Here is a 40,915-nt window from a genome sequence, read left to right on the forward strand (position 1 = left end):
TTAGTGATTGTACTCACTTAACTCAGTGTCCAAAACTGCTGGTGCGGATCAGTTTAACTTAGCCTCAAAGAATGGACAGCAAGACGCACAGTATAAGCTTGCTGTTATTTACTACCTGGGGAAAATTGTGCCTAAAAATGATGTTACAAGCTATATGTGGTTAAACATCAGTCAATACAACGGAAAAGATATTCAAAATATGAAAGGAATAATATTTGATGACTTAAGCCAAGCTGATATTGATGAAGCTCAATTCAGATCAATAGAATGTGTCGAATCCCTGTATGAACACTGCAATTGGTAATTTTTGGTACGCAATCAGAACTATGCTGTAATGGTTTATACTCGCGGCTGTTTCCATAGCTCGAAAATAAAAACATTCCCTTCGTTAATATCCGAGGCTACGGTGATGAGAATGAGAATTTAAATTTTTACTTAGTTATAGCACGCACACTAGGAATGAGTGTTCGATAGGCAAAGTGTGAGCTTTTACTCTCAGTTACGTTTCCGTTGTATTTTTCTCACCCTATATTTTCACTAAATGTTTGAACTTCCCATATCATAACGCTCGACTCAACTGACGCCTAAAGAAAGGTCCTTCACCTACCGAGCGCACTATTTTTCTCAAGATCAACACACGCAATCTGTAACAGAGAAAAGTATCACCAACTTGCCCTACATAATCACCAAGCACACGACCAATGACTACTGCTGCAACACAAACTCGTGGGCCAATCGCAGCAAGAAGAGCAGCATCAAAAAACGTCTCATCATGGGATACAATTGCGGAACCGTTCCAAGTTCGAACCATATCCCTACTCACAAGAAGACTATCCCATTCTTTGGCTAATTTAACCTGCTGAAAGATATCAAGAGGTACTGGAATGACGGTAGTAAGTTCTTCGGCTGAACAGGCACCAACGATTGGCATGGTGTCTTTGCTCAACTTACCTGTCGTTACATCGGCTAAAAATAAACGTTGTTCCGGTAGCACAGAGCACAGCGCTCGCAACATTAATTGCTCATCCACTGACTGGCCAACCCAAACAACATAATCGCCATCGCATTCGAGGTTCTGATAGCTCTGCAATATGGGCAGTCCTATATGGCCGGCTAACCATGGCCATAAGTCTGGATCATTAATAAGATCACATACCCCCCTAAACCAATTACTACGTAGAGCATCTCCCTGCTGCGTACCATAATTATTTAACGGACCGTAAGTCAACGGGTCACTCAGCTCTACTACCCGCTTCTTTTCATCTGGCGCAAGAAGATAATTCAAAATGCCAGCAGCTGCGCCTCCTGTAACAAAGTGAGTCACCTTACGAAGGGTCATGACTAAACTCACTTATCATATCAGCACATCGTCTCTCTATTCTCATCATCGATCCTTGTCTGCTACCAACTGCTAATCACTTATCGAGCTCCATAACCTTAGAGTTCATAAGTTGGTTTACTCTATTGTTTCTATTCCCCGGTTAGACGAACAAATATACGTAGGAACGCAACATTTACCACGTTTTATCAAGGTCTTTTGCATAAAGCAGAATGGCTCGCTGGTAACTTTTGATTTTCTTACTCTCAGTGGTTGATAACAATAACTTAATTAGTAACGCCGTTGCTTCTTTGTGTCGTTCTAAGTTGTACAAACACATGGCATAGAACGGCTGTACTTCCAGTGAATCAGGGTATTCAGCAATGGTTCGCTCAAAATACTCTAACGCTTCAGTGTATTTACCCAAACTGCGATAAGTACTCGCCAACCCAAACAGAGCATCAACACGTTCAGTTATGGAAAGATCCCCTTCCAATGCAAGATGATAATGTATAAGCGCTTGCTTCTCTTTGCCTTCATTATCATAAGACCAAGCCATGTATAAATTTGCTTTGGCTGCATATTGACTGTCATCCAATAGCGTACGCAGCAAAAGCCGAGACGCATGATAATTTCCGGCCTCTCTAAGATTGATGGCTTCGTGGATAATGGTTTTCATGTGCATCTCCTCTATAATTGACTAATAGAATGAAATTTATTTACACTCTGTGCTAACTCTCAAATCGTCCAACGATAAATTATCAATGATAAAATCTTAAACTAGATGAATAAATAGTAATAAAGGAATCCAATGTTTATAAGATTTATTGCCAGTATGGAGGAGGAAAAGCGACTCCAGCATACTCATGGTATCATTACCCAAGCACAAATGATGCTTGTCGACGGATTGATCCTTTACGAGTACCATCAGGTGCATATTAAAGAAATCTTCACTCAACTTAATGAATCACTACCATGTCCACCGTTCCACTCAAAGTCATGGCCAGACAATGCTATCTCTTGGTTTTTAGACTCAAGCGTCAAACATATATCACTCATGTATGAGCTAAAATATATATTAGAAGAATATGATTCAAAGGTGGCGACATTACATTATTCAGACGTCGGCACCATTTTATACAGAGATGACTTTCAAGTGGTGGCTAAGTCTAGCCTCTTATGAAAAACAAAATAATATATTGATAATAAAATGAACCTTCTAAAAATATATACCCTCGCCGGTTAAAATGAGAACTGCAACCCAAGCTCATAGCTCACTTCCGCCTCATCACGCTCTGCATATTCTAAATTTGCAACTAAGCCAAACACTGAGCCGAATTGAAAGACGTTATTCCACTTAAACTCATCTCTTGCTAGATCTAAGAAATCATGCTGATAGGAAACTCCCATCAACCAATGATTAGCTATTTGTTTTCTAACCATCGCTTGACAGTATGTTCCACGCTCGGAATATGGTGAACTGTAATCACTATCAGCACGATAGTTTACTGCTCCACAGGATAAAGAGCTGGCCATTGCCCCTCCCAAACGCCCAATGAGTCCTCCGCCAGCTTGCCAACTATCTACCTCCGAACTAAATCGAGTGAGAAAGTCTGCTTTTCCTTCAACGAATACGTAGTCAAAAACTTGAGCACTGACATCTAAGTATACCCCTCCCATCGTCTTATTCTCTGTATTGTCATACTTATCGTTAAGGTAAGGTTTTAACGCTCCCGACTTAAAACTAGCTCCTTTATAACCAAATCCTATGTGAGAAAAATTATCAACAATCTCACTTGATGCAAAGCTTGAACACGAAACTAACAACATCAGAGGAACAACTTTAGTTATCATAATACGATATCCTGTGGCACTTTTTTGACATGAAAGTTTATTCTGTACATTGCATATTGACAGCAACATACGGAAATAAACTATAACAAATCAATATGTAACATCCGATAAATTTAAACGCAAACTATGCGTTGCGTTCACATTTCCATCGTTGTCTTAAAGCATGTTTAAATTCCAGTGCCAATCCTATCTAGGCTGTCATACCAATTCAAAACATGGCTAGTCAGCATTTCCCCTGTGAAAGCGTTACTCGTAGACAGCAGCCACTTCAACGTCCCATAGACGATATAGTCTGAATACATGGGCGCATCGCCCGATAAGTATCGTGTCTTAGTTAAATAAGATTCCAGTACTCTCATTTTTTTAAGTAAGTCGGCCTTTGCTAACTCTTGGCTGTTGCTTTGTACATTTTCTAAGCTGTCCTGAAAGTGTTTCTCTCTAGAGGAACGAAAGTAATCTTTATCGCGATCTTTAAGCTTGCAGTAAATGTCGAAGATGGCAATTTTGGCGATGTCCGAATGTAATGATGCTGCCCACTCATGGAAAAAAAGTGCCATTAAACGCCCTTTTTCACCGCCAAATAATGAAGGTGATTCAGGGTAGTGGGCCTCAAGATAATCAGCGATGTTAAACGAATCAGAGAGCACCGTTTCACCATCTTTGATGGCGGGGAGTGTAGAAAACTGCGCCTTAAACTGAGCCTGAATGTCGACAAAAGAAAGCTCAGTGGTATCAAACGCTATATTTTTGTGTATCAAGCACATTTTCGTTCGCCAACAATAAGGACTGAATTTTAAGCCATCGCCCCCACACAGTTCGTAAAAAGTGATCATAGGTGTCTTACTCCGAGAGTTGCTAAATAGGTGTAATGGTTGTGCTGGGCACAGTATGTTCAATCTTGGTCGCGGTTCTCAGTCGAGATTAAGTGGGTTCTTTAACTGCTAGAATACCTGCGGCTCCCAGCAGTAAAGCACCACTTCCTCTTGTCACAGCGGTAAGAGATAGTCGGCTCGCATCAACAATCCGTCTGGCCGAAAACGCATAAAACATCACTAAACTGAAATCAAGCAACGCCATGGTTGGGCACATCACTAATAGTTGAGGGAATACGGGTAAGTCGGGGTTGATGAATTGCGGAAAAAAAGCCGAAAAGAATAGGATGGCTTTGGGATTGCCAGCCGCGACTAAAAAGCCAGAGTAAAACAACTTTTTGTTTGAGGCCTGTAAATCTGAGTTGTTGAGGTTTAAGTGCTCAACTTGTGCTGGTTTAGCGAGGAGCATTTTTAGTCCCATGTAAACCAACGTGATCACACCAAAAACTTTGATGACAGTAAATGCCACTACCGAATTGGCAAGGATGACACCTAAACCCAAGGCGACTAACACCATTTGAATAAAGTTAGCTGAGATGTCCCCAAGGGCGGTATATAGCACGCGTTTGTGCCCATAACTGAGAGCATGTGCAATACCTAAAAATATGCTAGGCCCTGGTGTCGCGGTAAGAATGAGCGATGCCGCGACAAAGCCGAGCCAAAGGTGAAAGTCCATTTTTTTTCCTTAATTATCCGTTAAACACTGCAAATCATATCGCTACAGATACACTACCATACCAGCGATTACTCCAACCACATATTGACCAGCGACATGACACCCATATTGTTGGTTTCGGTACCATACAAATTGTCTGCGCGAGTGACGGTAAAATGATTGCGCCACAGAGGACAATAATAATAGTTCTGGATAAGCCAATCCTCCGCTCGATACAGCTTGTGCAGAAGCTCCTCACTGTCGTTACTTTCCTGCATGAGCATATCAATAAAGGTTAATAGGCTTTGTTTTCCACGTTCAGACAAACATAGGCTAAACACATTGCCGCAAAGTAGCCATTCGTAATACTGGAACGTCAGGTCGTCGCCAAATACGTAACAGTCGTAGGAGACATCAACAGCCACATCTTGAGACTGTCCTTGAAGACATACCTTCCAAATAACCCCTTTTTGAGACAACGCATCAAGCAAAGGTTGCAACTCCCTCATATGACTGTCTATCACTTCAATTATCACCGGACGAGCTGGCAGTTTCATGTCGTGATTGAACAAGTGAAATCCCTTATCTTGATGGCAATCCATCACGCTGTTCGCTGCTCTTTTCTGGCTATCAAGTGTAAAGCGTCGACTATGATGAACAAGCCAAGCTCTTTCTTGAGCGGACAAGGCGTTTGCATGATGATGAAACTGCAAAACAGTACACCCACTGCGATCGACTTTTTGTGGCTGAGCGGGTTGAGATTCGCAATAGAGCAGTTCTGCCACGTGCATAGGCGTTTGAGGTTGGGCATCGCTACACCAAAACTCTACTCGTTCAATATGGCCACCAAAGCCAAAATAGTGGTTGTTGCGAACCAAACTCCAATATTGTTTTTCCAGACTTTCGACCCGATATGCTCCACACCCGATAGGTTTTGAAGCCTGATAATCAAAAATTGCACTGTGTGAGTCGGCTAACAAATGCAGGAAAACGGGGTCAAATTGACGCATAGAGAAAATGACCCACTGCTTATCTATGTCAATACCCTCTACATGACGAAATAGAATTTGATATGGATGCGGCGTCCTAAGGCGCATTTCTATATTTTTTTTGACAAGTTCCGGTGTCAGCACTTCTCCATTGTGCATCATTATATCATTGCGGATGCGGAGACGGATTTGCTTGTCACTGTAATGAAATTGGTGAGCGATATGAGGTACAATTTCGTTCTGAATAGGGTTATATCGAACTAAGGTATCGAAGACGCTTTCGATCAATAAAATAGAACGAGCGGACTGCGCCAAATGAGGGTGCCATTCAGGTAGCACGTAAGGAACTAAATACATTAAAGTATTCTGCTTTTTCAGTTCCTGTTGCGCATCCCCTAACCAGAGTGGTAAGTGATCTTGAAATAGGCGTACTTCGCCAAGTAGAGTGGCTAATCGAAATGCCTGATTCATTCTGCCAGACCGAGCCATTCGCTCTAACTGAGTCAGCAGTGAAGTCTCAAAACTTTTTAGTAGTGTCAGTTTCGAACGATGACCTCGCCCCTGACCCGAAGCCCAATGGATAAGCCCAAAGCTTTCAAAAGAAGCCATTAGCTTACTCACGTACCTCTCTGAGCAGGCCAGAATTTCAGCAAGGGAGACAATATCAACATCATAAGTTTCATTGCGAGAAAAATGTTTCTCGAGTTGCTTTAAACGCTGCAGATGACTCGTAGATAACAACTGAGAAGCTACCATGTCAACCTCAAAATCATGTTCATTAGATACAACGGATCCCTCTGAAATATGGCGACTTAACTTAAAGTTGTCCTCTTATAATGCCACGGGACGTGATTAATAAAGGTGGGTAATCTGACCGACTAGGAATCCCACCAAGAAAACTATCCCAGGCAAGATCGGATGGCTTTGGCTTTGTATTACCGTCATCGTTTGTTCTGGTTCCAGTAAGTAGTGTTTGGCGTTTAAAGTATAGAATGTGTAGTCTAATGGATTCATTGTTTTACTCACTAATAATGGCTCATGTGTTCATTATCAGCGAACAAACCCGAAATAATAACGCTCTCTTTACTATAAACAGTTCACCTTTTAATTAATGAAGTACAGCTCTATTTTTGCTAACTGCCACCAAACAAAATAATTCAACAAGCATGTCGAGGCAAGTTAATCCCAGTCACATGCAATATTAACAATCGACGCTACATCTTCATCAAAGTAAACGTAAGCAGACTTACAACTATCTTCCATAAGTTAAAGTCGCTTTGACACGTCGACTCAACAAAGCGTAACTTTTCGCTGGTGCTGAGAAAGAGTAAATGTAACGTCTGCGCAGCGGTACGCTAGATTGTAGTGTCCTAATATCGTTCTATTTATAAATCATACAATCCTTATCTACATCATGATCACTATCATCGTCAATGTCGAGCCTGAAAAAACACCCCAATTGCAGCCATTGAATGCTTCATCTTCAGGTATATGTTATCTATAAAAACGCTTAACGCTACCCTAAAGACGAATCACTGTTCCTAGGGATAAAGTAACAATGCGACCGCACAGCCTGCTAGCGGTTTGCCAACAAACTGTGCTCTATCTTCTTACTCGGCTTCTGCCGCTTCAACAGCTAACAAGTCTGCCATGTCATTACCTCTATCACCTGAATGAGCTTTGACCTTAAACACCTCTACGTATTTCTGTGAACGCAATTCGTCGATTTGTTGCCATAGATGACGGTTCTTAACTGGCTTCTTATCTGACTTACGCCAACCTTTATCCTTCCAGTTATCTAACCAACCGTTATAACCCTTCACACAAAAGTCACTATCTGAGTAGATGACATCGCCATCCTGCGCATACTCTAGACCTTCGATTAAGGCCATTAGCTCTAATTTTGCATTGGTGGTACTGCGTCTGATAGTGATGCTATCTTGATACTCTAGTTCACCGTGCTCATTAAAAGCTGCAATACCAATCCCACCCTGTGTGCATCCGTGTTGATTGTTCGGTGCCGCGCCATCTACGTAAATTGAATAACTCATTTTATTTCTCTCTCTAATTGAAAAGGGAGCCCTCAATGGCTCCCTGTTGATGTGGTCAGTGTGTTTTCTGCTACTTGGATTATTCTTGGCTCTCTCGCAGTGCTAGACGTTGTTCCATCCATTCTTCGATTTCACTCTCTAGCCAAGCTACTGCTCTTCCTCCCAATGGAATGGTTTTAGGAAAGACTTCTTCATCCATAAACTTGTAGATAGTTGAACGGCTTAACCCTGTTGCTGCGATTACGTCTTTTAGTCTTAAGAATCTCATTGGGAATGCTCCTGTATTTTGTATATACCCATGAGATAAGCCACCGCTGTAAAAAAGTGCGGTGAGGTTAACCCTCGCTAGAGCCAAAACAGTAATGCTCTTCTTGCCATGCCTCAGCTAGACGGCTCATGCGGTGAAATACATTGTTCTTTACTACGCTACTTTTGCTCTTGCAGCGCGTCCCTAAGCCGTAGTTACCTCGGTCGTTAAATAATACCAATGAACGCTCTTTGCCTTCGTAGTGGCTCTGTACAGCCTCTTGCCATGCCTCTTTAAGGTGGTTGGCTAATTGATTACGTTTATCCCAACAGATAGCGGAGCCAAAGTACTGGTTGTAATCAAGCAAGAGTATGACTTGGTAATTGTGTGAGGGGGATTTATCGGCTCGCTTACGCCACGAGTAATAGAGTGAGTCTGTATTAAGTCTCTTTTTAAGCTGGTGGATGTAGTCATTGATGATGGTTAAATCGGTGTCTGGGTGGTCTTTAGGAAGGTATAGCCCCAAATGCATGACTAACGTGAACTCAAACTGCTCTAGTGCCTGTTCAAAGAGGTTGGTCATACTCGTAAGGGCGGATTCATACAGCCCGTGCTCACTGTAGATCACGGGATAATCGTTAAAGGTGGTGGAATGGGTTATTGCTGGTGTATGGGGAGTGTGGGGCATGAGACAGTACCTATGGCTAGTTGAATGACATAAGTACTGCTTGTGGTGTAATTTTTTAGGTTATCGACGACTGCAACCAAAACTCGTACTACGGTTATCATCGTGTTTGGTGGTGGGCTTCGCGAGACGACTCATTCGATAGAAGAACTCGTTTAGCTGTAACGGGAACGTTTCTGTGTCGGAGAAAAGCTCAAAACCTTCATTGTTAGGGGAATACGCTAACCCTGAGCATCGTTGGTTAGAGTGAGCTTCCATCACCCTATCCCATGTCTTTCTTACTTTTTTGTAGAGAAAACGCCCCCAACTATCTCGACCTGTTCCTAAGCTTTGGAAGAGCTCTCTATCAAAGAGCAAGATAAGATGATACTGGCTAGTGGAGTCACACTCCCTCGCCCAGATATAGCGGATCACCGTTTGTGGATGTTGATAGGTGTTATTGGCGTATTTGTCCTTACAGAGTTCATTAGTCTCCAATTCTAAAGTATGAAAGAAATGGGCAAACACCGTTAGGTAATCGCCCCTGAAGTGACTCGGTAGATTTAGGTTGAGGTGAACAGCAAAGAGTCTCGGATATTGATTTAGTGCTTCAGTCAGTACTTGATCGATATCCTCCAAATACTCAAGGATAAGACCACCCTCGTGGTAGTAGAGTGGCTTTCCATTAAACGTTCGGTCATGAGTGACGGGGAGGTGGTTAGACGCTTCTGAGTGATGTTGAGTGGCGTTGAGCTGGTTTGACATTCTAGTTCCTATGGTTTGTTGTTAATCCCACAGGAACTGTCACTACCGTAATTTTTAAACTACTTATGACTATGGCCGAAATTCCGTCTACCGCTACCAAAGTGTTTCGTGTCTTCTTTGGCTAAATAACTAATGTGCTTAAATAGCTCATCAAACGCGTCGTCAAAGTCATCAGAGTTACGGTTCAAGCGATGAATAACCACGCTGTCGCTATTCTTTCTCTTTGAGAAATGTACTAATCCATTTGCTTCTTCATAATCAACACCGACGACTCTCGCCCATGCCTCCACGATAAAGGAGCCTAAATTATCATTTGGCGTTTGAGTTTGTCCCAACCAGTTAAATCTATCCTTATTGAACATGAGTAATAAGTGATAGTGATCATTCATTGAGGTAGAGCGCTCTCTAACCCACACATTTCGAACCTTACAGGGATGAACCCTACCACCCTCTTGTCTTTTTTTTCGCTTTCCAGAGTAAGCTATCTGTGACTGCAACGAGCGGATAAAATCTGTGATGACATTACCGCATTCTTCATTGGCTCTTAGCTTGGGAAATCTCAAATCTACACGGATAGCCATAAGACGAGGATAGTCATCTAATGCTCGTTCAATGGTGGCGTGCATTATTTCTAAGTAGTCGAGGTACAGTGGACCGTGTGCAGTCTGGATAGGATGACCAAGAAAGGTTTTCTTGATGGTGAGTCTGAGGTTTTTGTTTTTTCTAGAACGTACATTCATTGCTATCTATTCCTATGTTGAGGTTCATAGATAGGTCGATGCCGTTATTTATAATGGTGTACTGTGAGTCACTTGGTGTGACTCAGGGATATGTGATGATGTAGTCGTGTACTAGGTAGGGTAGATGTTTAGTTATTAACGTAATAATACTAACCAGACAGACAATGCAAAAAACCTTTACGTATACATTTCCTGTCCGTATGGAGGAACAAATATTAGTTAACCATCAACGCCTAGGCACTGAACTGTGGAAAACCGATATCAGCTTACCCACTCTCGAATCCAAGTCAGTTACAAGTTAAATGACAGTTTGTTGAGCTAGTTAATGAAGAGAGAGATCTCAATAATGCACACTACTTCAACAACAATCCATCACGCCAAAACGACTCAACACATCCTCATTCATTGTCAAAAACCACGGTCCATACCTTTTTATTTCTGGAATTCACTCACATAAAAGATGATAACTAAAAAATAATTTTAATAGGTACATCAATCGGACTACACTAAAAATCAGAGCGTAAACGTAAATGCACCGACCATTAAGGAGAGCATTGTGTCCCAAAACCAGATAACTGATACACCCTGCAAGATCTGCAATTTCATCAACCCCTTTGATAGGCAAGGCTCTTATATTTTATTTTCAGAAGGGTATTCCAAGACACTCCCTCTTGTTAAAAAGAGTTACTCTCCCGCACGTTATTTAGGAATAGAAAACAGGGAACAACTAAAGTTAATATTGCAGGACTGCACACCTAATAATGACACCTACCTGCTCCCGTTCAGCCCGTTAAGCGAATCAAGATTTCGAAATAACCCTATAGCCGATGAATTCGTTGAGTATCAAAACATCTATCGTTATTTCGAAAAAAAGAACATCAGGCAACAGCCAAAATCTACCCTCATTTGTTTGTGTATGTTGTTAGCAAAAAATTATGATGAGAAACTAGGTGGGATCCCAATGGGGATAAAAATGCTAGCCACTAGACTTGGAACTAACAGCCGTAAAATAACCGTCAGTATCAAATCACTAGAAGAAATGGGATTAATCGTTTTTCACCAAAGGCGATCTGTTACCGACAATGTGACTCTTCCTTGTTTTATTGAACCTACCCGCACATTTGTATTGAAATTTACGTCTCTATTTAGAAAAGGGAAGACTAAACCAAAAGAAAACTCTGAAGTAGACACACATGACAGCCACACCACCCCTGAGCAAGATTACGAAAACTTAATAATTAGAATTGCCGATAAAGAAAGTATGTACGATGACATAAAGGAAAACTTAGACGCTCAGAAACCAGATTATTATCTACATGGTAAGGAAGGCTTCTTCTGGTATCAAAATCAAATATACACTCTTAAAGTGAAACTCTTGAACTTAGTACGCCAGCCAGAGGTCGAGGAGGTGATTAAAGTTCACGCCTATCGAGTGCTGATCTAGCTCATTTGGAAGAATAAACACCCCATCCCACCAGTCGTTTTAGAGCAGGTGTTTAAGGTCTTAGGGTAATGCTCATATTTGAACGTGCAGCATAAACAGTATTATTTTGGGGGGCAAACTCGATAACATTGCCCCAACACTGAATCAATCACATCTAGTGCTCATCTGACAAAATATCTAAGTAATCAGCCCATTCCTGCATTAGTTTGATCCTTTTTGACAAGTAAAGTGAGCGATTATACGCCCTTGACGTTGCCGTTCCCGTCAAATGAGCTAACTGTGTTTCGATCACCTCAGAATTCCAGCCTTTCTCATGTAAAATAGTTGAAGCTGTACTTCTAAAACCATGAGCTGACATTACATCTGCGAGGTACCCTAAATCTCGTAAACGATTAGTTAATATATTCTTGCTCATCGGCTTATTGCTATCCCTTTGGTTAGGGAAAACAAGAGGCGAATAGCCCGTCACTAATTTAACATTCCTTAACTGATCCACAACTTGTCGTGACATTGGTACAAGATGCTCACGATTACGCTTCATCTCTTCAGCAGGAATTCTGATTAAACAATCTTCAAAATCAATATAGTCCCACTTTAGATTTCTTATTTCAGTTGGTCTTAAAAAGACTCTAGGTATAAGCCTAAGAGCTTCTACCGTACAGTAGTTCCCTGATTGATTCGTATCAATATCTTTAATCAATTGTCCTAGTTCGCTGGGTTTAACAATTGCAGCTCTATGCTGAACTTTCGGTAACGGCTTCAATATATCTCCAAGCGGCAGACCTTGAGCTGGGTTATTTCGAGTCAATCGATGACCTAATGCATATCCAAATACCCTATTAATAACAGCTAGTATATTCGGAGCTTTTTTTGGGGTACCAGCCGCCTCAATTGCCAACATGAGATCAGTAATATGTCTTGTATCAATCTCATCGAGATGCAGTTTACAAATACTTTTTGAGTCAATGATTATCCATCGCCTAACTCGGGCAGCATGATCTTCTGACCAAGAATCTTTTTTCTGCTCCCACCACTTTATAGCCACTGCTGAGAAAAGCTTATTTTGGTCAACACTCTTACTACGCTTCCTCTCCCTTCTCTCATCCATGGGATTAATACCGTTCACTAACGATGCTCTTGCTTCCGCTGCTAATTTCCGGGCTTCTTTGAGGGGGACGGAGGGGTACTTTCCTAACGCCATTTCTTGGTACTTCGATGAGTACCTAAAACGAAAGCGCCAAAGTTTTGAACCGTTCTTTTTTATAAATAAAAACAATCCATTACCATCAGATCTCTTTACCTGAGACTGACCTTCAGGACACGATAAGCTATCTATTTCCTTTACTGTTAGTGGCATTCACAGCTCCCATGAGGGGTATTAAATGAGGGGTATTACCAAAATATACCACCAAATTTGAGAGTTAGGAAACATACGATACCCCGCATTATCCTCACGATTTTCATAGAACCAGCTATACACCCTTGGACTTTACTAGACGATAAATATTAAAAAAGCCCGTAAACACTGGGCTTACGAGCTCTTAATGGACTTTACTGGATTAAGTCAGGTCGTTTACATCATGCCGCCCATGCCACCCATACCGCCCATGCCACCCATATCAGGCATTGCAGGGCCAGAATCTTGTGGCTTATCAGTGATCATAGCTTCTGTTGTGATCATAAGACCAGCAACGGATGCTGCAAACTGAAGTGCAGAACGCGTTACCTTAGTTGGATCTAGGATACCCATAGCAATCATGTCACCGTACTCACCCGTAGCCGCGTTGTAACCGTAGTTACCTTCGCCAGCACGAACGTTGTTAGCAACAACAGATTCTTCATCACCTGCGTTCTTAGTGATTTGACGAATAGGCGCTTCCATTGCACGTAGTGCAACACGGATACCTACGTTTTGCTCTTCGTTGTCACCTTCAAGGTCAGCAACTTTAGATGCAGCGCGGATAAGTGCAACACCACCACCAGCAACCACACCTTCTTCAACAGCAGCGCGAGTTGCGTGAAGTGCATCTTCAACGCGGTCTTTCTTCTCTTTCATCTCAACTTCAGTTGCAGCGCCAACTTTGATTACCGCAACACCGCCAGCTAACTTAGCTACGCGCTCTTGAAGCTTCTCTTTGTCGTAGTCAGACGTTGCATCTTCGATTTGTTGACGAATTTGAGAAACACGACCTTTGATCATATCTTCATTACCCGCACCATCAATGATGGTTGAGTTTTCTTTAGTGATCGTAATGCGCTTAGCTTGACCTAGGTCTTCTAGCGTTACTTTTTCAAGGTCTAGGCCGATCTCTTCAGAGATAACCGTGCCGCCCGTTAGGATAGCGATGTCTTGAAGCATAGATTTACGGCGGTCGCCGAAACCAGGTGCTTTAACAGCAGCCACTTTAACGATGCCACGCATGTTGTTCACAACAAGAGTCGCTAGCGCTTCGCCTTCTACATCTTCAGCGATGATAAGAAGTGGACGAGATGCCTTAGCAACCGCTTCTAGAGTCGGAAGAAGTTCACGGATGTTCGACACTTTCTTGTCGATTAGAAGAATGAATGGGCTCTCTAGATCAACAGAACCTGCTTCTTGGTTGTTGATAAAGTAAGGAGACAGGTAACCGCGGTCGAACTGCATACCTTCAACTACGTCTAGCTCGTCTTGTAGAGCCTGACCTTCTTCAACCGTGATAACGCCATCACGACCTACTTTTTCCATCGCTTCAGCAATGATGTTACCTACTGTCGAATCAGAGTTCGCAGAGATAGTACCTACTTGCGCGATAGCTTTCGTGTCTGAACAAGGAACAGAAAGGTTCTTCAGCTCTTCAACAGCCGCGATAACTGCTTTGTCGATGCCGCGCTTAAGATCCATTGGGTTCATGCCAGCAGCAACGGCTTTTAGGCCTTCAGCAATAATAGACTGAGCCAATACTGTTGCTGTAGTTGTTCCGTCGCCCGCCGCGTCATTCGCTTGCGAAGCCACTTCTTTAACCATTTGTGCGCCCATGTTTTGGAACTTGTCTTCAAGTTCGATTTCACGTGCAACTGAAACACCATCTTTAGTGATAGTCGGTGCGCCAAATGATTTGTCTAGAACAACGTTACGGCCTTTAGGACCTAGCGTTACTTTTACTGCGTCAGCCAGAACGTTTACACCTTCTAGCATTTTAATACGTGCGTCGTTACCAAATTTAACGTCTTTAGCAGCCATCTTAATTTCCTTTAAAATTCTTTATTCAGTCAGTTCAGTTTTATGGGTCGGATTACTCAACGATCGCCATGATGTCGTTTTCAGACATGATCAGAACTTCTTTGCCGTCGATCTTTTCAGTTTTAGTGCCGTAGCCTTCAGAGAAGATAACGGTATCGCCAACTTTAACGTCCAATGGTTGTACTGAACCATTTTCTAGAATGCGGCCTTTGCCAACAGCTAGAATTGTACCGCGCGTTGATTTTTCAGCGGCAGAACCAGTTAGAACGATGCCACCAGCAGATTTAGATTCAACTTCTTGGCGCTCAACGATAACTCGGTCGTGTAGAGGACGGATATTCATCGGTCGTATCTCCTGATAATTTCCATGTGATTTGATAGTTGCCACGATTGGCATGGGTTAATCAGTATGTTGGGGCAATGTGAAAGATCCCAAGGGGGGAGATGGACTTTTTGTGAGGAAACTCAAACAACAATATATGTAGAAAGAAAAATGGCTAGTGAAAAACACTAGCCATTTGAAATTTAATCTTCTTTTCTAAACGAAAAGCGTATTAAAACAATCGCAACCCCAAGCATACCACCTAACAAAGTACCGAGAACTACTATCAAAGCGCGTTTAGGTTTATCTCGAGTGGTTGGTTGCTCAACATCACTTAAGTAACGAAATGCGTTAAAATCAACGTTTCGATCGATTTTAATACTGTCGAGTATGTCTAACTGAGCCGTTATTTGTTGAAGGCGAGGCTCCAAAACAGTGAGATTTTTTACAGACTCCAAAATCTTGATTTTTTCTTGCAAAGCTTTTGAGCCAAGTTCAATTTCATAAAAATCTCTTGCGTTACCACTTAAAAGAGGGGTATCTACACCCGCTGCTTTGGCAATTTTCAAAGCAGACTGCGCGCGCTCGATTTCAGCTAGCAACCTATTTCTAGCCTTACTTTCAAGAGCCATTTTCTGCTGGAGCAGCTCGTTGCGCTCACCGAAAACGAGTGCTTCAAGATGATCAAATGCATCTTCACGAACTTGAAGCTCAGTGAAAACAATATAAGAGTTTAATAAATCAAAACTGCTTTCTTTTGTGATGGATTGAAAACTCAGAACATATGGTGCATCTTTGTTCTTTTTATCAGCTAGTGACGCAGAGGTCCTTGCCAACCACGCGATGTACAGCTTGCGAGTGGCGTCTTCAGTTATTTCAGCAGCGTTCGCAAAATGATTGTCTTTAATATCTTGAAATTCAGCGCTTTGCTTTAAGAAAGCTTGTTTATTATTGTTTGAATTAAATAAATCAACAAACCGTTGAAATATGACCTGAGAATCAACTAAATAATTGAGCTCTGCACTACCAGAGGTTGAACCATTTGCTTGATAAATAGAGAAAGCAGGTTGAAATTGTTTCACCTGATGCTGATACATCATTCTATCTTGAAGCTCAGCTTTTGTAATTTCAGCTTCAGAAGACCACCATTCTTGAGATGTCAGCGCAAAACCAATAGCACTAGCAGTAAATAAAGCCGTAACCAATATGATGATGAGCTTACCATCCCACAAAGCCTTAAAAAGCTCTCTAAGATCGATCTCATCACTTGGAGTATACATCGGTGGATTTTGTTGGGAATGCGGCTGTAGTTGGGTGTGCTGCTTCACTGTAAATCTCTCAAACATCTAAATTGATAACGGTAGAATCGTATCACACCGCATAACGTTAGTATTGTGTGATTTGTAAACTTTATGAAAGCGATCTTCAGACTATTCACAATTCACTGTATTCTACCCACATTCTAGTTCAATCGGCGTTTTACATGCAAGATAAGCACGGGCTATTAACCGCCCCAATTGAGAGTACATTGCGTGCCATGACCATACCAACCATATTCGGTATGGTGGCGATCTTGATGTTTAACCTGGTCGATACTTTCTTTATCTCATTGTTGGGTACCCAAGCCCTTGCAGCGGTGAGCTTTACCTTCCCTGTCACCTTCGCCATAAACTGCATTACCATGGGCATAGGCATTGGCTTGTCGACATGTATTGGAAGGTTACTTGGTGAAGGTGGCGCGAAAAATGCGGCTCGCTTTACTGGCCACGGTTTATTACTCGCGGTGCTTCTTGTGGCTTTTGCATCAACACTGGGGCTTGTAACGCTTGAACCCATGTTTGTCTTATTAGGAGCAAAACCCGAGTTACTGCCACTGATATCCGAATATATGTCAGTCTGGTATTTAGCGATACCGCTGCTTGTTATTCCTATGGCAGGCAACAGTGCGATACGAGCGAATGGCGATACCAAAACGCCCGCCAAGATCATGATGCTCGCAGGCCTGATTAACGGCATTCTCGACCCGCTGCTGATCTTTGGTTACGGCCCTTTCCCCAAATTAGGGATTCAAGGTGCTGCAATTTCCAGTGGCTTCAGCTGGTTTGGTGCTTTATGTGCTTCGTTGTATGTGTTAACCATACGAGAAAAGCTACTTGCTCCGCCCAAGTTAAAAAACATCATCGATGACTGGAAACAAATCTTGACCATTGGCACACCCGCAGCCCTTTCCAATGCCCTCAATCCACTTGCTGGCGCGGTCATAATGATGATGCTTGCCAAACATGGAACCGAAGCCGTTGCGGCTTATGGTGCGGCCCAGCGCATTGAATCCATTCTTATCATTGTGTTGATGTCTCTTACTTCGGCTCTTACACCTTTCATGGCGCAAAACTTTGGTGCAAACAACCCTCAACGAAGCTTTAAGGCACTGTTTCTAAGTATGCGTTTTTCCGTGATGTTCCAAGGTTTGATTTTCGTAATGATGGTGCCATTGAGTATCCCTCTAGCCGCCCTATTTTCTCAAGAAGAGTCTGTGCGAGGGTTCTTGTGGCATTACTTGTTAGTTGTCCCGTTTAGCTACGGATTTCAAGGTATTGTGATGATGTTAATCAGCGCCATGAATGCCATGCATCAGCCACTCAAAGCCTTTCAGTGGAGCTTCATGCGACTGTTTGTATTCACATTGCCTTTCGCTTGGATCGGCAGCCAGATTGATGGCGTCGAAGGGTTGTTTATCGGCTTAGCATTGGGGAACATCATGGGTGGCATTTCAGGGTATTTGTTTGCGCTTCGTATAAAAAAAGATACGAGATGCGAAAAGACTTAAGAGCAGGTGAGAGATTCGAGATTCGAAGAGCTTGAGAGCAGAAAAAGACTAAAAAAAGGAAGATGGCATGGAAGACACCACTTACAAAATGCTTTATGACGCACCAATTGGCAAGATGATCATTGTGAGTAATGGTGTGTCGCTTATTGAAATTGACCATGTAAATCATGAAGAGCTAATGATTAGCAATCCAGATGACCTTTGCCAACTGGCAGCGAAACAGTTAGATGAGTACTTCGCAGGTCAACGAATAGAATTCGATTTGCCATTAAAAGCGATAAAAGGCACTGACTTTCAAAAAGTAGCTTGGCAGGCTTTAACAACCATTCCTTATGGCGAAACCATCAGTTACGGTGAGCAAGCAAAGAGATGGACAACCCAAAAGCCGTAAGAGCAGTGGGTGGTGCAAATGGCAAGAATCCATTTAGCATCGTAGTCCCCTGCCACCGAGTCATCGGTGAAAATGGGACATTAACCGGCTATACCGGCGGCATGAACCGCAAAGAGTGGTTGTTGGATTTTGAGCATTCGGTTCTGACTCAAGCTAGCAAATAACTCCCTGTCATTCCCTACAGCGAGGGACGAGCGTGATAGGGAATCTCTCTTTATGTTGAACACCAAGTATGACAAGCAATACTAGGCATAAGATTCCAGATACAAAAAAACGGCCACACTCGCGTGCAGCCGTTCTAGTATTCGATGAAAGTTAAGTGACTACTTAACTAAAATATCACCTGACATTTCAGCTGGGATATCAACACCAGACAGAGAAAGCATCGTTGGTGCTAAGTCAGACAGCTTGCCGCCTTCTTTGAACTCAACGTCTTTGCTACCCACGTAGATAAGTGGAACTGGTAGGTTAGTGTGCGCTGTGTGGATGCCGCCCGTTTCTGGGTTTACCATCATTTCCGCGTTACCGTGGTCCGCTGTGATTAGCAGTTGACCGTCGGCTTCTTTGATTGCTTCAACCACTTTGCCAAGACATTCGTCTAACGACTCTACCGCTTTAACCGCTGCATCGTAAACGCCAGTGTGGCCAACCATGTCACAGTTAGGGAAGTTACACACGATAGCGTCGTATTTACCGCCTTTGATTGCGGCAACAAGCTTTTCAGTTAGCTCTGGCGCGCTCATTTCTGGCTGTAGGTCGTACGTTGCTACCTTTGGAGACGCAACAAGCTGACGTTCTTCGCCTTCAAACTCGTCTTCTTTACCGCCGTTGAAGAAGAACGTCACGTGCGCGTATTTCTCTGTTTCAGAGATACGTAGCTGCGTTTTGCCTTCTTTCGATAGCCATTCACCGTAGGTGTTCTCTAGAGAAGCCGGTGGGAATGCACATAGAAGAGGAATGTCTGCTGCGTATTGAGTCAGCATCACGAAATCGATCGCTGGGAATACGTTACGCTCAAAACCGTCGAAATCAGGAACGAATGCACGTGTGATTTCACGAGCACGGTCGGCACGGTAGTTCATGAAGATAACCGCATCGCCATCAACGATAGCGGCAGACTCTTCGCCTTCTGCTTTGATTTCAGTCGCTTTAACGAACTCATCGTTTTCGTCACGAGCGTAAGCCGCTTCTAGGCCAGCTACTGCTGTGTCGAATGTGAACTCAGCTTTTGCTTGAGTCAGCAGGTCGTAAGATTCTTGAACGCGATCCCAGTTGTTATCACGGTCCATTGCGTAGTAACGACCAATAAGCGAAGCAACACGGCCTTTACCTAGCTTAGCGAACAACGCTTGGAAACGCGCCAATGTGTTTTCTGCGCTACGTGGCGGCGTATCACGACCGTCTAGGAATGCGTGTAGGTAGATTTTCTCTGCGCCACGCTCTGCTGCCATTTCAACAGCCGCGTAAATGTGATCTTCATGAGAGTGAACGCCACCTGGAGACATAAGACCCATGATGTGAACCGCTTTGTCTGCTTTCACCGCTTTATCGATAGCGTTAACTAATGTTTCAGTTTGGCCGAACTCGCCGTCTGAAATTGACTTAGTGATACGAGTAAGATCTTGGTATACCACGCGACCCGCACCGATGTTGGTGTGACCCACTTCAGAGTTACCCATTTGGCCATCAGGTAGGCCTACATCTAAGCCAGAAGCCGAGATTAGCGTGTTAGGTTGGTTAGCAATAAGACCGTCTAAAACTGGAGTCTTAGCGTTCGCGATAGCGTTGTCTTGGTTGTCTTCACGGTAACCGTAACCGTCAAGGATCACTAGAGCCATTGGCTTCTTAGCTGACATAGGACTGACCTCGTTCAATTCAAAATAAATCGGTATAAAAACAAATTAGCGTAATTTTACTACAGTTTACAGTCAAAACTGTAGCGGAAGATCAAGAAAGACACTTATCTATGTAAATAGACGACACATAATCAGCCCCCAAGCAAGGGGCAAACTTATACACATAGTTCATACATTACTTCAGGATACTTTTATATATAAGACAAATATATTAGACTGCTGGTCAAACATACAACATATTCAGGCGAAATCGTGCTAATCCCACTCCTTGATCTATTTTTTCTATTTTTCTTTTCTCTTGCGACACTTTTCACCATGCGTAAGTTTGCTAAAAAAGTAGGTTTGGTCGATCAACCCAATGCTCGTAAACTTCATAATGGTGCCATCCCCTTAATAGGCGGCATTTCTATATGTATCTCCTTACTCTACTTCCTGCTTAACAACCCCGAGGTTTTACCAAATACCGAGCTTTATGCAGCATGTGTTGTCATACTTGTTGGTGTCGGCGCTCTAGATGATAAGTTCGACTTAAGCTTCAAGTTACGCTTCGCTATTCAAGCGGCTCTATCTGTCGCTATGATGGTAGTTGGGGGAATAGAACTAAATACGATTGGGGACATCTTAGGCTCAGGAGAAGTAGTAACGTTAGGCTGGTTTGGCTATTTGGTTACAATTCTGGCTGTAGTTGGTGCTATTAACGCCTTCAATATGGTCGATGGGATAGATGGGCTTTTAGGAGGGCTATCAATTGTAACGTTTGGTGGCTTAGGTGTAATGCTAAATTATGATGGTCAACATAATTTAGCATACATCTGCCTAGTTTTAGTAGTGATAATTACTCCATATATTCTACTAAACTTAGGAGCTTTCGGAAAAAAAAGAAAAGTGTTTATGGGCGACGCCGGAAGCATGCTCATTGGATTTACGGTAATTTGGTTATTGTTACTGTCGAGTCAAAACGGAACTGAGCCACCGTTACGTCCGGTAACAGCGCTATGGTTAATAGCTGTACCATTAATGGATATGGCTGCAATAATGATCCGTCGAATAAGAAGGGGAGACTCTCCTTTTAAACCTGACCGAGAGCATTTACATCATATATTTCAAAGATTGGGCCTATCATCAACACAAACACTTATAGTTATTTGTCTGATAGCAGCTCTATATGCTGGAATTGGAATCTACGCCGAGATGGTGAACATTGCAGAATATATAATGCTGTATACTTTTTTATTATGCTTTGTGATCTATTTAACCTTATTAAGTAATATATGGAAAATAACCTCGTATATTAGAAGATTCTATCCCTAAGATTAAGTGACTTCAAGTTTTGATTTTCGACAATAAAAATTGAGGCATTATTAAAAACAACATCGTTAAGTATGACAACGTTTAAAAATATCGGCTGTCAAAGCTTAGATTCATAACATTGAGAAGCAGCGTCTCATCGTTAAATAACGATCAGTATTTCCGTTCTAAATGGCCAAGATCAGAATATGATCTTGGCCAATTTTATGTATAAATAATTAATACTATCGTTATTCGACTAAAGATGATCTGCTAATCAATTACGTTACTTATTATAAAAATCACGATACCACTGAATAAACTCAGCCACACCTTCTTTAATACTTACCTTCGGAGTATAACCTGTTACTGCAAACAAATCTTGTGTCTCGGCATAGGTTTGGTAAACGTCACCAGGCTGCATTTCACGGAAGTTCTTCTTCGCTTCAATACCTAGCTCCTCTTCAATCGCCTTTACAAAATCCATCAAGCTAATCGGAGAACCGTGACCAATATTATAAACAGCATAAGGAGCAGAGCTAGTTGCAGGAGAGCCCAATTCTACCGTCCAAACATTATCACGCGTCGGCACCACATCAGCAATACGTACCACCCCCTCAACAATATCAATTACATGGGTAAAGTCACGCCACATATCACCATTGTTATTGATATCAATAGCATCGCCGTCAAGGATCTTCTTAGTGAAAATAAATGGAGCCATATCAGGTCGCCCCCACGAGCCGTACACTGTAAAGAAACGTAGGCCTGTGGTTGGAATATCATATAGGTGGGAATAACTGTGTGCCATCAGCTCATTCGACTTCTTGGTCGCCGCGTATAAAGAAACGGGGTGGTCAACCGAGTCAGACGTGGCAAACGGTGTTTTTGCATTTAGGCCGTAAACAGAGCTTGAAGACGCATAAACTAAATGCTCCACTTCATTATGACGACACCCTTCAAGAATGTTCAAGTGACCCACTAAGTTTGAATCAGCGTAGGCATGTGGGTTTTCGATGGAATAACGCACCCCCGCTTGTGCCGCTAAGTGGATCACTCTATCAAATTGCTCAGTTTCAAATAAGTTCGCCACCCCATCACGGTCGGCAATATCGAGTTGAACTAGTTTAAAATTGACATGCTCAATACGAGCCAGACGCGATTCTTTCAACGCCACATCGTAGTAATCGTTGAGGCTATCAACACCAACAACTTGACAGCCTTTGGCCGTTAGTTGCTCAACTACAGCGCTGCCGATAAAGCCCGCAGCGCCGGTTACCAAATACTTCATTATTTTCTTCCTTAATCTGAACCAAACAGATCACGCGTGTACACTTTGTCCTTTACATCAGCCAGTTCTAGAGCCATACGGTTTGAGACAATGACGTCACACCCTGACTTAAACAGCTCGAAATCAGTTAATACTAATGAATTAAAGAACTCTTTTTCTTTGAGCTCAGGTTCAAACACCACAACTTCAATACCTTTTGCCTTAAGGCGTTTCATAATGCCTTGGATACTAGAAGCGCGGAAATTATCGGAACCTGACTTCATAACCAATCGGTAAATACCGACACGTCTTGGGTTTCTTTTGATAATCGAGTCGGCAATGAAATCTTTTCGTGTGGTATTAGAATCGACAATCGCACCAATTATATTATTTGGAACATCAGAGTAGTTGGCGCGCAGTTGCTTAGTATCTTTGGGTAAGCAGTAACCACCATAACCAAATGAAGGGTTGTTATAATGAGAACCAATACGAGGGTCTAAACTTACCCCATCGATAATTTGACGCGTATCCAAGCCGTGCGATTCGGCGTAAGTATCTAGCTCATTAAAGTAAGCAACTCGCAGTGCCAAATAGGTATTAGAGAACAGTTTTACCGCTTCGGCTTCTGTAGAGTCGGTATACAAGGTTTCAACGTCTTTTTTAACTGCACCTTCTAACAACAAATTTGCAAAAATTTGTGCACGTTCAGAGCGTTCACCGACCACTATTCGAGATGGATGTAGGTTGTCGTATAAGGCTTTACCTTCACGTAAAAACTCAGGAGAAAACATGAGATTCTCACACTCTAACTCTTGCTTAATTCGCGCAGTATAACCCACAGGTACGGTAGATTTAATCACCATAACCGCATTTGGGTTCATTGCCATCACGTCTTTAATCACCGCTTCGACCGATGAAGTATTAAAGTAGTTAGTCTCTACGTCATAATCTGTCGGTGTCGCGATAATCACGTAATCCGCGTTAGAATAAGCTAATTCTTTATCGAGTGTCGCGATGAAGTTTAATGCCTTGTTCGCCAAAAAATCTTCGATTTCAGTATCAACGATAGGAGACAACTGATTGTTCAGTAGCCTCACTTTCTCTTCGATAATATCAACTGCGACGACTTCATGATGTTGTGATAACAGCATCGCATTTGATAACCCTACATAACCTGTACCAGCAATTGCAATTTTCATAATAAACCGAGCTTTAGCTTTAATTGACCAAAAAAACAATCAACTCTCTACTGAGATAATAAATAACATTCAATAAGAATATAGGATAAAGTTAATAAAGCTTATTCCTATAAGAAAGTAAAAAAGAGCACTAATGAACAGGATCTGGTTTTGACACTTAGCAAAACCCTTGAAATTTTATTATAACTCATCACACGAGCTTAATCTCTCCCATCCAACCACATACGTAACATAAACGAAAGCTAACGAAACATCCTATAAGCATACTTAATTGCGAAAGTCGGCATCATATTAAAAACCAACCGTAAAGAAACCTTTAATAGATTAACAAAAGAAACTTTCTTCAACTTAATCATATATTTGAACCTAATCGTAAATTCACTCCACGCTTTAGAAAAACCGCGTCGTCTATTCAAGGTTTGATCATTAATTTTAAAATCAAGTAAGACCTGACCAATATTAGCAAATTTATAGCCTCTAACGAGCAGCAAAAACCAAAATGCCATATCCTCACTTAACATTGTATCAGTTGGATAACGGTTGCCGTCTAGAAAAACCTTAGTACGAAACATTACGGTAGGATGTATAAAAGGACATCGAGTAATACTGTAGTTTTCTAAGTCGTCATGTTGTTTAGGTACACATTTTACAGTCAAAGCATATGCAGAGCCAAACTCCCGGCAATAAGTGCCACACACATGGATATCTTTATTTTCTTCAAAAAACTCGACTTGAGTTTCAATTCTATCATTATAAGATAAATCGTCACTATCCATCCTTGCTACATATTCGTAATTACCTTTAACAACATGATCAATCAATCGATTTAGGCCTACAGCAAGTCCTACATTTGATTCACTTTCAACACATTTAACATTATCAATAACACTAAACTGATTAATAACATGTTGCATGTCTTCAGAAACAACTCCGTCTCTAAATATAAAAACATCACATGGTAGTGTTTGCTCTAATATACTAAATACAGCATTTTCAAAGTCTCTTATAGCATCATTTTTATAGACAGAAAGAATTACAGCTACTTTCATCACGATCTCCTTTCCACTTTTGCTCGTTTGAAATCATAAAGGTAAAATAACGAACGTATGACTAAAAGGTAAAAGAACACATATATATACTGAGTTAATGAAAATGATATAAAAATCACTACAAGCACCAGGTAATATAACACTCTAAACTCATTTAAAGAAGACCTTAACCGATTAAAAAATACAAATTTAAACCTCACTTCAGAAGATCGCTCGATTAAATTAATCAAAGGAAAGCTAAAAATAGTATACAATAAAACATCAGGACCTAATATAAAAACAATAGGCATTGAGTATCTAAGAAAAACGAGGAAAAAATGTAGGATTAGATTTATCCGACTCCGAACAATATTATATACAAAAAAAACCAAACCAATTGAAAAAATATAAAATATTGATTCATACCCTAACGCAACCCAACCAGAAATCAAAGCAACACAAATTCTAACTGATAGAATCGACGTAATATTGCACTCACAATACTTCATCAATTGTGTTGTTAATCTGATCGTAGGGTTCTGTTCCCTCTTTACCGTAAAGACATCATTGTAAATATAACCTATCTCATAAATAGAGTAACAACAAAGCACAATCAATATTAAGTTTGCTATTTCTAAACCACTGCATTGCTCATAATTTAAAACAAATAAAAACTGAGATAATATGTATATTAAAATCCATGATATGAGCTTCGTAATTGACTTCAAACGAGTAAAATAAAAATAACAAAACGGGATATATAATGAAAGCCTACTCGTATTCAATAACATCAGTTACACCATTTCTTTTCCAAAATAAAGCATCTTCTAAGCAATCTTTCTTGTAAACTGCAATAAATTTATCGCATAACTCTAAGCAAGGTCTATCTGTTCTATTATCTGTTATAAATGTTATTTTTGCCTCTTTGAAACAGTCATTAATAACACTTTTCTTATCGAAAAGTAAATCACGTTCAAAAAAACCACTCACGCAATAAACACCATCAATTTCTCTAACTTGTAATGTTGATGAATAGTAGCCATTAACTAAAAACTTCCTTGCGGCCACTTTAACGATAATGTCAATAGATGCAGATATGAAGTAGATCTCATCATACTCTTCCCTTATAGATTCTAGCTTATTCTTAACTTGGTCTATCAACTCAATGGTTTCAAGAAACTCGCTAGCTCTAGCTTCTAAATTACTAAAGCTATCTCCTCTAAGTAAATAAACGCAAGAATATCTAAAAATATCTTTTCCAAAAAATGAAAGATATATTTTACAAAAACATCGAAAAGGAACACTCCTAAATATATACTTGTATACAAACCGTTTATAACCCGACAAATAATAACTTAAAAAATCAAATGTCGTATTGGATTTATAAAACGTCCCGCATAAATCTAACAAGAGGACCTTGTTCATAATCTTGTCAATTCCTTTAGTGTTTCATTCATATCAAACCTTAACGCTTCCTTTCTTATTTTTCTACAATCTGGTAACAGAGTCTTATCGCTAGCAAACCTTAATATTATATCACAAGCATCATGATAACTGTTAATTAAACTCCCAGTATATCCCTCATGAATCGTTTCAATTACCCCACCTTTGTTATAACCAATCGTATATAAGCCTGATAGTTGAGCTTCAATATAACTAAGAGGTAGAGCTTCATCATATCTTGATAACAATAAATATAAATCAGACTCAGAGTAAATTTTGTTTAGTTGACTTCTTGAGCATGACCCTTTGAATATCACATTATCTTTTATAGACGAATTAGCCACCATACGCTTTAATTTATCTATATAATCACCGTCCCCGCAGACTATCCACCTAATAGAAGTATTTTTCCCTATTGCAGAATTCATGACATAGAACTTTTCTTTATAGCCTTTCATTAGAGTTATTCTACTAGCACTAACCACGTTAAAATATGAACTGTTGTTTATATTTCTTCCTTCAATATCAAAAAGGCTTGCATTAACTCCGGCATAAATAATTTTCGACTTTTCAGAAATTGGTAGAGAAGTATGTTTCAAAAATTTATCTTTAATAAATTTTCCAACAAATACAATATTTTTAGATTTTATACAAGCTTTTTGGTGCCATGACTTGAAGTTAAACACCCTTCTACCGATATTTGCAACTCGATCCAAATAAATGTTTTCAATCTCTAAACCGTGAATTATGACCGATGTTTTATCATAATCACTCCGACTAAAGATCAAGGAAGAGCTAATTGTAGGAGCACACTCATTTAATATAATTTCATCATACTCTTTGAGGTCGATATTGTTTTTAAAGTACTTTTTATACGATAAGAACCAAAAGTATGGCATTGTTTTTACTTGATGTATCTTTACTCCAAATGAATTTTGAATATTTTGTTGTTCTCTTGTAATTACAGTTACATCATAGTTATTATCTGAATACCACTGTGATATTTGAAAACCAACCGTACCAACCCCCCCTAAATATGGAGGCCATTCGTGACTAAATATTAAGATTTTTCTCATAGGTTACTCATGCGTTTTTTAAACCTTCCAACAAAAACATAGCCCAAATAAAGAACAGTTAAAAGAAAAATAAAGATAGGAAGTGATGTTGCAAAAAGAACTAAAAAGCCATCAATAACAATTAGTTTTGAAATGATATGAGTTACGTCATATTCTATCGCAACAAATAAGATAATCATGGAGATTAGGTTAATTAAAAAAAACACTTCTATGTTACTCTTAATTATTTCCTTATTGCTTTTATAGCACATTACATTTAAAACTAAACTTTTTAACATTGATGTTAAAAATAAATAGAAAAAACCAGACTCTATATTTACCGAGTTATATAAAACAATAGCCGATGGAATTAACGGTATAATAGAGCTCAAAGAAAATGCATAGAATTTCCGCTCTAAAACTATAACAGGAGACAAACTATAATTGAACCCAGACACTACAAATGACAACAATATTAAATAAATATAGTCATAAAGCTCACCATGCTGACCTTTAAAAACATATTCTATAATAGGCTGCTTAAATATATACATCGATATTAATATCGATTGAAACATTACAACATGAAAAGCAAGTAATTTTCTATCATAATATGGCTTATTGCATTTCATGCTGTTATTAACCCAAATACTTTCATATCTCGAGGGTATAGATATCGCACTAAATGCCAAATAGCTAAAGCCAGAGATAAACGCAAACGATCCTATGCTTTGATAGCCATAATCTAACTGAACAAAAACAAGAATAACAAAACTATGTGTAGCAAAAAAACTTAAAGCGTCGCCAATAAATACATCTTTATATCCAACAATGATATTATAGTCTTTCTTTAGTGGAAAGTTACGCCATATTTTCAACGATTCTTCTCTTGCTTTTATTGAAATTACTGATATTAAAACATTTACACACTCGATTGTAATTATTACTAACAGTACAGTGTCTATATCAATTTTCAAAAAAAACAACGATGAAAACTTCAATAAGTTAGACAAAAACCTCAATGTGAATATAGTTTTTAGATATCCTAAATAAAGCAGAATATTATCATAAAACAATGATGACAGACCGACTATTATTAAGTAACAATATAGAACTTCTAAATTCTCTAGATTATTATCATAAAAGGAATAACACACAAAAAATAGTGAGATAGATAATATTTTGAAGGCTACAACCCTACTTATAATTATAAGTTTTAACCTGCTTGATTTTGGTAAAACTCTTTGACAATATGTAGTAATACCGAACCCTGTCATTACTGTACTTAAAGCCAATATAGATGTAATATGAGTGTACTGACCAAATAATTCCGAGCCAAATGTGGTTGATAGCTTTAAGGTGAATAGTGCACCTAGGACTAAGTTTGCTACATTTCCTACATAGTGATAAATAAATGATATCAATTTTTATTCCTAAATAAAGAGACCAAAGCTAATATAAACAATGGATGCATATAGGACAATTTTGTTAGAGTTATACATATGTAATCAGTTTTATTTTTCACAAAAAAAAATGACAACAAGTACAAGCCAAGGCCAATAACCCCCAATTTGATAAAGAGTAAAATCCCCAATCCTAAATCATTTATTGAAGCCAATCTTAGCTCGCCTAAGCCATCACCAGAACTAAGGATAAACAGTTCATTTTCTAATGAAAACAAACCAGGCCCTATAAGTAACAGGTCAGTTTCTCTGTTCAAGATATAATTAACAAGTTCGATTCTCATCAATAATGTAGGGCTATTAAAAATCAATATCAGCTGTTCATAAAAAAACAACACACTAACAATTACAACAAAGGCCCCAAGGATAAGACAACCATATAGTTTAAATGATGATATAGAATTTTTTAACTTAGAAAACAGATAAATCGTACCAAACACTACAGCTGCACTAGAAAAAGTTAGAAAAATACTAGAAACAGCTAACCATCTAATTTTATTGCAAACAGTCTCGGACGTTAATTCGTATGTCAATAACAACACAATTATACACCCTGCGTAAGTAGATGGTTCAATATAGCCACCTGAAGCTCGATATTTTAACGGGCCCAATTGAGATAAGTACGTCATATATCTACTCTCTTCACCTGTGAAAAACTTCACATAGTCTATAAAGTAGCCGGATACATACACAGATACGAATTGAATGTAAAATAAAAACAAATGACAGAGTATAACAACAAATAGAGACTTCGATATCAACTCCGAATTAAACCTAATCATGTTATTTACGATCAAAGAAAAAAAGAAGTATAGTGAAAAATTCAATATATAACTTAATATGAAATTTTCATTATCTTCCTGTAACCAAGTTTCGTATACATAACTATAAATAAATCTTGTTATTGATATGAACATTAGAAAAATGACAATAGCTACTATTCTTATATCGACATTTAATTCATTTTTTTTTAAAATAAAAAATGACAACAAAATAAAAAGAACAACGCCTAACCTTTGTACATTCCCGGACAGGCTTACCAATGAGATAAAGAATATAGACAGCGTCAAGGTTACTAAAATAAAAATCTCACTGGACTTATTCATATTTTCTCATTCTTTTATAAATAATATAAATCAGTGGCGTGATCGTTCTAAAAACCACAAGCAATCTAACTAAGTTAGCCAAAACACTTAACGATGTGTCTTTATTGCTAACTACAATGTAACAAACCATAACTAAATCAAAATAAGTTGGTCTTTTTTTCTTATAAGAACTATACCGTATAAATCTATTTACATATTTATTCCTTACAGTATTTTTACTTAACTTTTGGTCTACTGAATGCTTTATAGATGCCATATCACCACTAATTCTATAAAGAAGTAATGGTTCGTTCAAGTTAGCAAAGTCACCATATTCGGATAATTTAAACCAAAGATCATAATCTTGACTTCTTCGTAATGTAACTTCATATCTAATTGAGTGTTCCCTAAAATACTTAGCTCTAACGATAACTGAAGGGTGAGCAAAACAAGATCCGTAAATTAACGCATTTTTAATGCTTCGATTGTCTTCCTTAATCCATTTAATCCTATCTTTTATCGGATTGTTATTGCTATCTATATGCTGTATGTTTGTGCCACATACAGCCACATTTTTGTGCTGCTCCATATAGGATACTTGTTTCTCTATCCTGTTGCTTAGAGAAATATCATCAGCATCCATCCTTGCTATATATTTACCTGCTGCTTCCTCAATTGCACGATTTAAGCTTCCGGCTAACCCCATGTTTTCGTCATTTTTAATAATACGTAATCTTGAGTCTTTATAGGAGTTAATTATACTTAAGCTATTATCTACTGAGCAATCATCTACGATTATAAACTCAAAGTTTTCATATGACTGTTCGATTATGCTGTCAATTGAGTATTTTAAATATTTTTCACAATTATAAACAGCCATCACAATACTGATTAGTGGCAGGTTACTTAACGGTATTTCATTTCGAAATGATGTCTTCATAATTGTTTTTTTCCACCTTGCTCACACATTTGAGGCTATAGTTTTCCATTATTTTATTATTAGCATTTTTAGCCAACTCCTTAGCATCATTAATATTCAAATGCTTAGCTTTAATTAACGAATTTTGTATCGATTGAGATGACACATCGTTTGCTAATACTGCATGTTTCTGGTCCTTTATAATGCTAGATATACCAGGCACCTTTGTAGCAACAATTAAACTACCTACAGCCATCGCTTCCAATAATATTTTGGGGGTCCCTTCGTAATGTGAACACAGGGCAAAATATTTATATTCAGTTAAGGTTTCGGCAACGAGATTATTATCCAGTTTTTTATTAAATTTTGCATCGATCCCGTTTGATTTAGAGAAATCAATTAGTTCACTTTCTAACTCTCCATGTCCATATAAATCAATCCCTAATGATGCCCCTTTGCAAGCCTCTAAAAGTGAGAATAGATTCTTTTGATCATTGTACCTGCCAACATATACAACTCTATCTATTCGACTTTCTTCATATTCGCAATATTGGAATTTATCCGTATCGATATAATTAGGCAACCAAACTACTCTCGAATTATTTTTTTTTAAAATTTTCCATTCATTAACATCTCTAACACTTGCACAAGCACATATGTCAGCATAATTTACTGCTATCTTTTCAATGTTCTTCCAAAAAAAACACTGTAGGTGTTTTTTTTGCCTTTCTAAAAAGTACGTTAATGAATATCCTGTTCTTAAATAAATTGTTTTTTTATATAAAAGCTTTGAAATCAATACGGGTATGCAAGAGCTTAATTGATTAGTCTTAAGAACATCTAGCTTCTTTATTTCTTTATTATAAATAATTGGCATTGCTAGTTGATATATACGACGCCCAACTTTATTATCAAAAGCCTTTGGCATTGGGTGGACAACTATATTATCACCACATACACCTTCTTTTTTTAACTTATCGTAATAATACCTATCACAGCTTCCATACGTGAAAACATGTAATTCTTTAATGCTTTTATCTGCAATCAACTTTTTATATATATCAAACTCTCTATATGCTAACCCTGTAGCATACCATTGCTGTAATGATGTACACTTACTAAACATTAATCCGACGTTATAGCTCATAGTCACCTGCTTTGAATTAATATAAAATCACACTTCAATTTAATCCCGAATTCAGCTGCGAAGTGCGACACTCGCCAATATCAAGCAGCAATGCCATTTCTTTAAAGACAATCGCTGGTTGCTTGAAATCTAAACGCTTTTTCGAACGAAAATTTATCCGCGATAAAGTGAATTCAATATCGCTATCTGTTACCGTTGTGAGGTCGATTCCTTTCTTCACATATTGCCTTAAAAGACCGTTAGTACTCTCATTGGCTCCACGCTCCCAAGAACTATAAGGATGGGCAAAGTAAACATCAGCCTCCAACGCCTTTGCGATGGTTTCATGACCTGTAAACTCGCTCCCGTTATCTGCCGTGATGGTATGGACATGTTCCTTATAAGGCATGAGTAGCTCGATGGTGGCTTTGATGACATCATCTGCTGACTTCGATGGCACTTTCTTGACCACGTAAAATCGTGTTTTACGCTCTAAAATTGTCATCATAGCACCAGTGCCATGTTTGCCTAATACGGTGTCGATTTCCCTATCACCCAATCGCTCCTTGCTGTCAACGATTCTTGGCCTATCATCGATAGAAACAGCATTCTTGATCGCTGGCGCTTTCTCTTTTCTACCGCGACGATACCGCTTGTGACCTTGCCTCAAGTGGCGATATAACTTGCCTCCCAAGCATTTATCCTGTGCAACAAATCGGGAAATCCACTCATGGCTGACAGCGGCACCGACTCTAGTTAATACACTGGAAATCTGCTCTGGACTCCAATCCGATTCTAAAAGGAGGCGGATAAAATCAACACGCTCCTTTGGTATTCTATATTTATGTGCTGATGTGCGTTTTTTGATTGAGAATACTTGAGCTTCGTTTGGCCAATAATGACTGCCATTGCTGCCACGTTTAAGCTCCCGATAGACCGTCGAGCGATGGCACTGAACGGTTTTAGCAATTTCAGAAACTGCCCCCGTTCCAAAAGAGCAGAAATCTTATATCTTCTGTCTTCGGTCAACTGCTGATAATTAATGGTGGTACTGCTTGTTTCTTTGGCGAGAAGAGCGTACTACTTTCAGCAGTTGGCTGCCTCTTCTACACCTTCTCGTAAATGTTACATCGAAAAATTCTTTGATGGTGACTATGTCTCAGTAGCTGTTGCGCCAATGCCTTTCAGTGGCAGTTCACCAATTTTATTTAGTCGCGTACGCCTACCCATTACTTCGATGAGCTTGTCCTGACCTTTGCTAATCCAGCTCTAGTTGACTTTTATTGACTTAGCCGGAAGTACAGTGCTTCTGGAGGGGAACCTTTGAGCCTCTTGTATAATAAACCATTGTGATGCAACCTTTATTAACACCCACTACACTATAGCGAATATCCAATCCAGCTTCTACATAGACAATAATTTTGTGAGACTAAAGAAGTGTTCTCCGGCTTCAGCTTATCTGACTGTAGGTACAAGTAGTACATCTACCAGTACTACTTGTATATTGATTAAAGCTATTAACTAATCTCTCCTTTATTGTTTAGAATCACTTTCAGTTCCTTGGATCACTTCAATTATTTTTTTTGCTCTAGCTTCATATGTATGCTGTCTAACAAATTTTTGCGCGTTGTTAATTATCGGTAAGCGTACATTTTCATCTTGCGCTTTCTCAAGCACTAGTGAAAAGTCGCTCATATCTTCCTTAAACATAAGACAATTATCCCCATCCTTCATTATTCCATTATATGAATCAACTTTCGGGCATATTATTAATGTCCTGGAAGCCATGAGTTCAAAAAATCTAGTGTTAAATATGCCAATAGCTGAAGGTGTATTTAAAAAGCTCTTAAATCTTCTAAGAAATTTTGCATATTTATTCCCATGAGGAAGAAGGCTTTGTCCTAATAAATTTTTCGCACCAAACTCTGCCCAGTAAATATTATAACCTAGATATTTTTCTTTGAAAAAACTCTTTCTTAATATTACCTTTCTATCGTAATTTGATTTTAAGTTTTTATATTTATCTAAAAATATTTCATTTTTAACTTTACTTCTAAAGTCTAGGTGTTTCATATGTAAACCACCAGTAAAACCAAAGTCATAATCTTTCGGTTCGTTATTATAGCCAAACCTAGCTAAATCAACCGCAAAATGACTTTGAACAAATCTAATCCCTACTTCTTCCTCCCATAATTTAAAGTTAGGATGAACTGTTACAATAAGGTCAACACTTTGCAACTTTGCATAATCAAAACGCAGTTCTAATTTTTTATATTCTTTGTTTAGATAGTATATTTTTTTGACAGAATCGATTTTTTCTAATCTTATGTTGCAATGTGGGTCTACATTGTCATCTGATTCATCATCATCCCAACTAGTTGAAAAGACTATAATATCTAAATCTTCTTTTTTAAATGGTGATTTTTCTATAACCGAATCAATGTCATCATCATTATTATAACCAGGGTAGCCTGGACCATAAACAAAGCAATTGGTTGTTTTTTTCCAGCCTTTAACTATATCATTATGATAATAGCCGGATTTATATTTACTGTAATTTTTTGATAGTATTATAGTGTTCAAAATTAACCTTTATATAAATATCATGTGCTTTCGGCATTCCAAAAAGATAGAGAACTTCAGATTGAGACTAAATTTTATAATGCCTGAATTAAATTGCGAAGTGCGGCACTCTCCAATATCAAGCAGTCACTGCCATTTATTTAAAGATAATCGCTGATTGCTGAAGTCTAAACACTTTTTCGGTCGATAATTTATCCGTGATACAGCGAATTCAATATCGCTGTCTGTTACCGTTGTTAAGTTGGTTCCTTTCTTCACGACTGCCTTAAAAGCCCGTTAGTATTCTCATTGGCTCCACGCTCCCAATAGCTATAAGGATGGGCAAAGTACACATCGAAATCCAACGCCTTTGCGATGATTTCATGGCCCGCAAACCCTCTCCCATTATCTGCCTTGATGGTATGGATATGTTCCTTATAAGGCATGAGTAGTTCTATGGTAGCTTTAATAACATCATCTGCTGATTTCGATGGCACCTTCTTGAACTCGTAAAATCGTGTTTTACGCTCCAAGATTGTCACCATAACACCTGTGCCATGTTTGCCTAATACGATGTCGATTTCCCAATCATCCAATCGCTTCTTACTGTCAACGATGCTTGGCCTATCATCGATAGAAACAGCATTTTGGATCGCTGGTGCTTTCTTTTTTCTACCGCGACGATACCGCTTGTGACCTTGCCTCAAGTGGCGATATAACTTGCCGCCTAAGCGTTTATCCTGAGCAACAAATCGATAGTTCCACTCATGGCTGACTACAAGAGCGACTCTAATTAATACACTGGAAATCTGCTCTGGAATCCAATCCGACTCTAAAAGGAGGTAGATAAAATCAACACACTCCTGAGGTATTCTATATTTACGCGCCGATGTGCGTTTTTTTGATTGAGAATACCTGGGCTTTGCTTGGACAATAATGACTGCCTTTGCTGCCGCATTTAAGCTCCTGATATACCGTAGAGAGATGGCACTGAATGGTTTTAGCTATTTCAGAAACCGAAATCTCCCGTTCCAATAGAGCTGAAATATGGTATCTTTTTCCCTCGGTCAACTGCGGATAATTCATGGTAGTACTGTTTGTTTCTTTGACGAGAAGAGCGTACCACTTTCAGTAGTTGGCTTCCTCTTCTACACCTTTCCATAAATGTCGTACTTATTATCTGAAATCGTGTGTACTATGTTAAATTTAAGAGTATAGAGCATAATTATTACACTCTATACTTCATGTCAGCCTTTTAATACTTCATGTCAGCCTTTTAAATATTATCGAACAGCACTACTCATTCCCGGGGTAAAATCAGCATCGTTCTCAATTAGCTCCCAGTTATCTTTGAACCACTGGACATTTTCTTTAAAGCCTTCTTCAAACGTAATGATTGGCTTATAACCAATCAAACGCTCCGCTTTATCAGTACAGGCTAACATTCTTTTTTTAGTATCCCATGTCCTTCTTGGTTTGAATTCGATGTTATCTTCATTAGATGCGGCAATATTTACAGCCTTAGCCATATCAGCAATAGATATTTCTCGGCCAGCAGATAAATTGAAATTCTCACCGATAGCATCATTATAAAAACCGGATTTAATCAAACCTTGCACAAGATCTAGAACATACGTGAAGTCCCTTGTTTCCGAACCATCTCCAGTAATCGGTAACGGTTTCTTTTTCATCGCCCAATAAATAAAATTTGGAATTACATTTCTGTATTGACCAGGGATTTCTCCAGGCCCATAAGAGTTAAAGAATCTACAATTTACAGTATTCAAACCATAATTATGGTGATAGAAGTTACAATACATTTCTCCCGTCATCTTATTAACCTGGTAAGGTGTTGTAAGATGCATCGAAATAAAGTCTTCTTTTACAGGCAACTGTGCAGAAGAACCATACACAGCACAGCCACTTGATGCATATACAAAGCGGCTAACACTTGCCAGTCTAGAGTACTCTAAAAGTTTAATTTGGCCAATAACGTCAACTTCTGCTGAAATTTCAGGATAGTCAACAGAGTTTTGGTTCGCAAAAAATGCAGCAAGGTGAAAAACGATATCTATATCTTCTTTAAAGACTCTTTTCATATCAACATCACTTCGAACATCACCTTTAACAAACATAACATTTGTTAAAGGTGTTATATTCCAATTAGACTCAGTTTTAGAGGAGCTCAAATTATCTAATATAACAACCTTACCATGTGGCCCGACTAACTTAGATAGCATAATTATTAAATTACTTCCAATAGCACCAGCACCACCAGTAACTAGTACGTTTTTATCAGTGTAATACTCCAATAAGTCACTATCAAAACCAACCTTATCAAAATACTCTTCTACAATTCTTAACCTTTGTTCGTATACAGGCTTCATATTTACTTTTCCATCATTTGGTTACTAAGTTGTCACAGATTTTTTCGCAAGTCTTACCATCACCATATGGGTTATGTGCAAAGCTCATCATTTGGTAAGCTGCTTTATTTGTTAGCAATACATTTAAATTGTCAACAATAGTCGTCACACATGCCCCTACTAACTTAACTGTCCCCGCTTCAACAGCTTCTGGCCGTTCTGTCGTATCGCGCATAACTAAAACTGGTTTCCCAAGGGAAGGAGCTTCTTCTTGAATACCACCAGAATCTGTCAAAATGATGTGGGAGCGCCCCATCAAATAGACAAAAGGTAAATACTGTTGTGGTTCTATTAAATAAACGTTGCTTATATCACCTAAAATGCGATTTACAGGTTCTCGAACATTTGGGTTTAAATGCACGGGGTATACAACCTGAACCTCTTGATGCATTTTAGCTATTCGAGCTAACGCCTCACATATACTTTCAAATCCCTTACCAAAACTCTCACGTCGGTGACCAGTGACTAATATTAATTTTTTACTGTCATCCAGAAAAGAAAACTGGCTTGAAAGCTCTGCGTTCAAAGCTTTGTCTGAATCAATTTTCCCCTTCACCATCAAGAGAGAATCTATAACTGTATTACCAGTCACGTAGATATCATCCACGCTGACGTTTTCTTTTAATAGGTTATCTTTTGAAGATTGAGTAGGTGCAAAGTGGTACTTAGTTAACGCACCAGTTAGGCGTCGATTGCCTTCTTCTGGCCACGGCGAGTACATATTACCGGTACGGAGGCCGGCCTCTACATGACCAACTTCAATTTGTTCATAATAAGCAGCTAAACTGGCAGCAAAAGTGGTTGCTGTATCACCATGAACCAACACAACGTCTGGCTCAAAATCTTGAAGAATCGGCTTTAATCCTTGAACAATGCGCGCTGTTACATCATTGAGTGTTTGACCGACTTTCATCAAATTTAAATCATAATCCGGCTTGATGTCGAATAGGTCTAAAACTTGATCTAGCATCTCTCGGTGCTGAGCGGTTACGCAACACTTTGCTTCAAAGCGCTCATCAGCATCAAGAGCATGAACAAGAGGTGCCATTTTGATTGCTTCAGGTCGAGTGCCAAAGACCGTCAAGATTTTTTTCTTAGCCATAATAGAGTTGTCACTTATTTTACGTTGAAGGGAGCTATGCCCTTTAAAATTGAATTCAATAACCACAAAAACATCCCAGCTATTCTTCAGATCCTGAGACATTCTTCATCCGTTTTGAAACCGTAGGTTCTCGCCTATCTTACATTGAAACCTAGATTATACTTATTTATCAAAACACCCTATTTCTTTAAGTGTCCCGCTTAGGAATGCTACCGCCCTTAGGTCTAGCTCCTAAAGGCAATAACTTCACAGTTCAACCGCTTTAATGCAGCTTTTAATTCGAGAAAACTTTAACAGAGTAGGTACAAATTAACCAGTTTAAATTTTATCTGGTTTGAACAAAACTCTAAGCAGGATAGACTTTGTTTCGTAATCAAATTTAGTGATAGAGCCATCCAGTTTCGTTTATCTTTCGGTCAACACAACAAACGAGCAGCTCCAGTTAGACTGGATACCGCATTAAGCGACGTATTGTTTTCAAACTTAACTGGGCTTAGATACCCAAGAGCCCTGTGCCTTCTTGTTCAATTATAATCGACTTCGACATATTCAAAAAGTGCTTGGCGCATCACTTCTCGCGTCATTATCGGTCGTATTGGACGGCTTCTTCTCAGCGACTGATGTGATGATATCGCTCAACACCGACATTGCTGATAAGCCGCGTTTTTTGCCGGTTTCGATAAGTGTATGAATACGACTACGGAATTTATCGCCTGCATCCGAGGTCGTTCCAAAGCTGATTTTCCTTTGAATGACAAAACCTCTAATACATCGCTCAGCTTCATTATTAGTTAAGGGGATTGAGGTTTTCTTGAGGAAACCCACAAGCTTTCTCTATGCTTGATCAGTAACTTGCATCGTCCCCGATACCGTTTGACCATAACATCTGTCCCTTTATTCAACCAATGATCGAACGATTTTTGTAGCCTGTGCATTCGCCGCAAATACAGTGAATAATCCAATTCACCTTGCTCGTAACGATGCTGAGTATGGAAAATGGCGTTCGTCAGCAAACAAAGATGTTTGCCAATATAGGCGGTGTGGCCACCGCCACTATAATCCGCCATTTGTTGAAGATTGCGCTTCACATGCGCCCAACATAACAGGTGACGGTCTGCGGCTATCCAGTTATAGCTTGAGCACTGGTCGCTAACTACAATGCCTGTATAATCTTCATCAATGACCTTTTTCGCTGATGAGGCCGAGCGTGAATACAGTATTTGTTCATAGACAAGGTCATCACTGGCCACTAACCAACACCAACGAAGGCTTTGCTCATCATTTCTATGGTGAGAGGTTTCGTCGGCATGAATCAAAGGGGCTTTCTTTAACGCTTGTTTTATCGCTTGATGCAATGGAGTCAACATTGAAGCGACTTTAGTTTGCGCTTCGCTAATCGCACCGACCGAAAAGGTTGTGCCAAGCTGTTCTTTGAGAAGTGATTGGATTTTTCGAACGCTGAGATGATATTGTCCCGCAAGCACGCCAATATAACTTAATAGATTAGGGCCGATGATACCTTGTGAGACATTGTCAGGTTTTGAGCTTTTACTGTTTCTTTGCAGTGGCGACATTGACCAGCAAATAAACGGTATTCAGTGATGTAGACCGTAGGTTTCGGAATGGCGTTGTTGATCAAATCAACTTGAAGGTCAACGACGCCATATGCGACTCATCGTTAGCTTCGAACAGGCATGCCTAGTCCTATGACTTTGTTTATAGCTTTGACATTCGCCATGATTTCACCCACTTGAGCGTTATAACATCTCAAGCTCAATTTACCGCTGGTTAGTCCTTTATATCGATACATTGCGGTCTCAGATATTGAGCGATAGTGATAACCAAACTCGGATTTCCACTCCGCTATTGTTCCGTTTTTCAGAGCCTCTACAGCTTCATTTCTGGGATATCCATCCTCCCAAAACACTGCATTCTTTCGAGGTGGTATCAATGGAGTACAACCTTTATTTTTCAGAGTATTGTGGCAACTTTTTGTGTCATATGCTCCATCGGCAGATACGACATCGATCTTTCTACGTAAAGGGTTGAGTAACGTTGGCAGCACTTCGCTATCACCAACATTTACCAGGCTGACCTCGACACTAATGACTTCATGGGTATCTACATCAACGGCTAAGTGCAACTTGCGCCAAGTTCTACGTTTTTCGGCACCATGTTTCTTCACCTTCCACTCACCCTCGCCAAAGACTTTGAGACCAGTCGAGTCAATGGCTATAGACGAATAGCCCCTTTAGATTTATTACGGTATTTGACCTGGACTGTCTTCGAGCGTTTACTGATACAGGTGTAGTCTGGGGACGTCAGCGGAACATCCAATAACTCAAAGATAGTGTCGATAAAACCTTGAAGGGCACTCAATGGTAGTGAGAATATTCCTTTAATCATCAAGGCAGTTTCAATCGCTGTATCAGAGTACTGAAAGCCTCTACCACGCTTACCATGATGAGTTTTGCATCGCCATGCATCAACGGCTGTATCATCTATCCAGAACGTAACCGACGCCCGTTTGCACAAAGCCTTATTGTACTCCGCCCAGTTAGTTATCTTCTTTTCCGCCTTACCCATGTTGTCACCGCTCTAACCATCATAAAGGTTCAGATCGCAGGACTCGAAAAAGGTTCAACTGATTTAGGCAACAACGCCGCTTGATATTGGAGAGGGCTTTGTTGCGTAATTCAGTTAGAGACAGAGCAGCCCCATTTCGTGCGTTTCTT

General features: G+C 39.6%; 33 protein-coding genes and 6 pseudogenes. 6 read left to right on the forward strand and 33 right to left on the reverse strand.

Annotated features, from left to right (window positions below; all coding sequences use genetic code 11):
- The first annotated feature begins 25 nt into the window (after positions 1–25).
- A complete protein-coding gene (locus ACED28_RS18100; RefSeq protein WP_371710407.1) occupies positions 26–304 on the forward strand; it encodes a hypothetical protein in 279 nt (92 codons plus the stop codon).
- A gap of 255 nt (positions 305–559) precedes the next feature.
- On the opposite strand, the gene ACED28_RS18105 is transcribed toward ACED28_RS18100, so the two are convergent.
- Both ACED28_RS18105 and ACED28_RS18110 read right to left on the reverse strand, forming a co-directional pair.
- On the reverse strand, positions 560–1,339 hold the full coding sequence (locus ACED28_RS18105) for a DUF3658 domain-containing protein (protein ID WP_017098419.1): 780 nt from the start codon (positions 1,337–1,339) through the stop codon (positions 560–562).
- A gap of 175 nt (positions 1,340–1,514) precedes the next feature.
- Positions 1,515–1,997 carry a tetratricopeptide repeat protein gene (locus ACED28_RS18110; protein ID WP_371710408.1) on the reverse strand — a complete coding sequence of 161 codons (483 nt, stop codon included), beginning with the start codon at positions 1,995–1,997 and terminating at the stop codon, positions 1,515–1,517.
- Positions 1,998–2,129: 132 nt separating this feature from the next.
- On the opposite strand from ACED28_RS18110, the gene ACED28_RS18115 reads away from it, so the two are divergent.
- Entirely contained in the window at positions 2,130–2,501 is a 372-nt protein-coding gene (locus ACED28_RS18115; RefSeq protein WP_017099645.1) for a hypothetical protein, read from the forward strand.
- 59 nt (positions 2,502–2,560) lie between these two features.
- Here ACED28_RS18115 and ACED28_RS18120 read toward each other — a convergent pair whose 3' ends face one another.
- The 9 genes from ACED28_RS18120 to ACED28_RS18160 all read right to left on the reverse strand — a co-directional run bounded on the left by ACED28_RS18120 (position 2,561) and on the right by ACED28_RS18160 (position 10,155).
- Positions 2,561–3,172 (reverse strand): hypothetical protein, encoded by a 612-nt coding sequence (locus ACED28_RS18120; RefSeq protein WP_371710409.1) that lies wholly within the window; start codon positions 3,170–3,172, stop codon positions 2,561–2,563.
- A 167-nt stretch (positions 3,173–3,339) separates the two neighbouring features.
- The gene (locus tag ACED28_RS18125; RefSeq protein WP_371710410.1) at positions 3,340–4,005 is read right to left on the reverse strand and encodes a glutathione S-transferase N-terminal domain-containing protein; all 666 of its coding nucleotides are present in this window, start codon (positions 4,003–4,005) and stop codon (positions 3,340–3,342) included.
- An 88-nt stretch (positions 4,006–4,093) separates the two neighbouring features.
- Positions 4,094–4,720 (reverse strand): LysE family translocator, encoded by a 627-nt coding sequence (locus tag ACED28_RS18130; RefSeq protein ID WP_017099648.1) that lies wholly within the window; start codon positions 4,718–4,720, stop codon positions 4,094–4,096.
- Positions 4,721–4,788: 68 nt separating this feature from the next.
- Positions 4,789–6,444 (reverse strand): SgrR family transcriptional regulator, encoded by a 1,656-nt coding sequence (locus tag ACED28_RS18135; RefSeq protein ID WP_371695959.1) that lies wholly within the window; start codon positions 6,442–6,444, stop codon positions 4,789–4,791.
- Positions 6,445–7,298: 854 nt separating this feature from the next.
- Positions 7,299–7,739: a ribonuclease HI gene (locus ACED28_RS18140; protein ID WP_371710411.1), complete on the reverse strand. Its 441-nt coding sequence runs from the start codon at positions 7,737–7,739 to the stop codon at positions 7,299–7,301.
- 79 nt (positions 7,740–7,818) lie between these two features.
- Positions 7,819–8,007, reverse strand: a complete 189-nt coding sequence (locus ACED28_RS18145; protein ID WP_029223996.1) for an AlpA family transcriptional regulator — start codon at positions 8,005–8,007, stop codon at positions 7,819–7,821.
- Positions 8,008–8,074: 67 nt separating this feature from the next.
- Entirely contained in the window at positions 8,075–8,674 is a 600-nt protein-coding gene (locus tag ACED28_RS18150) for an inovirus Gp2 family protein (RefSeq protein WP_371710412.1), read from the reverse strand.
- Between the two features lie 60 nt (positions 8,675–8,734).
- The gene (locus ACED28_RS18155; protein ID WP_371710413.1) at positions 8,735–9,415 is read right to left on the reverse strand and encodes an inovirus Gp2 family protein; all 681 of its coding nucleotides are present in this window, start codon (positions 9,413–9,415) and stop codon (positions 8,735–8,737) included.
- A gap of 59 nt (positions 9,416–9,474) precedes the next feature.
- Positions 9,475–10,155: an inovirus Gp2 family protein gene (locus tag ACED28_RS18160; protein WP_102294664.1), complete on the reverse strand. Its 681-nt coding sequence runs from the start codon at positions 10,153–10,155 to the stop codon at positions 9,475–9,477.
- A gap of 556 nt (positions 10,156–10,711) precedes the next feature.
- On the opposite strand from ACED28_RS18160, the gene ACED28_RS18165 reads away from it, so the two are divergent.
- On the forward strand, positions 10,712–11,599 hold the full coding sequence (locus ACED28_RS18165; RefSeq protein WP_280555991.1) for a hypothetical protein: 888 nt from the start codon (positions 10,712–10,714) through the stop codon (positions 11,597–11,599).
- Positions 11,600–11,753: 154 nt separating this feature from the next.
- Here the strand turns inward: ACED28_RS18165 and ACED28_RS18170 are convergent, their stop codons facing one another.
- The 4 genes from ACED28_RS18170 to ACED28_RS18185 form a co-directional block, all read right to left on the reverse strand.
- Entirely contained in the window at positions 11,754–12,956 is a 1,203-nt protein-coding gene (locus ACED28_RS18170) for a tyrosine-type recombinase/integrase (RefSeq protein ID WP_371710414.1), read from the reverse strand.
- Positions 12,957–13,172: 216 nt separating this feature from the next.
- Entirely contained in the window at positions 13,173–14,819 is a 1,647-nt protein-coding gene (groL, locus tag ACED28_RS18175) for a chaperonin GroEL (RefSeq protein WP_371710415.1), read from the reverse strand.
- 52 nt (positions 14,820–14,871) lie between these two features.
- Positions 14,872–15,162: a co-chaperone GroES gene (locus tag ACED28_RS18180; RefSeq protein WP_004733324.1), complete on the reverse strand. Its 291-nt coding sequence runs from the start codon at positions 15,160–15,162 to the stop codon at positions 14,872–14,874.
- Between the two features lie 182 nt (positions 15,163–15,344).
- Positions 15,345–16,469, reverse strand: a complete 1,125-nt coding sequence (locus ACED28_RS18185; protein ID WP_371710416.1) for an LPS O-antigen chain length determinant protein WzzB — start codon at positions 16,467–16,469, stop codon at positions 15,345–15,347.
- A 155-nt stretch (positions 16,470–16,624) separates the two neighbouring features.
- On the opposite strand from ACED28_RS18185, the gene ACED28_RS18190 reads away from it, so the two are divergent.
- Together ACED28_RS18190 and ACED28_RS18195 are read left to right on the forward strand one after the other, a co-directional pair.
- The gene (locus ACED28_RS18190; RefSeq protein WP_371710417.1) at positions 16,625–17,968 is read left to right on the forward strand and encodes an MATE family efflux transporter; all 1,344 of its coding nucleotides are present in this window, start codon (positions 16,625–16,627) and stop codon (positions 17,966–17,968) included.
- A gap of 67 nt (positions 17,969–18,035) precedes the next feature.
- Positions 18,036–18,523 (forward strand): annotated as a pseudogene (locus ACED28_RS18195) (methylated-DNA--[protein]-cysteine S-methyltransferase).
- Positions 18,524–18,682: 159 nt separating this feature from the next.
- Here ACED28_RS18195 and gpmM read toward each other — a convergent pair.
- On the reverse strand, positions 18,683–20,215 hold the full coding sequence (gene gpmM, locus ACED28_RS18200; RefSeq protein WP_371710418.1) for a 2,3-bisphosphoglycerate-independent phosphoglycerate mutase: 1,533 nt from the start codon (positions 20,213–20,215) through the stop codon (positions 18,683–18,685).
- A 252-nt stretch (positions 20,216–20,467) separates the two neighbouring features.
- Between gpmM and wecA the strand changes: the two genes are divergently transcribed.
- Entirely contained in the window at positions 20,468–21,526 is a 1,059-nt protein-coding gene (gene wecA, locus ACED28_RS18205) for a UDP-N-acetylglucosamine--undecaprenyl-phosphate N-acetylglucosaminephosphotransferase (RefSeq protein WP_371710419.1), read from the forward strand.
- Positions 21,527–21,788: 262 nt separating this feature from the next.
- Here the strand turns inward: wecA and ACED28_RS18210 are convergent, their stop codons facing one another.
- From ACED28_RS18210 to ACED28_RS18290, 17 genes and pseudogenes are all read right to left on the reverse strand, one after another.
- The gene (locus tag ACED28_RS18210; protein WP_371710420.1) at positions 21,789–22,793 is read right to left on the reverse strand and encodes an NAD-dependent epimerase; all 1,005 of its coding nucleotides are present in this window, start codon (positions 22,791–22,793) and stop codon (positions 21,789–21,791) included.
- An 11-nt stretch (positions 22,794–22,804) separates the two neighbouring features.
- The gene (locus tag ACED28_RS18215) at positions 22,805–23,971 is read right to left on the reverse strand and encodes a nucleotide sugar dehydrogenase (RefSeq protein ID WP_371710421.1); all 1,167 of its coding nucleotides are present in this window, start codon (positions 23,969–23,971) and stop codon (positions 22,805–22,807) included.
- Between the two features lie 242 nt (positions 23,972–24,213).
- Positions 24,214–25,020, reverse strand: coding sequence for a glycosyltransferase (locus ACED28_RS18220; protein WP_371710422.1), 807 nt, complete (start codon positions 25,018–25,020; stop codon positions 24,214–24,216).
- A 750-nt stretch (positions 25,021–25,770) separates the two neighbouring features.
- Entirely contained in the window at positions 25,771–26,424 is a 654-nt protein-coding gene (locus ACED28_RS18225; RefSeq protein WP_371710423.1) for a hypothetical protein, read from the reverse strand.
- Positions 26,421–27,518: a glycosyltransferase family 4 protein gene (locus tag ACED28_RS18230; protein WP_371710424.1), complete on the reverse strand. Its 1,098-nt coding sequence runs from the start codon at positions 27,516–27,518 to the stop codon at positions 26,421–26,423. Before ACED28_RS18230 ends, ACED28_RS18225 begins: the two co-directional genes overlap by 4 nt.
- A complete protein-coding gene (locus ACED28_RS18235) occupies positions 27,515–28,474 on the reverse strand; it encodes a hypothetical protein (RefSeq protein ID WP_371710425.1) in 960 nt (319 codons plus the stop codon). Before ACED28_RS18235 ends, ACED28_RS18230 begins: the two co-directional genes overlap by 4 nt.
- Before the next feature lie 443 nt (positions 28,475–28,917).
- On the reverse strand, positions 28,918–29,589 hold the full coding sequence (locus ACED28_RS18240) for a hypothetical protein (protein ID WP_133153718.1): 672 nt from the start codon (positions 29,587–29,589) through the stop codon (positions 28,918–28,920).
- A gap of 469 nt (positions 29,590–30,058) precedes the next feature.
- A complete protein-coding gene (locus tag ACED28_RS18245) occupies positions 30,059–30,985 on the reverse strand; it encodes a glycosyltransferase family 2 protein (protein WP_017100615.1) in 927 nt (308 codons plus the stop codon).
- The gene (locus tag ACED28_RS18250; protein ID WP_371710426.1) at positions 30,963–32,111 is read right to left on the reverse strand and encodes a glycosyltransferase; all 1,149 of its coding nucleotides are present in this window, start codon (positions 32,109–32,111) and stop codon (positions 30,963–30,965) included. The genes ACED28_RS18245 and ACED28_RS18250 overlap by 23 nt, the downstream gene beginning before the upstream one ends.
- 34 nt (positions 32,112–32,145) lie before the next feature.
- A pseudogene (locus tag ACED28_RS18255) lies at positions 32,146–33,134 on the reverse strand (IS30 family transposase).
- Between the two features lie 489 nt (positions 33,135–33,623).
- A complete protein-coding gene (locus ACED28_RS18260) occupies positions 33,624–34,673 on the reverse strand; it encodes a glycosyltransferase (protein WP_017100393.1) in 1,050 nt (349 codons plus the stop codon).
- Between the two features lie 126 nt (positions 34,674–34,799).
- Positions 34,800–35,738: pseudogene (locus ACED28_RS18265) on the reverse strand (IS30 family transposase).
- A gap of 197 nt (positions 35,739–35,935) precedes the next feature.
- The gene (locus ACED28_RS18270; RefSeq protein ID WP_371710427.1) at positions 35,936–37,039 is read right to left on the reverse strand and encodes an NAD-dependent epimerase/dehydratase family protein; all 1,104 of its coding nucleotides are present in this window, start codon (positions 37,037–37,039) and stop codon (positions 35,936–35,938) included.
- Between the two features lie 13 nt (positions 37,040–37,052).
- Complete coding sequence (wecB, locus tag ACED28_RS18275; RefSeq protein ID WP_029225409.1) at positions 37,053–38,180, reverse strand: non-hydrolyzing UDP-N-acetylglucosamine 2-epimerase; 1,128 nt, start codon at positions 38,178–38,180, stop codon at positions 37,053–37,055.
- A 416-nt stretch (positions 38,181–38,596) separates the two neighbouring features.
- Positions 38,597–38,787: pseudogene (locus ACED28_RS18280) on the reverse strand (IS3 family transposase); the annotation flags it as partial.
- A pseudogene (locus ACED28_RS18285) lies at positions 38,781–39,804 on the reverse strand (IS66 family transposase); the annotation flags it as partial. The pseudogenes ACED28_RS18280 and ACED28_RS18285, both read right to left, overlap by 7 nt.
- Before the next feature lie 54 nt (positions 39,805–39,858).
- Positions 39,859–40,766 (reverse strand): annotated as a pseudogene (locus tag ACED28_RS18290) (IS5 family transposase).
- Positions 40,767–40,915: the final 149 nt, after the last annotated feature.

Origin of the sequence: Vibrio sp. 1F253, assembly GCF_041439295.1 — a bacterium.
Classification (GTDB): Bacteria; Pseudomonadota; Gammaproteobacteria; order Enterobacterales; family Vibrionaceae; genus Vibrio; species Vibrio tasmaniensis_A.

Excerpts from the sequence above, each read along its gene's own strand:
- ACED28_RS18105 (WP_017098419.1), bottom strand. The coding sequence starts at position 1,339 with ATGACCCTTCGTAAGGTGACTCACTTTGTTACAGGAGGCGCAGCTGCT.
- ACED28_RS18110 (WP_371710408.1), bottom strand. The coding sequence starts at position 1,997 with ATGAAAACCATTATCCACGAAGCCATCAATCTTAGAGAGGCCGGAAAT.
- ACED28_RS18115 (WP_017099645.1), top strand. The coding sequence starts at position 2,130 with ATGTTTATAAGATTTATTGCCAGTATGGAGGAGGAAAAGCGACTCCAG.
- ACED28_RS18120 (WP_371710409.1), bottom strand. The coding sequence starts at position 3,172 with ATGATAACTAAAGTTGTTCCTCTGATGTTGTTAGTTTCGTGTTCAAGC.
- ACED28_RS18125 (WP_371710410.1), bottom strand. The coding sequence starts at position 4,005 with ATGATCACTTTTTACGAACTGTGTGGGGGCGATGGCTTAAAATTCAGT.
- ACED28_RS18130 (WP_017099648.1), bottom strand. The coding sequence starts at position 4,720 with ATGGACTTTCACCTTTGGCTCGGCTTTGTCGCGGCATCGCTCATTCTT.
- ACED28_RS18135 (WP_371695959.1), bottom strand. The coding sequence starts at position 6,444 with ATGGTAGCTTCTCAGTTGTTATCTACGAGTCATCTGCAGCGTTTAAAG.
- ACED28_RS18140 (WP_371710411.1), bottom strand. The coding sequence starts at position 7,739 with ATGAGTTATTCAATTTACGTAGATGGCGCGGCACCGAACAATCAACAC.
- ACED28_RS18145 (WP_029223996.1), bottom strand. The coding sequence starts at position 8,007 with ATGAGATTCTTAAGACTAAAAGACGTAATCGCAGCAACAGGGTTAAGC.
- ACED28_RS18150 (WP_371710412.1), bottom strand. The coding sequence starts at position 8,674 with ATGCCCCACACTCCCCATACACCAGCAATAACCCATTCCACCACCTTT.
- ACED28_RS18155 (WP_371710413.1), bottom strand. The coding sequence starts at position 9,415 with ATGTCAAACCAGCTCAACGCCACTCAACATCACTCAGAAGCGTCTAAC.
- ACED28_RS18160 (WP_102294664.1), bottom strand. The coding sequence starts at position 10,155 with ATGAATGTACGTTCTAGAAAAAACAAAAACCTCAGACTCACCATCAAG.
- ACED28_RS18170 (WP_371710414.1), bottom strand. The coding sequence starts at position 12,956 with ATGCCACTAACAGTAAAGGAAATAGATAGCTTATCGTGTCCTGAAGGT.
- groL (WP_371710415.1), bottom strand. The coding sequence starts at position 14,819 with ATGGCTGCTAAAGACGTTAAATTTGGTAACGACGCACGTATTAAAATG.
- ACED28_RS18180 (WP_004733324.1), bottom strand. The coding sequence starts at position 15,162 with ATGAATATCCGTCCTCTACACGACCGAGTTATCGTTGAGCGCCAAGAA.
- ACED28_RS18190 (WP_371710417.1), top strand. The coding sequence starts at position 16,625 with ATGCAAGATAAGCACGGGCTATTAACCGCCCCAATTGAGAGTACATTG.
- gpmM (WP_371710418.1), bottom strand. The coding sequence starts at position 20,215 with ATGTCAGCTAAGAAGCCAATGGCTCTAGTGATCCTTGACGGTTACGGT.
- ACED28_RS18210 (WP_371710420.1), bottom strand. The coding sequence starts at position 22,793 with ATGAAGTATTTGGTAACCGGCGCTGCGGGCTTTATCGGCAGCGCTGTA.
- ACED28_RS18215 (WP_371710421.1), bottom strand. The coding sequence starts at position 23,971 with ATGAAAATTGCAATTGCTGGTACAGGTTATGTAGGGTTATCAAATGCG.
- ACED28_RS18220 (WP_371710422.1), bottom strand. The coding sequence starts at position 25,020 with ATGAAAGTAGCTGTAATTCTTTCTGTCTATAAAAATGATGCTATAAGA.
- ACED28_RS18225 (WP_371710423.1), bottom strand. The coding sequence starts at position 26,424 with ATGAACAAGGTCCTCTTGTTAGATTTATGCGGGACGTTTTATAAATCC.
- ACED28_RS18230 (WP_371710424.1), bottom strand. The coding sequence starts at position 27,518 with ATGAGAAAAATCTTAATATTTAGTCACGAATGGCCTCCATATTTAGGG.
- ACED28_RS18240 (WP_133153718.1), bottom strand. The coding sequence starts at position 29,589 with ATGACGTACTTATCTCAATTGGGCCCGTTAAAATATCGAGCTTCAGGT.
- ACED28_RS18245 (WP_017100615.1), bottom strand. The coding sequence starts at position 30,985 with ATGAAGACATCATTTCGAAATGAAATACCGTTAAGTAACCTGCCACTA.
- ACED28_RS18250 (WP_371710426.1), bottom strand. The coding sequence starts at position 32,111 with ATGAGCTATAACGTCGGATTAATGTTTAGTAAGTGTACATCATTACAG.
- ACED28_RS18270 (WP_371710427.1), bottom strand. The coding sequence starts at position 37,039 with ATGAAGCCTGTATACGAACAAAGGTTAAGAATTGTAGAAGAGTATTTT.
- wecB (WP_029225409.1), bottom strand. The coding sequence starts at position 38,180 with ATGGCTAAGAAAAAAATCTTGACGGTCTTTGGCACTCGACCTGAAGCA.